This window comes from Neobacillus driksii (genome assembly GCF_013409995.1).
GTDB lineage: Bacteria > Bacillota > Bacilli > Bacillales > Cytobacillaceae > Neobacillus > Neobacillus driksii.
Genome location: NZ_JACCBX010000006.1, coordinates 348,794 through 406,464, shown reverse-complemented (window position 1 = coordinate 406,464; position 57,671 = coordinate 348,794). Strand labels below are relative to the sequence as shown.

General features: G+C 37.8%; 49 protein-coding genes and 1 pseudogene (2 of these 50 running past the window's edge). 9 read left to right on the top strand and 41 right to left on the bottom strand.

Translation table 11 applies throughout. From position 1 onward, the window contains the following. On the bottom strand, positions 1-1,176 hold the 5' end (the start) of the coding sequence (locus F4694_RS16075) for a 2-oxoglutarate dehydrogenase E1 component (RefSeq protein ID WP_179599705.1). Its footprint begins 1,719 nt before the window's first position; 1,176 of the gene's 2,895 nt are visible here — the first part of the coding sequence; the start codon lies at positions 1,174-1,176; the stop codon falls past the left edge of the window. Positions 1,177-1,342: 166 nt separating this feature from the next. Between F4694_RS16075 and F4694_RS16070 the strand changes: the two genes are divergently transcribed. After that, positions 1,343-2,227, top strand: coding sequence for a LysR family transcriptional regulator (locus F4694_RS16070; protein WP_179599703.1), 885 nt, complete (start codon positions 1,343-1,345; stop codon positions 2,225-2,227). Between the two features lie 79 nt (positions 2,228-2,306). On the opposite strand, the gene F4694_RS16065 is transcribed toward F4694_RS16070, so the two are convergent. The 4 genes from F4694_RS16065 to pgmB form a co-directional block, all read right to left on the bottom strand. Further along, complete coding sequence (locus F4694_RS16065; protein WP_179599701.1) at positions 2,307-3,422, bottom strand: alpha/beta hydrolase; 1,116 nt, start codon at positions 3,420-3,422, stop codon at positions 2,307-2,309. Positions 3,423-3,551: 129 nt separating this feature from the next. Continuing rightward, positions 3,552-6,395: an alpha-L-rhamnosidase gene (locus F4694_RS16060; protein WP_179599699.1), complete on the bottom strand. Its 2,844-nt coding sequence runs from the start codon at positions 6,393-6,395 to the stop codon at positions 3,552-3,554. A 158-nt stretch (positions 6,396-6,553) separates the two neighbouring features. Continuing rightward, the gene (locus F4694_RS16055) at positions 6,554-8,284 is read right to left on the bottom strand and encodes a glycoside hydrolase family 3 protein (RefSeq protein ID WP_179599697.1); all 1,731 of its coding nucleotides are present in this window, start codon (positions 8,282-8,284) and stop codon (positions 6,554-6,556) included. Between the two features lie 4 nt (positions 8,285-8,288). After that, positions 8,289-8,945 (bottom strand): beta-phosphoglucomutase, encoded by a 657-nt coding sequence (gene pgmB, locus F4694_RS16050; protein WP_179599695.1) that lies wholly within the window; start codon positions 8,943-8,945, stop codon positions 8,289-8,291. A gap of 288 nt (positions 8,946-9,233) precedes the next feature. On the opposite strand from pgmB, the gene F4694_RS16045 reads away from it, so the two are divergent. Next, the gene (locus tag F4694_RS16045; protein ID WP_179599693.1) at positions 9,234-9,995 is read left to right on the top strand and encodes a VCBS repeat-containing protein; all 762 of its coding nucleotides are present in this window, start codon (positions 9,234-9,236) and stop codon (positions 9,993-9,995) included. Between the two features lie 43 nt (positions 9,996-10,038). Beyond that, positions 10,039-10,542 (top strand): hypothetical protein, encoded by a 504-nt coding sequence (locus tag F4694_RS16040; protein WP_179599691.1) that lies wholly within the window; start codon positions 10,039-10,041, stop codon positions 10,540-10,542. A 131-nt stretch (positions 10,543-10,673) separates the two neighbouring features. Here F4694_RS16040 and F4694_RS16035 read toward each other — a convergent pair whose 3' ends face one another. Both F4694_RS16035 and F4694_RS16030 read right to left on the bottom strand, forming a co-directional pair. Continuing rightward, positions 10,674-12,191 (bottom strand): glycoside hydrolase family 43 protein, encoded by a 1,518-nt coding sequence (locus tag F4694_RS16035; RefSeq protein WP_179599689.1) that lies wholly within the window; start codon positions 12,189-12,191, stop codon positions 10,674-10,676. Then, positions 12,166-13,455, bottom strand: a complete 1,290-nt coding sequence (locus F4694_RS16030) for a glycoside hydrolase family 1 protein (RefSeq protein ID WP_179599687.1) — start codon at positions 13,453-13,455, stop codon at positions 12,166-12,168. Before F4694_RS16030 ends, F4694_RS16035 begins: the two co-directional genes overlap by 26 nt. Before the next feature lie 226 nt (positions 13,456-13,681). On the opposite strand from F4694_RS16030, the gene F4694_RS16025 reads away from it, so the two are divergent. Together F4694_RS16025 and F4694_RS16020 are read left to right on the top strand one after the other, a co-directional pair. Continuing rightward, on the top strand, positions 13,682-14,398 hold the full coding sequence (locus F4694_RS16025; protein WP_179599685.1) for a cupin domain-containing protein: 717 nt from the start codon (positions 13,682-13,684) through the stop codon (positions 14,396-14,398). Positions 14,399-14,416: 18 nt separating this feature from the next. Then, entirely contained in the window at positions 14,417-14,671 is a 255-nt protein-coding gene (locus F4694_RS16020; RefSeq protein WP_179599683.1) for a helix-turn-helix transcriptional regulator, read from the top strand. A gap of 74 nt (positions 14,672-14,745) precedes the next feature. Here the strand turns inward: F4694_RS16020 and F4694_RS16015 are convergent, their stop codons facing one another. From F4694_RS16015 to F4694_RS15995, 5 genes are all read right to left on the bottom strand, one after another. After that, positions 14,746-15,732: a phosphotransferase enzyme family protein gene (locus F4694_RS16015; RefSeq protein WP_179599681.1), complete on the bottom strand. Its 987-nt coding sequence runs from the start codon at positions 15,730-15,732 to the stop codon at positions 14,746-14,748. Positions 15,733-16,066: 334 nt separating this feature from the next. Next, positions 16,067-16,900, bottom strand: a complete 834-nt coding sequence (locus F4694_RS16010) for an SPL family radical SAM protein (protein ID WP_179599679.1) — start codon at positions 16,898-16,900, stop codon at positions 16,067-16,069. A gap of 145 nt (positions 16,901-17,045) precedes the next feature. Further along, complete coding sequence (locus tag F4694_RS16005; RefSeq protein ID WP_179599677.1) at positions 17,046-18,338, bottom strand: MFS transporter; 1,293 nt, start codon at positions 18,336-18,338, stop codon at positions 17,046-17,048. 233 nt (positions 18,339-18,571) lie between these two features. Next, positions 18,572-21,082, bottom strand: coding sequence for a GH39 family glycosyl hydrolase (locus tag F4694_RS16000; RefSeq protein ID WP_179599675.1), 2,511 nt, complete (start codon positions 21,080-21,082; stop codon positions 18,572-18,574). 92 nt (positions 21,083-21,174) lie between these two features. Further along, positions 21,175-21,936: a DeoR/GlpR family DNA-binding transcription regulator gene (locus F4694_RS15995; protein ID WP_179599673.1), complete on the bottom strand. Its 762-nt coding sequence runs from the start codon at positions 21,934-21,936 to the stop codon at positions 21,175-21,177. Between the two features lie 182 nt (positions 21,937-22,118). On the opposite strand from F4694_RS15995, the gene F4694_RS15990 reads away from it, so the two are divergent. Together F4694_RS15990 and F4694_RS15985 are read left to right on the top strand one after the other, a co-directional pair. Then, positions 22,119-22,385: a ferritin-like domain-containing protein gene (locus F4694_RS15990; RefSeq protein ID WP_179599671.1), complete on the top strand. Its 267-nt coding sequence runs from the start codon at positions 22,119-22,121 to the stop codon at positions 22,383-22,385. Positions 22,386-22,411: 26 nt separating this feature from the next. After that, a complete protein-coding gene (locus F4694_RS15985; RefSeq protein WP_179599669.1) occupies positions 22,412-22,756 on the top strand; it encodes a spore coat protein in 345 nt (114 codons plus the stop codon). 265 nt (positions 22,757-23,021) lie between these two features. On the opposite strand, the gene F4694_RS15980 is transcribed toward F4694_RS15985, so the two are convergent. From F4694_RS15980 to F4694_RS15920, 13 genes are all read right to left on the bottom strand, one after another. Continuing rightward, complete coding sequence (locus F4694_RS15980) at positions 23,022-25,937, bottom strand: alpha-L-rhamnosidase (protein ID WP_179599667.1); 2,916 nt, start codon at positions 25,935-25,937, stop codon at positions 23,022-23,024. A 92-nt stretch (positions 25,938-26,029) separates the two neighbouring features. Continuing rightward, a complete protein-coding gene (locus F4694_RS15975) occupies positions 26,030-27,322 on the bottom strand; it encodes an MFS transporter (RefSeq protein ID WP_179599665.1) in 1,293 nt (430 codons plus the stop codon). A gap of 24 nt (positions 27,323-27,346) precedes the next feature. Continuing rightward, positions 27,347-28,615, bottom strand: a complete 1,269-nt coding sequence (locus F4694_RS15970) for a glycoside hydrolase family 1 protein (RefSeq protein ID WP_179599663.1) — start codon at positions 28,613-28,615, stop codon at positions 27,347-27,349. A 168-nt stretch (positions 28,616-28,783) separates the two neighbouring features. After that, positions 28,784-29,815 carry an AraC family transcriptional regulator gene (locus F4694_RS15965; RefSeq protein ID WP_179599661.1) on the bottom strand — a complete coding sequence of 344 codons (1,032 nt, stop codon included), beginning with the start codon at positions 29,813-29,815 and terminating at the stop codon, positions 28,784-28,786. A gap of 112 nt (positions 29,816-29,927) precedes the next feature. Continuing rightward, positions 29,928-31,181, bottom strand: a complete 1,254-nt coding sequence (rhaA, locus tag F4694_RS15960; RefSeq protein ID WP_179599659.1) for an L-rhamnose isomerase — start codon at positions 31,179-31,181, stop codon at positions 29,928-29,930. A 21-nt stretch (positions 31,182-31,202) separates the two neighbouring features. Further along, positions 31,203-32,621: a rhamnulokinase gene (rhaB, locus tag F4694_RS15955; RefSeq protein ID WP_179599657.1), complete on the bottom strand. Its 1,419-nt coding sequence runs from the start codon at positions 32,619-32,621 to the stop codon at positions 31,203-31,205. A 148-nt stretch (positions 32,622-32,769) separates the two neighbouring features. Then, the gene (locus F4694_RS15950; protein WP_179599655.1) at positions 32,770-33,375 is read right to left on the bottom strand and encodes a hypothetical protein; all 606 of its coding nucleotides are present in this window, start codon (positions 33,373-33,375) and stop codon (positions 32,770-32,772) included. A 202-nt stretch (positions 33,376-33,577) separates the two neighbouring features. Next, entirely contained in the window at positions 33,578-34,030 is a 453-nt protein-coding gene (locus F4694_RS15945; protein WP_179599653.1) for a PNPOx family protein, read from the bottom strand. Between the two features lie 17 nt (positions 34,031-34,047). Then, positions 34,048-35,223, bottom strand: a complete 1,176-nt coding sequence (locus F4694_RS15940; RefSeq protein WP_179599651.1) for an acyl-CoA dehydrogenase family protein — start codon at positions 35,221-35,223, stop codon at positions 34,048-34,050. 20 nt (positions 35,224-35,243) lie between these two features. Beyond that, the gene (locus F4694_RS15935; protein ID WP_179599649.1) at positions 35,244-36,197 is read right to left on the bottom strand and encodes a VOC family protein; all 954 of its coding nucleotides are present in this window, start codon (positions 36,195-36,197) and stop codon (positions 35,244-35,246) included. Further along, a complete protein-coding gene (locus tag F4694_RS15930) occupies positions 36,194-37,132 on the bottom strand; it encodes a fumarylacetoacetate hydrolase family protein (protein ID WP_179599647.1) in 939 nt (312 codons plus the stop codon). Before F4694_RS15930 ends, F4694_RS15935 begins: the two co-directional genes overlap by 4 nt. Positions 37,133-37,530: 398 nt before the next feature. Beyond that, complete coding sequence (locus tag F4694_RS15925) at positions 37,531-38,478, bottom strand: alpha/beta hydrolase (protein ID WP_179599645.1); 948 nt, start codon at positions 38,476-38,478, stop codon at positions 37,531-37,533. Further along, a complete protein-coding gene (locus tag F4694_RS15920; RefSeq protein ID WP_179599643.1) occupies positions 38,478-39,530 on the bottom strand; it encodes a quercetin 2,3-dioxygenase in 1,053 nt (350 codons plus the stop codon). The genes F4694_RS15925 and F4694_RS15920 overlap by 1 nt, the downstream gene beginning before the upstream one ends. 208 nt (positions 39,531-39,738) lie before the next feature. Here F4694_RS15920 and F4694_RS15915 point away from each other — a divergent pair, with 208 nt between their 5' ends. Continuing rightward, entirely contained in the window at positions 39,739-40,644 is a 906-nt protein-coding gene (locus F4694_RS15915) for a LysR family transcriptional regulator (RefSeq protein ID WP_179599641.1), read from the top strand. 79 nt (positions 40,645-40,723) lie between these two features. Then, positions 40,724-41,167: a cell wall hydrolase gene (locus F4694_RS15910; protein ID WP_179599639.1), complete on the top strand. Its 444-nt coding sequence runs from the start codon at positions 40,724-40,726 to the stop codon at positions 41,165-41,167. Between the two features lie 88 nt (positions 41,168-41,255). Here F4694_RS15910 and F4694_RS15905 read toward each other — a convergent pair whose 3' ends face one another. The 16 genes and pseudogenes from F4694_RS15905 to F4694_RS15830 form a co-directional block, all read right to left on the bottom strand. Beyond that, positions 41,256-41,519 (bottom strand): hypothetical protein, encoded by a 264-nt coding sequence (locus tag F4694_RS15905; RefSeq protein ID WP_179599637.1) that lies wholly within the window; start codon positions 41,517-41,519, stop codon positions 41,256-41,258. Between the two features lie 88 nt (positions 41,520-41,607). Next, entirely contained in the window at positions 41,608-42,264 is a 657-nt protein-coding gene (locus F4694_RS15900; RefSeq protein WP_308806352.1) for a ThuA domain-containing protein, read from the bottom strand. 15 nt (positions 42,265-42,279) lie between these two features. Next, positions 42,280-42,975, bottom strand: a complete 696-nt coding sequence (locus tag F4694_RS15895; protein ID WP_179599633.1) for an SDR family oxidoreductase — start codon at positions 42,973-42,975, stop codon at positions 42,280-42,282. A 66-nt stretch (positions 42,976-43,041) separates the two neighbouring features. After that, positions 43,042-43,500 (bottom strand): VOC family protein, encoded by a 459-nt coding sequence (locus F4694_RS15890; protein WP_179599631.1) that lies wholly within the window; start codon positions 43,498-43,500, stop codon positions 43,042-43,044. Between the two features lie 97 nt (positions 43,501-43,597). Beyond that, entirely contained in the window at positions 43,598-45,664 is a 2,067-nt protein-coding gene (locus F4694_RS15885; protein WP_179599763.1) for an alpha-glucuronidase family glycosyl hydrolase, read from the bottom strand. A gap of 63 nt (positions 45,665-45,727) precedes the next feature. After that, positions 45,728-46,798, bottom strand: a complete 1,071-nt coding sequence (uxuA, locus tag F4694_RS15880) for a mannonate dehydratase (protein ID WP_179599629.1) — start codon at positions 46,796-46,798, stop codon at positions 45,728-45,730. 40 nt (positions 46,799-46,838) lie between these two features. Continuing rightward, positions 46,839-47,633, bottom strand: a complete 795-nt coding sequence (locus tag F4694_RS15875) for a Nif3-like dinuclear metal center hexameric protein (RefSeq protein ID WP_179599627.1) — start codon at positions 47,631-47,633, stop codon at positions 46,839-46,841. A 90-nt stretch (positions 47,634-47,723) separates the two neighbouring features. Continuing rightward, a pseudogene (locus F4694_RS15870) lies at positions 47,724-47,840 on the bottom strand (Gfo/Idh/MocA family protein); the annotation flags it as partial. 10 nt (positions 47,841-47,850) lie between these two features. Further along, complete coding sequence (locus F4694_RS15865) at positions 47,851-48,696, bottom strand: SDR family oxidoreductase (protein ID WP_179599625.1); 846 nt, start codon at positions 48,694-48,696, stop codon at positions 47,851-47,853. Positions 48,697-48,741: 45 nt separating this feature from the next. Beyond that, a complete protein-coding gene (locus tag F4694_RS15860) occupies positions 48,742-49,731 on the bottom strand; it encodes an endo-1,4-beta-xylanase (RefSeq protein ID WP_179599623.1) in 990 nt (329 codons plus the stop codon). Between the two features lie 69 nt (positions 49,732-49,800). Further along, positions 49,801-50,730 carry a carbohydrate ABC transporter permease gene (locus tag F4694_RS15855; RefSeq protein WP_179599621.1) on the bottom strand — a complete coding sequence of 310 codons (930 nt, stop codon included), beginning with the start codon at positions 50,728-50,730 and terminating at the stop codon, positions 49,801-49,803. Positions 50,731-50,741: 11 nt separating this feature from the next. Continuing rightward, positions 50,742-51,722, bottom strand: a complete 981-nt coding sequence (locus F4694_RS15850) for an ABC transporter permease (protein ID WP_257029257.1) — start codon at positions 51,720-51,722, stop codon at positions 50,742-50,744. Between the two features lie 171 nt (positions 51,723-51,893). Further along, positions 51,894-53,552: an ABC transporter substrate-binding protein gene (locus tag F4694_RS15845; protein WP_179599619.1), complete on the bottom strand. Its 1,659-nt coding sequence runs from the start codon at positions 53,550-53,552 to the stop codon at positions 51,894-51,896. Between the two features lie 81 nt (positions 53,553-53,633). After that, a complete protein-coding gene (locus tag F4694_RS15840) occupies positions 53,634-55,379 on the bottom strand; it encodes a sensor histidine kinase (RefSeq protein WP_257029256.1) in 1,746 nt (581 codons plus the stop codon). 41 nt (positions 55,380-55,420) lie between these two features. Then, positions 55,421-57,022: a response regulator gene (locus tag F4694_RS15835; protein WP_179599615.1), complete on the bottom strand. Its 1,602-nt coding sequence runs from the start codon at positions 57,020-57,022 to the stop codon at positions 55,421-55,423. A 188-nt stretch (positions 57,023-57,210) separates the two neighbouring features. Then, positions 57,211-57,671 carry the 3' portion of a glycosyl hydrolase family 8 gene (locus F4694_RS15830; protein WP_257029255.1) on the bottom strand. Its footprint extends 694 nt past the window's final position, so 461 of the gene's 1,155 nt are visible here — the last part of the coding sequence; its start codon lies beyond the right edge, outside the window — the gene reads right to left on this strand; the stop codon is at positions 57,211-57,213.

The following is a 57,671-nucleotide window of genomic DNA, read 5'->3' as shown; positions in this document are numbered from 1 at the left end:
GATGGTTCCACCAGTTCGGTATCCTTTTAGTCCGCCCAAATTTAATGTTTCGGCAACAATTCCCTGGCCAGGAAATGCAGCATCACCATGAACCAAAATCGCAAATGCTTTTTTAACATCCTGCTCGGGGTATCCAGATTTCTGTCTATCCTCTTGTGCTGCTCTTGCAAACCCTTCGACCACGGGATTTACAAATTCAAGATGACTAGGATTATTGGCTAAGGTAATACGTGTACTAAAGGCATTAGGACCTTCAACAAAGCGATTGCGGCCTAAATGGTATTTCACATCTCCTGTCCATCCTTCACTAATGTCAACTAAATCTTCTGACGGACCTTGTTGTTTTGCGTAAGAGTGCTGAAACTCAGAGAAAATCTTGCTGTATGGTTTGTTTAATACATGCGCAAGAACACTTAAGCGACCGCGATGTGCCATTCCGATCAAGACGTTGCGTACTCCCTCACCGACACCTTCGCGCACCGCTTCATCCAGCATGGGCACAAGCATGTCAACACCTTCAATAGAGAATCTCTTTTGGCCGACAAAGGTTTTATGCAAGAATTGCTCAAATCCTTCAACCTCTGTCAAACTCTTTAATAGCTTCATTTGCTCTTCTTTTGATAAAGATCGCTGCAGTGAACCCGTCTCTACCATTTGAGTTAACCATTTTACTTCTTCGATATCATGAACGTGGTTAAATTCGAAAGCTATTGTAGAGGTATAAATATTCTTTAAATGATTCAAAGCATCCCACGCGTTTTGAATGCCTTCCGGAGCTTCCTCCCAAACCAATCTAGCTGGAATCGCTTTCAAATCATGCTCACTAACTCCATGTTTTTCAGTGTTGAAAAACTCATGTTCGTTTTGATTTTCTTCTAACGGATTTAATTTTGACACTAAATGTCCGTGAGAACGAATGTTTCCGAGCAGTTTTACCACTTTCATTATTTTTTCTATTTTTGTCAGATTATCAGGATAAATCTTTTCATGTTCGGTTCTTTCTTTCATGTAACCTGACTCAAAAGACAATGGTGACCCCCATTCAATAAAAAGCTTTTTTAATTCAGAATCAATAGTGTCTACACCGTTCGCGTACCGTTCATATTGTTCTATTACATAGCCTAGGTTAGGACCATTAAATCTTACCCATGGATTTGGTTGGTTCTCCACTCCCATTACAATACCCCCAAGTTTAAGTTGCTTTTATGTTAAGATTGGATGATTTAATGAAGTATTTATCAATTGCTTCAGTATTAGGATAATGTAATAATTGAAATAAAGAAAATGATAAAAAATTATATTTATTGATAAAAAAATATTATATCAGGCAGATGGGTGAACAATGGATTATCGTGATTGGGAAATTCTGAAGGAACTTTATCATCAAAAAAATCTAACTAAAACAGCTCGACTATTATTTCTGACTCAACCCGCATTAACGAATCGATTAAAGCATATGCAGGAAGAGCTGGGTGTTAAAATCATAACTCGTGAAAGCCGGGGAGTGCACTTCACCCCACAAGGAGAATATCTAGTCCATTGTGCCGAGGAAGCCCTTGCTCATTATCAAAGGGTAAAAGAAACTGTCAAAAATATGAGTAATAACGAAAGCAATGAAGTGGTCGGAACGTTGAAATTGGGGGTATCCAATTTTTTTGCGAATTATGAACTACCTTATATTTTGAAACTATTCAAACAGCAATATCCTCATGTGGAATTTAAGGTGGTAACGGGCTGGAGCAGGGACGTAACTCAATTAATCCATAATAAAGATGTCCATATTAGTTTTGTTCGTGGAGATTATGGTTGGAGAGGTTTATCGAAACATCAAATATTTGAGGAAACCATCTGTATTGCATCAAAAGATAAGATTAATATGACAGACCTTCCTCGTCTTCCTAGAATTGATTATAGAGGGGATTATTTATTAAAATCCGTCATCGATCACTGGTGGGCTGAAAATTACGCTGAAGAGCCTTTTATCAGTATAGAAGTTGACCAAGTTGATACGTGTAAAGAAATGGTCATAAATGGTTTAGGCTATGGCATCCTGTCGAGCAGGGTAGTGACTGGAATTGAAGACTTATACAAAATCAATCTATTAGATCTAGAAGGAACTCCTATTTTGCGAAGAACGTGGATGTATTATCATAAAGAGTCGTTGGAATGGAATGTGGTTAAGGCATTCGTACATTTCATCGGAAATTTTGATTGGAAAGAAAATTGATACGAACCCATATGCAAAGATTCAGACCAAATTGGTCTGAATCTTTTTCATCTTTAAAAGTTGTTCAACTAATCTTCTACTACAATTTCCTTATAGCATTTGCTATTTCAATACATAGGTCTTCTGCCTGAGGAACATGTCCTAACTTGTCAATAAATGCATGTGTCATACCCTTATAACGGATACACGTCGTATCAACCCCGGCCTCTTGTAACTGTTTTGCATAAAATTCTGTATGAATACGCAATCCGTCAAATTCTGCCCCAACTAAAATAGCTTTCGGTAGTTCAGTAAGCGATTTAGCTAGCATCGGACTAACGTAAGGATTATAAATATCTGACTCATTAGTAATATAAGCTCCCAAGAAGAGATTCTCTTCAGCTTTTGATGGTCTTCCAAGTGAAAGTAATCCATTTTTAATAATATCTTTATGCTCTTCAGATACCTCAAAGAATTCTTCGCTCCACTCATACCCCTCAACCTTAGCATCGGCCATTGTTACGGCTGGATAAATCAGTACTTGCATTGCAATCTTTGGTGTTCCTTCATCTTTTGCTTTTAAACTGACTGCTGCAGCATAATTTCCGCCTGCACTATCTCCAGCAACAGAAATTTTCTTAGGGTCAATACCATAGGCTTCTGCATGATCGTATACATGTTTGACTGCATAGTAATTATCATTTAATCCATTTGGAAATGGCTTTTCCGGTGCTAAAGAATAATCCACATTAAATACTACAGCATCAGCTAGCTCAGCAATTAATTTACAGAAGTTTTCTACTGTGTAGACACTTCCTCCAATCCAACCGCCTCCATGAAAAAAGACAAGAGCAGGTCGTTTCGGATTCTTTTCAGATTTCCTTGGATAGTACCTCCACAAACCAACTTTATTTCCACTATCGGTTATTTCTTCATATTTTGTATGTATTTCGACTGTATTTAAATTATAATTAGGAAACCCCATATTTTCCCTCATAATCGGAATTAACACTTCCATCGGCGGCATTTCTGTAGGTTCCTCGCCATTTGATCTTCCCGCCCAATGGTCTCCCATTAGGCTTAATTCCATCGGGTCTAGATATCCTGGTCTTTCTTCACCAGGACTTGGTTTTAGGATGACCGGAATTCCGTTATTTTCAATAATAGAAGTACCTTTTTGAAGCTTTTCAATGTCAATTGCATCATACTTTCGCATTTTCAGTTCTCCTTTGAGAATTTTTGTATGTTTCTTGTATTCTATTTTTCTATAAATACTCCTTCTATTACTTGCTTTGAGATTTCAAAAAGGGGGAAAGAGTTATTCCTCAATCCCCATAAATACCTACTATGAAACGATTACTTTAATTTTCTTTAGCTGATTATCCAACTCGTCTAGGGCTTCATTGGAAATTGGCAGGAACGGCATATGTGACAACTCTCTTAATGATTGATGACCTAATTTAGCAATCATATCCTGCGGTAAAGCTGCAACTTGAGGGACAGTCTCTGTCAAAACACTTTTGACTTCGTCATTGGATAGCAATTCACTAACTGCCAGCCGTGTACTGTAGTACTTTATATACTCTACTTCCGGGGTATACAAAAACTCCCATGTTCCACTGTTTATCTCAACATGTACCTTTTCACCTTGCTGCCCTGCAGTCACTTCTGCAGCTTTTAAAGAACTTCCATTCAATAGAACATTTTCAAGCTTTGCATCCGGCAATTCGACAGTAGCTGTAGCATTAAATGGAATGACAAATTTAAATGACAGTTGACCATCTTCCATCAGTTCCCACTGACTTTCGTATAAGCCTACTGCAGAATCTAACGAAGCCTTAGTATACTTTAATCGATAATCCGGCTGTGGCGCCAATCGAACACTTCTAAATCCTGGCTGGTCTTCAACAGGTTTAATACCTGCTACATTTCTATACATCCATTCGGCAATCGAACCATAAGCATAGTGGTTAAGGGAATTCATGTCTGTTCCACTAATCTTTCCGTCAGGTAATACGGAATTCCAACGTTCCCAAATGGTTGTTGCACCCATCGTTACAGCATACAACCAGCTCGGGTAATCTTTATTTAATAAAAGAGTATAAGCGATATCATTGTTTCCGGTCTCTGACAGTACTCTACACAAATAGGGTGTACCAACAAATCCTGTCTTTAAATGATTCTTATCTTTTTTCAATTTTTCACGTAAATCATTCGCAATTCTGTTTTTATGTTCTTCAGGAACAATATCCATAAATAAGGCAACAACGTATGCTGTCTGTGTGCTCAAAGCAAGACGACCAGTAGAAGTAATATATTCTGCTTGGATTGCAGCTCTAACTTCATTAGATAATTTTTCATATTCCTGCGCGATCTCATCCTTGCCAAGCACCCTGGCTGCCTTTGCAACGAGCATTGAGGAGTAACTGTAATAGGCTGAAGAGATAAATGCAGTTTCTGTACCACCCATAGGTGAACTTGGATCATCCCCGTCTAATGCAAGCCAGTCACCAAAATGGAATCCGGTCGTCCAAAGCCTTTTACCACCTGAAGCTTCATCAGCTCTTTTGATATAATCAACCCAGCCCTTCATACTATCGAATTGCTGTTCTAGAATGGCTTTATCTCCAAAGTGAAGGTAGGCAGTCCATGGTATAACTGTAGCTGCTTCTCCCCAAGCACTAGAACCGCCGCCTTTTACCGTTGTCATAGGGACAACCATGGGTACCATTCCACCTAAAGAGGACTGTTCCTGCGCGAGGTCATACCCGTATTTACTGAAGAAAGCATAGGTATCCATATTGAAAGATGCCGTTCCTGAAAACACCTGAGCATCCCCGGTCCACCCCATCCGTTCATCACGCTGTGGGCAGTCGGTTGGGACATCTAAGAAGTTACCTTTTTGACCCCATAATGCATTTAGGAATAAACGATTCACTAATGGATTACTCGTTTCAATGCTTCCGGTTTGGTCCATATCAGAATATAAGACACATCCTGTAAAATCAGCCTTATTAACATCGCCATTCCAGCCAGAAACTTTTACATATCTGAAGCCGTAATAAGTAAAATGCGGTCTTACGATAGCTTCTTCTCCATTTGATATGTATCTGTGTTCGGCTTTGGCTGTGCGTAGATTGTCTTGATAAAAATTGCCATCCTGCAGAAGTTCCGCATACTGTAAAACAATCTCTGTTCCTTTAGGTGCATCGGTCTTAAATTGAACCCATCCTACCATGTTTTGACCCATATCAAGTACAGTTTCTCCTGCTGGAGTGATGATCACTTCTATTGGCTTTAACTCTTCTTTTACGACTACAGGAAGGCTCAATCTTGCTTTTAATCTGTCATAACCCAAATCGATATCCTTTACATCATAGCAGGTTCCATCATCCAAGTTAGCATCGTATATTTCTCCATCGTATATACCGCTGAAGAGGATATCGCTCTTTCTTGCTTTCCAAGAGTCATCTGAATGAATAATGGTTACTGTCCCATCTGTATGCTTGATGTCGATTTCACACAAAAGGGCAAATTGATCACCGTAAACTTCCGTTTGTCCACCCTCGAAACCAAAACGACCTTTATATAATCCGTTACCAAGAGAAACCTCCAAAGAGTTTGGTCCTGATGTAAGCAGTGCAGTTATATCATAGGTCTGGTATTGAATCCATTTGTCATAGGCATTGAAAAGAGGGGTCAGGTATTCATCTCCAGCCTTTTTACCGTTAATCTCCATTTCATATAAACCTAGACCACAAACGTAGGCACGGGCAGAAGCAATTCCTTTTGTTAGTGTGAAGTCCTTGCTCAGGACCGGATGAACCTCCTTGTCTAAATCCGGGGTAATCCATTTGGCGTCCCAAGGCTCTGATAGCTTTGCGGTTTCAAACCAAGCGGGATCACTCGTCGCAACATCTCCATTATCACCCCAAACGGTGACACGCCAAAAATAACGAGTACATGGTTCTAAATCTATAGGCAACTCAAACGCAAGGCTGTCAATTTTCTCACTTTTGCCGCTATCAAAAACGATGTTCGAAAAATATTCATTAAGTGAAACTTGAATTTGTGCAGCTGTTTGTTTTTTAGCGGTTGTATCATAAGCTACATAAGATAAACGTGGTTTTCCTAAATCAAATCCCAGAGGATTTGTGATACGGTTCGATTTCAAATTTTTAATTTTCATGTTTTTATGATCCTCTCAATTAGTAATAATCATATTTTATTTAATTTTAGCAAACGCTTTTATTTAATTTAATATCGAAATGAAAGATGAACAGTGCTCGAATCAAAGATAATAATAGGAGTAGCACTCCATCCTAAAAATGGAGTGCTTATTCTAATTTACAATCTAGTATCCCATTTCCCACAGAATGGGTCTACAGGACTTTTTCCATTAAATTTAGATTTTCCTAAGATTTTATCAACAACTGCCTCTACTACATATTCATTTGAAGAATAGGCATTGATATAGGTTTTTACCATAGGGACATCCTGCAGGTGATATGGGTTAGCGACTGAAATGAACAGTGTTGGAATATCTTTTACGAACCATGGAGCGTTCGCATTCAATGGCTGCTGCCAATTAATTCTAACAGTTGTTTGGTTACTAGCGGTTTCAAGGTTCGCAACGTATATTACAAGATCATATTTATCTTTGAATTCATTGACACTCATAAACAATTCTTGAAAATTAACCTGCTTGTTATTGTAGAGCTCAACTTGGAATCCAGCTTTTTCAAGAGAGTAAACAAACGGCTGGGTCACCGAACCACTTTCCTTAAGCCCTCCTCCTTGATCACCTAATACGTATAAACGAGCCCTTTTGTATTTTTCTGCACTAATAGGGAGTAATTTTTGTGTATCTTTTACTAAGGTTACGGACTGGTCTGCACATTCTCTTGCCCAAACTTTATGTTCTTCACATTGTAAGACAGATAATTCCTCTTCACCCGGTACTAATGTGCCCTGTTCTTTTTGTAGATGCAGACCTAGAGATGCTTTAAGAGCCAGGACCCTCGTAACGGCTTCGTCCACCCTTTCTAAGGATAAAATTCCCGTTTCTATTCCCTTCATCATAAACTCATAATCTTCCTTAATATTACGATTGAAAAGGAACATATCACAGCCTGAAGCAATCGCCTTTGGAACCGCAAATTCTCTTCTCTCTGATACGGTGAATCCTAGCATAGGAGAGGCATCGGTAACAATCAAACCATTAAAGCCTAGTTTTTCTCTTAGTAAGCCATTGAGTAATTCAGGCGCAAGTGTAGCGGGCATGATTTGTTCATCTTCAATGCCTGGCAATAGGCTTCTCGAATATTCAGGGAGCATAATATGTCCTGCCATAATTGATTTCGCTCCACTATCAATCATTTCCTGGTATACCATACCAAATGACTGGTCCCATTCTTCGGGAGATAGAGTATTCACAGATGGTAAAAGATGCTGATCTCGGTCATCTACCCCATCTCCTGGAAAGTGCTTTATGCTAGCAGCGAGCCCACTTTCATGAATACCTTTCATATACGATTTAGCCATACGTGCTACTAATTTTGGATCAGAACCGAACGTTCTGACATTGGTAATTGGATTTCGATAATTCATGTCAATATCAACAATCGGCGCAAACGCCCAGTTACAACCTGCTGCACGACCTTCACGGCCAGCTACTACACCTAGCTTATAAGCCATTTCTTCATTTTCCGTTGCAGCTACCTGCATTTGTTTTCCGAAATAGGTGCCATCCGTTGCGATACCATTTCCACCTGCTTCCAGGTTAGCGGATATTAATAATGGTACTGGTGAAATCTCCTGTAACAAGCGATGTGTTTCTTGTATTTTTGCACCAGTATTTGGACGGTACATAATGCCGCCAGGATGATATTTCTCAATAAACGTTTCTAAATCTTCCTTCTTATCCGAACTTCCAATGGGACAAAATAATTGCCCTACTTTTTCATGTAAGCTCATAGAGTCAAGGGTTTCTTCTACCCACTGAATATCTTTATCGTTTAGAAGAAATGGAGTGTTTTTTAAGTGTTCTAGCTTGTCATTAACATTTACCTTAATCATGATCTCAACTCCTAATCTCGTTTAATAATTGGTCTATATTTAGATTAGATAGGTCTTTTAACTTCAAATGTGCGTTAACACAAGATGCCGCCGTCCCTACTCCTACTGCCTTCATTCCAGCTGCAATGGCCGCATCAATTCCTGCTTGCGCATCTTCAATTACAGCACATTCCTCTGGTGCAACTCCCAGTTTCCCAGCTGCAAGTAAGAATACCTCAGGGTCAGGTTTACTGTTCATAATACTATTTCCATCAGCGATTGCATCAAAACTAGAAGATAAGCCTATTTGTTCTAAAATAAATGGAGTATTTTTACTGGAAGAACCGATTGCAATCTTTATATCTTTCGCTTTTAAATTCATTAATAGATTGATAACCCCTGGTAAAATATCATTTGGTGACAACTTGTTAAGCAGATCACAATAGACTTCATTTTTTCGCTGAGCAAGAAGCTGCTTATCCTTCTCACTATATTTTTTATCGGAATGACTCAAAATGATTTCAAGACTTTCCATTCTGCTTACTCCTCGAAGACGTTCATTTATTTCTCTATCAAAATAGATTTTTTCCTGATTGCTAATTTGTTTCCATGCTTGATAATGAAATTCATCAGTAGAAACAATTACCCCGTCTAAATCAAATATCACAGCTAAAATTTTCATCATTCCCATCCTTACTAATCAAGTAATCTGTAAGCGTTTCCCATTACAATTATTATGATATAAGAAATTGCCCCTGCCTGCTTTCCCCTTTTTGACTGAAACCATACCGATATTTGTTCTCTTTTGTAAATTTATTTTTGTAACCTATGTCAAAAACGCTAAAAGAGTAATCACAAATCATCATCACATTACTTTACCTAACATTTACTTAACCTTTTGGTGTCAAATAGGCATTGACCTGCATAAGGTACACCAAGTAATTGGCAAATTTTTATAGGGGGGAGTTATTTGTACAGGCAATTTCAAGAACAAGCGTATGGTAACTATAGTAATTCTAGAGTCGTAGCGTTGCTCGACATGAAACAAGGTGACGTTACAGGTGACGGTATAATAGATTTCGTTTATTTATATGGAAGAAAAAACATTGAAACAGAAATCTTCGCAGATCAAATTACACTTGTCATCCAAGATGGGCGTTCTAATCAAATTTCAACCATTAATCTTCAAAATAATGCAGGATACAATGCTAAGCTCTTCCTTGGGGATTTTTCTAAGGATGATAGATTGGATATTCTGGTAAGTATTGAATCAGGAGGAAGCGGGGGATACGGTATTTTCTATATTTACTCCTTCATAAATAATATTCCACGACTATTGTTTGATTTTGAAAAATATAATAATAGCAATACATTTAAAGTCAATTATAAAGATCTTTATAAAGTAAATGTTGAAAGCCCTTCATTAGACCTACTTTTCATCCTTGACATTAGTTATAAAGGATATGATTATTTGTCACAGCTTTACGATGATAATGGAAAATTAAAACAATCAGTTCAAGGCGAAGTTCTTTCGGCTGGTGCTTTATATCCAATTGTTACAAATCAAAAAGGCATGAGTTTTGATTTACTTGTTATCAGACGGATTATTGGCATTTCAAATTCGGATACCTTGGGATATGTGGAAAACCTTTTAACATGGAATGGCACTCAATTTATATCAACAAGATTGGCAACAGCAATTCTTGGAACAAAGTTAAGTAGCCCCTCCTAATGTCGAAAAATAAAACTGGCTTTTTTAAGCAATGGAGGTTTGTATGACAAATTTTTATTCATTTCACGGAACTATCACTATGATTAGTGATTTTTTTACAGGTCAAAATGGTGAAGGAGAAGGCTGTTATAAATTAATATCTGTAGAAAACGGATTGGGAGCACTAGTAAATTTCGTGGTGTCACCTACAACTTACTTTGTAGACCATGTTATGGTTGCAGTAGGAGATCGCGTGACTGGATATTATGATGGGGATGCACCTACTATCCTTATCTACCCCCCACAATATCACGCACTTGTCATGATAAAAGATAGCCCAAATCAAAATGTAAAAGTAGATCATTTTAATAGTCAGCTAGTGAGTAATGATGGACAATTACAATTAAATATATCTCCATATACTCAAATTGTATTAACAAATGGGCAAGCATTTTCAAGAAGCCCTGCGAACCGAGATCTTATTGTTATCTATGGACCTGCCACTCACAGTATCCCCGCCAAAACCACACCATATAGAATAATAGTTTTGTGTAAGGGGTTATTTTAAAAAATTCTCGTTTAGAATATTAATTGATAAAAATGACTATCAAAATAACCTACATTTTGATAGTCATTTCCTTTAGATTATAATATTTGGGTTAAATTAAGGATTTCGTTAACAAGATGGTGCTTTAAGAATTAATTTGTATATTCGAACCAATCAAAATAGGCAGGATTACTCCTATCACTACCATTTCCTGTAGCGTAAAGACCAAAGAATACGCCGGTAAATCCACCCGCCACCTCCGTCGATAAAAGAGAACATTCACCTGAGCCTAAAATAGTAGACTCCCCACATGGCTGCTGATAGGAAAAGGTATAATTTTTGGCATCCGCTTGAATAGATAGAATAATACTTTCTTGTCCATACACATGCTCAGACTCTACCTTCCAAAGTGATCCGATTCTCCGTCTGACAAAAACCTTTTTTACACCATCTCGTATTCTTAAAGCTATTTCATAATGAAATCTCTCATTCATGAAGACTGTTAAACCAGACTCTTCCCCTTCAAAAGTGGGAGAAAATTCTAGAAGTGTGGATACTTTGCAATCAAAATGCTGTTGCCTCCGCCCCACGAATGCTGGGGAATCCGCGTCGTTTAAGCTAATCGAAGATCCATATAACGTAAGATAACCAGGTCGGTCAGATAAGGACCAGCTTCCTTCAGCAGGATTACGCAAAAAATTCCAGGAATAGTCCAAGGTGTTCCTATTAAAGTCGTCTTTACAACACCATTGCCCTCTTTCTTCTAGTTGGAGTGTTCTTCGATCCATAACTAAATCAACTTGAGCACCGATACTCGGCCACCCAGCATTCCAGTCCACTGGTGCCAAGAAGGTTTCGCGTCCGAGATGATGGTGCTTCCCGCTAAACGGAATCGGCGCTGGGCGTATTCCTAAAAATACTGTCCACCAGCTGCCATCGGTATACTGAACTAAATCCGCATGCCCAGTAGCCTGAATTGGGCTTGCACTGCTGCGATGAGTAAGAATTGGGTTATGAGGGTGACTCTCGAAAGGACCAAAAGGCTGTTCACTTCGAGCCATTGTCACCATATGCCCATATTCTGTTCCACCCTCTGCAATCATTAAGTAGTAAAAGTTGTTTATTCTATAAAGATGTGGTCCTTCAGGATGAGCACCACATGTCCCTTGCCATATTAATCGACGCTCAGTGAGAATTTCACCTGTTTCAACATCAATCTCAGCTTGGTAAATTCCCATTGGTTCCGAGCTAAAAATGTTCTGTGTCCCTGTTAAATAAACTTTGCCATCTTCATCAAATAATAGCGAAGGATCAATGCCTGGCCAATCCAGCCAAATGGGATCTGACCAAGATCCTTCGGGTTTTTCCGTCCATACCAAAAAGTTTTTCCCTACTGATAGATTGGTAGTAATCATATAAAATCTGCCATTGTTGTATCTAATGGTAGGAGCAAATATCCCCATAGAACTTTTTGACTGGTGTAACGGCAATTGACTTTCATGCGTTAAGCAATGACCGATTTGCTTCCAATTTACAAGGTCTTTTGAATGAAAAATAGGTACACCCGGAAAATATTCAAAAGAGCTCGTGACTAAGTAAAAATCTTCCCCTACTCTGCAAATACTAGGATCAGGGTGGAATCCGCTAATAACAGGATTTATATAATTCATTGTAGTAAGCCCCTTCTGTATTAACTGCATTGTTCTGTGATATTTCACCTAGAACCCGACCACTCTCTTTTACAACTCTCTCTTGTGTATCACGGTTAGCACCTATAATTCCAAATTTCGGATCATAGCCGAACGTCCATTCATAGTTATCAAAGGTGGACCAGTAGAGGTATCCCAAAACTTGAATTCCATCCTCAATGCAGGAATGCAATCCACGAAGACCCCGCTTAATAAATTCCACCCGACGTCTGTCATCATTTGTGGCAATTCCGTGCTCGGTTACCAATACAGGAATATTTAACTCTTTTGCCACATTCCGAATAGTTCCTGCTAGTGCTTCCGGATAGAACTCATACCCCATTGCAGTCACTTCAGTGCCTTCTGGAAGTGGAACTTGTCCATCAGGCCCGTAAATTTCACGAGTATAGTTCTGAACACCAATAAAATCATCATCTTCTATGACCGATTTGAATTGACCGAAGTAATCATGCCAAACTTTTGCAGATTGCTCTTCCCCGCCTTCAATGCTTTGGATTTCAGGTAATGCCAAGGATAGTCCTACCTTGGTAGCTGGGTTGATTTTCTTTATAACTTCTCGCGCTTTCACAATTTCTAAAGATGCTTCATCTGAAGCCATATGGAAGGTAAAATATTGATCAATGGTTGTTCCGCATTTCTGTGCAGCAGATTCACGCCATCCTGGCGCTGTCCATGACTTGGCATCCACACCTACTGGCGGAATGAAATTCATATTGATAAACAGTTCTTTCAACATAACGGGTAAGTTGACTTCATTCATCGTCAACACATAAGGAATCTCCCTTCCAAGATCCTTGAACACAACCTCACAATAGTTTGCGAAAAGGTCAGCAGTCTTCGGATTTTTCCAGCCGCCAATCTTCATTAACCATTGAGGAGAGGTGAAATGCATCATCGTTACTACAGGGATGATGTTGTTTTCATAGCAAACTTTTATAACATCACGATAATGGTTAATCTCCTCTTCGGAATATACACCCTGCTCCGGCTCAATTCTTGACCACTCTATAGAAAAACGATAGCTTTTCAGACCTAAACTTGCCATAAGTTCAATATCCTGTTTGTAAAGATGATAGTGATCGACAGCATTACCTGAATAATCTTTATATGGTGACCCCTCGGAATACTCTTCTACCCACATATCCGATTTATCATTGTTACCTTCTACTTGGTAAGCAGAAGTGGCCGTACCCCAAAGGAAATTTTCTGGAAAAACATATTTCATTGTAAATCGCCTCCTACTAAGCTTATATTTACTTATGTATAAATAGTAGCAAACGCTTATTCTCTAGATAATATTAAAAAGCAAGGTCTTGATTGCTCGAATCATAGTTTTTACTTTTTGATTCCAGATGATAGCCAACCTTGGCAGTTTACACTTTTATGAACTTAAACTATGATTTGTTATATATATAGATAAAAATCCATTACTCAAATAACAGGGAGCATTTATGCAACGAATAGAACTTGAAAATTATTTGGATTCATTGAAGTTTGGGATTGATGAAGAAAAAATATTGAAGGAGTATAAACCAACGTTTAAGGAGGTAGGTGGTGAACAAGTTTATCTTTTTAATAAAGGATTTGATATCACTGATTTCCCCATTGAAGAGAATGTATCTATTTCACAGCAGCCCCATGATTCAGCTATTCCTCTTCATATGCATGACTATATTGAAATGATGTTTGTTTATAGGGGTACCTGTACAGTGAAAGTAAAGGGAAAAAAGATTGATTTAAAAAAAGGAGAACTCATATTAACTAACAAAGAGACCCCTCATAGTGTTGGTGCAACAACCGAGCAGGATATTGTTATTAATATGATTCTTAAACAGGATTATCTATCACCAAGCTTTTTAAGCCGATTTTCTCAAAAAAGTATTATCTCTCAATTCATGATTGAATCGCTGTTAAGCAATCGGAAGCAAAATCACTTCCTGATTTTCAGACCAGGTGAACACAACAATGCCATAGAAATCATGGAGAATATAATGTGTGAGTTTTTTGACCGGGACTTCTGTTCTGGAGAAATTATTGACTCATATTTAATTGTTTTGTTTTCCACACTGATACGATATAAAAATAATCTGACAAGTCAAGAACCACTTAATCAAAATGACAATTCATCGTTAGTAGATTTTTTGAGATACATTGAAGAGAATTATTAGAACTGCTCTTTGGTTAAAATGGGACAGACCTTTGGATTCAACCCAAATTATTTATCCACTTTACTAAAAAAAGGAACAGGAAAATCCTTCAAAGAACTTCTGCAAATCCAACGTCTAAACCAAGCCGCTTTGTTTCTATCCAATTCCGATTTACCTATCCCTGAAATCGCTGAAGAAGTGGGTTATTCCAGCGTCACATTCTTTTATAAAAAGTTTAGAGAGTTATATCATGATACCCCGTATAGTTATAGGGAGAAAAATTCAATATTATAAAATAACGATCTTTTTAGGCTATAAACAACAAATGGCACCGCATAATGAGGGTGCCATTTGTATTTGTTTCTGCATTAATGAATTTCTGTTCCAAAATCAGCGGATTTATTTTTCATACTTTTGGTTAATCTTTCTCTTAAACTTGATAACCATTGTGGTTCATGATCCCATTTTTCTTTCATTGATGATAATATCCGAACATATCCATATAAATTAGCAAAGCGTCTACAAGCTGGTATTAATGACAACATAGCGTCTGAGACATCATATTCAGATCGATATCCATCCATAAAACATTGTTTTTTTAGGGAGAACGTTTCAGGTGATATAGAATCTTTTAAACTAGCAAGTGCCTGCTCAATATCCATTACATACCAGTGGTACATAGAATCATCAAAATCAATAACGTTACAAGATTGGAGTTCTTCATCATAGAAGACATTATCCAATTCAAAATCATAATGAATCAACCCGAAGTTACTATCGGTAATAGGAATCGAATCAAAATATTTCTTTATTAGTTGAATTTCCTCTAAAGCTGCTTTTTCAAGTGGAAAATCTACTAGAACATTACACATCCAATTTAACACGTCACTATATGACCAACGTTTGAATGTCTTTGGATTATATTCACTGGACAATTGGTGAAGCTTACCTAATGCTTTTCCGTAATGGAATATGATGGTATTGCTTAAATCTGTATCGCCAAGCTGCACACCTGATACCCGTTTAAATACTGAAGCATAGTAATCGCCCCAGGGAGTTTCTTTTTCTACAAGTTCCTCTCCATTCTTAGTTGAGACCGTCTCTAAAACCCCATATTGTTTAGAACGTAAATAAGAAATGAACTCAAGCTCTGCTAAAATATTTTTTTTATGCTTCTCTATTTGTGGTGAAAATCTCAAAAGTTGTGTCCTGCCCAGCGCTCTAAATGGGTAAATAGCGTTTGACGATATTCTGTAATACTTAAACAATTCAAGTGATTCTTTATCAAATTCCCAATTTTTTAATAACATTTCTGCTAAGTCGACGTTATTAAAAAGATATTTTAGTTTCAACATATACCACAACTCCTCGTTATCTTTTGATATTTTAGGTGTTTGACATATTCTGTGACAAGCAAAAAAAAGCCACAGGGATATACAATAACCCTGTGGCTTCACATTCCTTTTTATAAGAAATGCCAATTTTCTTGTTTGCCATCTCTTATTACAGACAAGTTTTAAATTCTACTTTAATCCGTATGAGTGAGAGGCAAGACACTTAAATTTCAAGGTTATTTTGATTAAATTAGGCATAAAGCAATCTCACTCCCTTCGATAATAGTAAGAATATGATAACACTTCCAAATAATGGTGTCAATGTTATTTTTCCCTCTTTAACAAAAGTATCCCTTTATTCTAAAAAGGCTTCTTGTTTAGAAACCCTTATCATTTCACTAGGAAAATATTTAGAAAAATACTTCTCTACCATGACATGAATATCTTTTCGATACCACCTAGATAAATCATGTTCCTTAAATAACGCGGGCATTCCTAAACGCGCGGAACGTTTCCCCTCTGCACCATCCCCGATGGTTAACGTATCAATCCAAATATGATCAACGATACCGTCCAATACCATTGGAAAATCAGGGGTAAATGGTAAAACTGGTGAAATCGAAGCTTGTGTAGTTATTCCAGCATCATGAATTTCTTTCAAAGCCTTTAAACGCAAGTTAATTCCTGGAGCAGAAGGAGCAAAAATTTGCTTTATGTCTTCCCTGTCTGTTTCAACTGTCATAGAAACAAGGACTTTACATTTTTCTCTTAATGTCACTAACAAATCAATATCTTTTGTAATGAGTGGGGATCGTGTTTGAATCCAAAGAAAATCGGGTGGATTATCTATCATTGCTTCTAATATCCCTCGGACAATGTTTGCTTTCCTTTCAATGGGTTGATAAGGATCGGTTGCAGATGACATAAATAAATTTATTGGTTTATTTTTCTTACGAAGCCTTATTATTTCATTTCGGTAATTTTCAGCTGCGTTGGTTTTTATGTCTACCCATTCTCCCCAAGGAATTTCTTTGAATCTCTGAATCGGCATTTCTCTTACATAACAGTACCGGCAAGAAAAAGCACAACCACTATATGGGTTCAATGAATGTGTAAACCCAACATCTAAATACCCTTTTGCTTCGGTTAGGATTTTCTTGGCCAGAATTTCTTTTATTTCAATCCCCATATCTTGTGCTCCTTCCTTGTACGTATACTGCCCATTCTCCTGTTGACATTATATTAAATTATATCAATAAAAATAGACCAACAAAATATTACAATTTGTTGGTCATAACGTCACAATTTTCTATTTAGTTTTCTGAACCCTATGATTAGACAGCTTGTTCACTAATTGGTGCGTTGTTTGCTTTTTTTTCTGATCCCATCTCAGGAATAGGCAGTACAAAAACTGCTGAGAGAACTGAGAATGCTGCTAGTACTAAGAAAAAGAACGTATATCCATCTCCACCAAATAAGCTTACCCCAAGTGCGATTAGAGCTGGTGCTGCGAAGTTTACTAGAGTCGATGCTAGATTTGTTGTTGTATTCATAATCGAGATATCTTTTGCCGCATTTTCTTTTGAAGGGAGAATACGGTTTACAAGGGCATTATCTACTGCATTGTACATACCAAAACCAAAATTGAAAATAAAGTTACCAACGATTACCCACGTTACACTAGGAGCGAAGGCAAATACTATCAAACAGATTCCTGTTAGAAGCGCTGCACCAAAAACAAAAGGCTTTTGTTTCTTAATCTTATCTGATAGGAAGCCGCCAAGGATACCCGCACCAACCATCATCATTATTGTCGGCGCCATTAGCCCCATAATTTTAAAGATTTCTGCTTCACCTAAATGAAATCTTGCGATATAGAAAAGGGTTAACATATTCATCCCTGCATTTGTAAAATAAATAAATAATTTCGTTAATAATGCCCAGGTATAGGATGGATATTTTTTAAAACTAGGATAGAAACCACTAAGTACAAATGACTTTTTCTCACTTTTTGCTGCTACTGTAACATAATTATCTTTTATAAGAAGTGCTGCTAACGCTCCACCAATCAATTGGACAATAATCATCGTAATCATTTTCTCATGAAGAGTAGAATCAGCAAAGACTCCCATAATCATTTGACCGGTCATAACGAATGCAGGTCCTGCTGCACCTAGTAAACCCGAAACTCGACCAAACTTTTCCTGTTCTATTTGTTCAGGGACAATCGCATAGCATGAAAGTGAAACCATTCCATAAAAGAAATTTACTAGACATAAGCTAATGATAAACATCGGGATTGATGAAGCGTTGGAAAGGGCAAACATCGATAAAGCTCCTCCGATACTGCCTGCAATAATCCAGAACCGCCTTCTCCCCATCTTAATACGGGTTTTATCTGCAATCACACCACTAAACAAACCAAAAACTACAATCATAATACCGGTAACTCCAGAGGCTGTAGCAAATGCCGTGGTTGCCTTTTCTGTTCCAACAATGTTGATAACAATAAATGTAGACAGCCCAAAACTTAGTAAAACTAACGGCGCAATCGAGGTTCCCACCCCAAGCATAGCTGCGATTAATAATCTTAAAAACGGTGTTTTCCTCATTACAGTGTTCTCCATTTTTTTACCTCCCTTTAATTAAAACGCCTTTTCACCTCTAGCAAGGATCTTCGGATTATTCATTTTTCATTCTCATACTGGAAACGCTTCCTTATGTACTTCATTATAGAGAGATGAAAACCTTTTCACTATCCGATATTTGTTCAAAGCGGGTCGGTAAATTGTCATTTCCATTTTAAGTGGTTCTTTTTTCCTAACTGATTGCAACAAAATAAGGCAGGTTTTATACCTGCCTAAAGTATCCTTTGTGGAAGGATTTCATATAACTGGACCTCATGTGGCTGAAGAATCGTATTTAATATAAAATCATTCTCAATTCTTACTTCACTAATGTGCTTTTTGGGAACACTTGAGTATTTTAAATAGTTTATGTCTTCTGGACTAAGTGAACCTGGAGCACCCATTTCCACCCATTTATCAAATGCACTTCCGTTTTCACGGTTTAATACATGCTGGTTAATTTTATAAGTACCTTGCTCCAGCCCGCTCAGAATCAGTTTCAACTGGATATCATCCCGATCTAGGAAAACATTATATCGGTTCTTGCTATCAATATTCACATGCTGATTCATACAATAAAGCATGTCATAATGACAATAATGATAGAGGATTATTTGATATCCCTTGGGACTTTTCGTCACGAAATAGCCTTCACCTGCTACAATCATCTCATCTCCTAATTTACCTAGAAAATCATAGGCATAATAGGCTGGTTTAGGAATACTTTTATTTGTTATTAAACCAAGTCCACCATGAAAAGTAGGAATGGCAGCCCTTTGTTCTTCAATTAAATCTGATGCAGTCCAATATCCAAAACTTCCAATAGTGTCTATGTTTTCGAGCAGGTTTTTAACTACAAACGCCGCTTTAAAACTAGTATCATTCGTTAAATCACGGTGGAAGGCTGTAGAATTCCATTCTGTTAAATGAAGCTCAACATGATCCATTTTCTTCTCTGCAAGGATTTGTTTAATTCTTATAATTTTGTTCTTCAAAAAGTCTTCGTCTCTGGAGATATAACCAAATTCAAATGAACCTTCATCTAATAACTTCTTTTTTTTATTGATATCAAGTTCATCATGCATATAACAATGGAACGTAATAAAATCTGGTACACAGTTTTCATTCAAACAAAAATCAAGAAATTGCTGCAGCCAGTCACTATTGTTGATTGATACAATACTCGGGCCTCCTACCTTATAAGCAGGATTAAGATTTTTTATCGTTTGATAGGTAGTTTTATATAGCAGGCAATATTCCTCAAATGTCCCTCTCCAGAACACATAGAAATCAGGTTCGTTCCAAAACTCAAAATACCATTGCTGAACTGCGTCTATCCCATATCTATTCTCATAATGAATAATAAAGTTTTTTACTAGCAGATTCCATTTCTCAATATCCTTCGGTTTACTGATTATGCTTTTTTTATAAAAAACAGTTTCATCCTGATTTTCTGCTAATTCTCCCGGCATAAAGCCGAGCTCCACAAACGGCTTAACATCAATACTTTGTAAAAAGTCGAACAATTTGTCTGTATATAGGAAATTAAACACTGGCTCACCTAGCTCATTTTCTCCATAGATCATCATTTCATCGTCAAATAAACCATGAAAGCGAAGATATTGAAAGTGTGTAGCCTTTTTCACTAACTTCAGCTGCTCTTGTACCTCGGTATAAAGACATTCTTTCGCTTTTCCAATCGTCATTAGTGTTTTCCAAGAATGCTGAAGTTTCATTGTGTTGTTGTTACTCACATTAATGGAGTATTGTTTTTTGGTGACTGATTTACTTTCTATTTCTATTGTTTTATCCCCCGAAGGTAAATAGGAAAATAGTTTTGAGAATGCCTGACTTTTGTCTATCTCAACATAGTTTGCAAGCGTTACTTTATTACTATCATTTTTCCTTGGCTCCATTTCAACTGCGCGTCTATATTCACTTGGAGTCTGATGGTAGAATTCTTTAAATGCACGGTTAAAAGCTTTTACACTCGCAAATCCATTATCAAGAGCGATTTGGGTCAGTGGTATATCGGTAAATACAATATCTTTTACCGCGTGATCCAGCCGAATGCTGTCAACATATTTAGAAAAAGGGATGCCTAAATGCTTTTGGATAAACTTCGATAAATAATGAACGGATAGGAACTCATTTTGTGATAATTCATTTAAGGTAATGGGCTGCCTAAAATTTTCTTTCACGTAAGATGTAATTCTCAATAGACGTTCAATATGTTTTTGGCTAGAGATTTTATTTTCCCTTTCTTGCTCATCTTTAAGGTTCTTGATTAACAAATAGATTAATTGAAAATAAAGGGATTTGATTTGAAGTTCGTACCCCTCGGTCGCTTTATTTACTACCCACATCATTTGTGCCAGGAGCGCACGTAGTTCGTTGAACTCCTCCTGGTGGGTATCATCATATAAAAACGATTTACAAGAAAATGTATAGGAATCCACATTCTTACTATTTTGCTTCAATTCAGGAATTGGCACCTGAATCGCAAGTAATAAATTTTCCTCCTGATGCTGAATTGAATGGATATCATTAGCATTGATAAGAAAGAGATCTTTTTCGGTCAATTCAAAACGCTTATCATTAACCGAAACATTTACTTTTCCTTTTAAAACAAAAATAATTTCAATACTGTCATGCCAATGGTTGGTTACATAATCGACACTATGCAAAAAAATGTGTATAGGAAGTTCTTTATTCATTTCAATAATTTCATATGTAAAATTCATCTTATCACCTAAATTCAGCTTTATAACAGTATACATTATAACGTGAAAGTGTAAACACAAGAAAAAAAGACCAAAATTTGGTCTAAAACATTTTAATTTGCTATGGATACTTTTATATTTTTTTCTTCCAATTGTTTTCTACAATCTTCTTCTATATTTGAATCAGTAATAATGGAGTCAATCTTTGCAATAGGAGCAATTTGCGAAAACGCTCTTGTCCCAAATTTACTTGAATCTACCATTAAGATTGTTTCATCAGCGATGTCCATCATTTGCTTTTTCACCAAAGCTTGTAACTCGTTAAAGTCACTTAGTCCTTTATCAAGGTGTACGCCTTTACATGAAATAAATGCTTTGTTGACGTGGTACATTCCGAGAGACCGTTCGGCAAGTGGACCGACAAATGATAGAGATTGTGTCAATAACGTTCCACCTGTGGAAATCACTTTGATTTGTTCTTTTTTGCTCAGTTCAATCGCTACTTTAATCGAGTTCGTTAGTACAGTTAGCGGCATGTCCTCTAATTCCTTTGCTACATACCATGCCGTTGTACTTGCGTCCAACACAATTTGATCCCCCGGTTCAATAAAACGTACTGCCTCTACTGCAATTGCTTTCTTCTCAGCTGCATTAGTAACTTCCCTTTCTATATATGAGGTTTCACCTTGGTCTTTTTCAATACTAACTGCACCGCCATGACTTCTCATTAATAGATTCTCTTTTTCCAGCTTTTCAAGATCCCTGCGAATCGTTTCTTCCGTAACAGAGAAAATTTTACTTAGTTCCGTAACCCTTACACTTAAACGTTCATTCACTAAATCAACAATTTTTCTTTGCCTTTCTGCAACTAGCATGTCCTGCACCCTTCCGCGCTATTTTTATTTATATTGTTTTACCCTTTATTTGTGTTTGTTTTCAATTATTACTATAACATAATGTTTGAAAAACAAAAATAAGGAATAAAAATAAAAAGCATAAAATGGATACACTTCGCAAATTATAAAATTGTTGGAAGTTAACTGAAAGGAGTTTATCTATGCCAAATAATCAACCACCGATTCCAAACCCACCGAGGGCTATTACGACAAAAGATATACTTTACATTAAGGATGCCTTATCTTGGGAGCTATTAACATTTAAGAAATTTCATTTTTTGGCTAATCAGATTCAGAATCCTCAATTCAAGGAAGCGCTAAATAAGGCAGGCCAAATGCACCAAAATCATTATCAACGCTTACTTACTCACCTTCAGGTGGATAACAATACTGCATTAGCGAATCTACCTAATACACAGCAGCAGTAACATTATTTTTGAACGGAGGAAGAGTAATGCCAAATCAGCAAAGTCAAAACAGCAACCAAATTGCGAATCCTCAGACAGGAGAATTGCCAAAAGTAAAGACTCCCGACATGAATGATCGTGATTTTCTTAATGACGCACTTAGTACATGTAAATATTTAACCGACAGCCTCAATATTGCAGTAAGGGAAGCGAGCCACGAACAGCTTTTTACGGATGTCTTGCAAATTCTGACTGAAACCCATCAGAGCTGCAGGGAGCTTTATAACCTTATGTTCCAGCATGGATGGTATAAACTAGAGGCTGAGGAACAGCAAAAATTAGATCAGGCGTTTAAACAATTTAATAACTATTCATCGCAATTTCCATATTAATGTTAACCTTTGGGGGTGATGCGATTTTGAAAAAGGACGAGAGAGTTAAAGTTACCAGGCTCATGAAATCTAATAAAACAAATAAGTCTGCAGAAAGTCTAAATAGAACTAAAAATGACAATATAAAAGACTATGATAGAGCATGGGAAGATGACCGCCTCTAAAAAATAAAAACAGATCCAATTTGAACTACCCCCTTTTGTTTGTATGCATTCTTTCCATTAGGGTTATAGTTCAATAAGGTCTGTTTTTTTACATGATTAACTTATTGCTTAATTAGGAATTGTTTTTCATTAAGCATGGTTAACTCTTCCATAATCGCTTTCACTTTATCACTTGAAAGGTTGGTTTCCTGCAATTCCACCAATTCTTTTAAACTTCTTGCTTTTGTTGAAAAAATGCGCGGTGGTTTAGTTATTCCTGGGGAAACCCTTTCTACTATTGCCACTGCCTCTGGATAGTCTAGGAAATCAATAAGTTTCGTTTCCTCCGTAAACACTGGTCCTAAACCACGTGCGTTACGATATTTAAAGTGGTAGGATCCAGAACCCACTGTGAGCCGGACACCCTCTTCTGTAAACAAGTAAGAATGAATGTCACTAGAACCCAATCTTATTCCACCTTCAGTAACATCCAAAAGTTGTGCATTTGGTAAAAGGATTTCTGCAGTGGTATTGGCAGGAATCTCCACTTCAATTTCAACTTCTTCTTGTGTTAGACGCCATGAAGAGCGAATTTTTCCATACATTGAATCGTAGTCAGCTCTTGCATTCGTCAATTGAATACCAGCAAATTTTGGTTCAATACGGATCTTTTTATACGCTGGACTACCAGGATCCATATCCAGTCCTGCTATCGTTTTATACAACCAATTTCCGATCGAACCATATGCATAGTGATTAAAGGAGTTCATCTGATCGCTCCAGAACGAACCGTCTGGCTTAATGCTATCCCAATGCTCCCAAATGGTTGTGGCACCTTTTTTAATTTGGTACAGCCATGATGGGTAATCTTCCTTCATTAATAATTTAACGGCTGTTTCATGATATCCGCCTTTTGATAGAGCGAAACAAATATATGGTGTACCAACAAACCCTGTATTCAAATGATAATCGTTTTGAATAATCAACTCATTTAACTCATGAGCTGTCCGTTCTTTCGCCTTTCCTTCGACCATATCAAACATTAAAGTAATGACATGGGCGGTTTGGGTTGGGGACACTAATCTGCCTGATGGCGAAACAAATTCATGGTTAAACTGTTCAATAATATTATTCAAAAGATTACTATATTCTTGAACCTCATTAGATTTCCCGAGGACCTCAGCAGCATCCCTAAGGATTCTTGTTGAATAGGCATAAAAGACAGTAGCGATAAAGTCTTTAGGTGTAGCGCCAACAAAACTATTTTCTTTTGCGTCAAGTGCCAGCCAATCGCCAAAGTGAAAGCCTGTGTTCCAAAGATTTTCATTTTTCCCCTGGCGTCGAATATATTCTACCCATGCTTTCATGCTGTCATATTGCTCTGCGAGTAATCGCTCATCACCGTATGTCTGATAAAGTGTCCAGGGAATAATCGTTGAGGCATCGCCCCATGCAGCAGAGCCGACTCCCCCTTCAACATTTGGAATAACAAATGGAACATTTCCATCTGGAAGTTGATCAGCCTTTAAGTCCCGGAGCCATTTTGTAAAAAATGATCCTCCTTGATAATTGAATAGTGCTGTTTGAATAAAGACCTGTGCATCAGCAGTCCACCCCAGCCTCTCACTTCGCTGCGGGCAATCTGTCGGCACATCAAGGAAGTTCCCTCGTTGTCCCCATACAATATTCTGCTGAAGTCGGTTGATTAATGGATTAGAACATTCAAATTCACCTGAAGGCTCCATATCAGAATGGATCACTTCACCAACAAAGTTTTCAAGTGGTAAACCATTTTCTTGTCCAGGGTATCCTTCAATCTTCACATAACGAAATCCCTGGAATGTAAAATGCGGAGCAAAGGTTTCTGTCCCCTCACCTTTTGTAATATATTCTACTTTCTGCTTTGCGAATTTCAGATTACCAAAGTAAATATTTCCATCCTTATCTAACACTTCGGCATGTTTTAGGACAATTCTCGTGCCCGCAGGAGCGTTAACCTTAAAGCGAATTCTCCCGACCATATTTTGCCCCATATCAATAACAGTATCACCAGATGGGGTTACAAAAGAATCTATTGGTTTTAGTACTTCTGTAACACGGGTTGGAACATTTTCCTGTGCGACTAATCGAGTAATGGGCATTTCTAGAATAATTGTATCTGCCCAATCCACATCATTAAAATCGGATTGGCTCCATCCTTCCTGTTCAACCCTTGCATCGTATGTTTCACCATGATAAATTTCCGAAAATAAAATCGGTCCTGTTGAAGCTTTCCAAGTAGTATCTGTTCCAATGATGTCTTCAGTACCATCGTTATAAGTAACATGGATTTGAAAGAAAGCCGCCCGTCTGTCTCCATAGATATTTCGATTATTTTCCCTGACAAGGTTTCCCTTATACCAGCCATCCGCCAACATAATGCCTATTGCATTGGGACCATCACGTAGCTGTTCAGTTAAATCATACGTCTGATACTGGAGCCGTTGATGATAGCTGGTCCACCCTGGCGCAAGTAGTTCATCGCTTACCCGTTCTCCATTTAAAAATAATTCATACAAACCAACACCTGTACCATAAATCCGTGCAGAAGAAATTCCAGTTTTTACTGTAAATTCCTTCCTTAATAGAAAGATAGATTCAGTAAGTGGATCAATTTCTTTAGGTTCTGGAGTGATCCATTCTACTTGCCATTCTAAAGGATCTAGCAAGCCTGTTTCCCACCAAGCTGTTTCACTCCAATTGGATTCTCGGTCGAAGTTATCCCAAACCTTTACACGATAAAAATACCTGGTTCGAGAGTTTAATTCAGGACCACTATACTCTATGTGAATTGATTCATCTGATTGAACAACACCAGTATCCCATAAGGTTTCAGTGAAATTCTCCCGATTTGGACTCACTTGAATCTGATATGCCGTTTGCATTGTACACCGTCGGTCAGACTGAATTTTCCAACTAACTCGTGGTCTTTTTATATTAATTCCAAGCGGGTTTGTTCGATACTCGCAAGTTAATGCTTCTACTTTTATATCAATCATTTAAAACTTTCCTTCCTACAAAAAGGTTGGGGCACTCTATAATGATGAATAGAGTGCCTCTCATTTTAATTAAACATTTTCCATTGATTATTTTAAGCAATTATCTCTTTAGCATTATCATTATTGACATTAACTTTTGGATCCATTTCAGGAATTGGAATGACAACAACAGCTGAAAGAATGGAGAAGACAGCTAATACTAAGAAAAATAACGTATATCCATCTCCACCAAACAAGCTTACCCCTAAAGCAATGATACTGGGTGCTGCGAAATTTACTAATGTAGAAGAAAGACTTGTTGTAGTATTCATTATTGAGATATCTTTTGCTGCATTCTCTTTTGAAGGGAGAATACGGTTTACAAGAGCATTATCTACTGCATTATACATACCAAAACCAAAGTTGAAAATAAAGTTTCCAACGACGATCCATGTTATGTTAGATGAGAAAGCGAAAGCAATTAAACATAGTCCTGTAATAAGTGCTGCACCTATAACAAATGGTTTTTGCTTCTTAAGCTTATCTGATAGAAATCCTCCTAGGATACCAGCTCCAACCATTAACATGATTGCTGGAGCGGTAAGTCCCATTATCTTGAATATATCCGCTTCACCTAAGTGAAATCTTGTAATATAGAAAAGAGTTAGCATCCCCATCCCTGCATTAGAGAAGTTAATAAACAATTTTGTTAATAACGCCCATGTATAAGAAGGATGCTGTTTAAAACTTGGATAGAAACCACGAGTACCCACTGATTTCTTCTCATTCGTTGTAATAATAGCAAAAGAATTATCTTTAATTAGAAGTGCAGCTAAGAATCCGCCAATCAGTTGGACAATTATGATGGTAATCATTTTCTGTTCAAGGGTAGAATCCGCAAAAGCTCCCATAATCATCTGACCGCTCATAACGAATGCAGGTGCAGCTGCACCAATTAAACCCGCTACCCGACCATATTTTTCCGGTTCTACTTGTTCAGGGACGATCGCATAGCATGAAAGTGAAACCATACCATAAAAGAAATTGACTAAACACATGGTAATGATAAACATTGGGATTGATGAAGCGAATGTAAGGGCAAGCATGGATAAAGCTCCGCCAATACTGCCTGCAATCATCCAAAACCGCCTTCTGCCCATCTTTAATCTCGTTTTATCAGCAATTATCCCACTAAAAAGTCCAAAAATGACGACAGCAATACCAGAAATTCCAGTAGCCGTAGCAAATGCAGCTGTTGCATGTTCTTGTCCAACAATTCTAATTACAATAAATGTAGAGAGTCCAAATGATAGTAGAACTAGAGGTGCAATGGATGTTCCAACACCGAGCATCGCTGCCACTATTAATCTTATAAAAGGTGTATTGTTCGTTACCGTATTGTTCATTTCTTAACCCCCATTATTTATCTCTTATTTGGTTAATAATGTGTTCACTTTTGCTATACTTCCAAGAAAATTAGCGCTTCCTTTTACTTTTCTTTCCTGCGTGGAGCGATCCACTTCAATCAAACCAAATTTCATTGCATAACCAGATTGCCATTCGAAATTATCAAAAGTAGTCCAGTGGAGATAGCCTCGTACGTCTACTCCTTCATCCACACAAGCTTGTACACCCTCTAAAGCTTTACGAATAAATTCTACCCGTCGCTCGTCGTTTTCGGTCGCTATGCCATGCTCAGTAATCATAATAGGAATCGATAGATCCTTAGATACCTTACGAATCACATTTCCAAGCGCTTCAGGATAGAATTCATAACCCATTAGCGTAAGTTCTGCTCCCTCCTCTGGCTTCACTTGTCCTTCTGGTCCGTAAACCTCTCTTGTGTAGTTTTGGAGTCCGAGGAAGTCATCTTCTTCTACCATATCTAAATATTGTCGGAAATAACTGTGCCATTTCTTTTCTGCAATTTCCTCCCCACCTGGGATGGACTGAATATCAGAAAGAGCCATTGATAAGCCGACTTTCGTATTTGGCTGAATCTGCTTAATCGCCTTGCGTGCCTTTCGATGAGTTTCTTTTAAGATATTGATGGAAGCCTCGTCAGAAATCATATGGAACGTAAAGTAATTTTCAATCGTAGTTCCGCACAACTTAGCCGCCGACCCCCGCCATTTAGGTGCCTCCCAAGCATCCCTTGCGATGCCTACCGGAGCGATAAACCCAATCTTTGAAAAAATTTCACGTAACATGACAGGGAGGTTAATTTCATTCATTGTGAGTACGTACGGAATTAAATCACCAATTTCTTTAAACACAACCTCACAATATTTCGCAAACCGCTCGGGAACCTCAGGACTCGCCCAACCTCCAAATCTCATTAGCCACTTAGGTGAAGAAAAATGGTGCATTGCTACAACCGGTGTTAATCCATATTGGTAACAAGTTTCAAGTACATCGCGATAATGCGCGATGGCAGAACGTGAATAATAGCCTGGTTCTGGTTCGATTCTGGACCATTCGATAGAAAATCGATAGGTATTTAATCCTAGTCTGGCCATTAGAGCAATATCTTCCTTATAAAGCCGATAATGATCAATGGTATCCCCTGATTTATCTTTATAAGGTGACCCCTCTGCGTGCTCCTCTGCCCAGAAATCGCTGTTAATATTATTTCCTTCCACTTGATATGCTGCTGTTGTTGAACCCCAAAGGAATTCTGGTGGAAAATTAAATCCCATTTAAAACACTCCTCATATTTTGCTACTTACTTACTACTCTTACATTGTAGCAAGCGTTTTCATTTGTTTTAATGGTAAAAACAAATGAGATTATTGCTCGAATCAAAGATTTATTTATCTAAGACTATCCGTCTTTTTTACCCTAATAAAAAACCGCCAAGCGGCGGTTTAAAGCTGAACATTTTCTCTAATGGCCATAGAGTGCATTGACTGATTTTCCCTAAATTCTTTGGGTGTTTGGTGAAAGAAATCATTGAATTTTTTATAAAAGAAAGAAACACTTGTGTATCCAACTTCTTCCGCAATATCAGGTATTGGCAGGTCGGAGTTTAAAAGATAGAGAGCTGCTTTATTTATCCTCTGTATTTGGAGAAGATCCTTGAAGGACTTACCGGTTGCTTTTTTGAGAACAGCGGAAATATAGTTTGGGTGATATTTATAGTGGTCCGCCATTTCCGTTAAACTGCATTCTTTAAAATGATCGTCTATATACTTCAGAAAATCTAAAACAATAACATCCTTCTGCTTTATATTGTCTATCTGTGTACTTGTTGAGCTGTTACTTTGGCGTATTAATTCCGTAAACAATATAAAAAGATAACCATTAATCATATCACTCGAAAAAAAGTCTCTATCAAAATATTCGCACATAATTTGCTCCATGATCCCAGGTATTTTTGAACGTTCGGCAAAAGGAAAATAGAGATAATTATTTGCTCGTCGACTATCAATAAGAGAGTCTATTAAAAATTGTGAGATGATACTTTTATTGGTAAATTGACTAAGGATTCCGGATGACAAATAATCATGCTTTAGTTTCATATCTATAATAATATCAAAATTTGTAATCCCTTTGACCGTATGCGGTGTATGCTTATCAAGCATAATCATTCCACCCTCTGAAAGGTTCATTTCACCTTCCTGCAAGACGACTGTACATTGTCCTTGGTAGACGTAAATCACTTCGATATATTGATGAATATGCATAGGGACATAAGCAGAGGGTAACTGCTGGCAGACAAATACGTTTTCTTCGATTGGATTAAATGATAAATCAAAAATTTTATCGAATAAATAAACGGGCTGTCCATTTACTATCTCTATTGGTTTGGCATCATGAGCTTCCTTTATTTCATTCCAGTCAGGTGCTTCCATTGTGTTATTATTCAGCAGTAAGGACCGCAGCTCATCACTATTCATGTGAAAATCACCTACTCTTATGTCATTTGTTAGTTTAACTCTAAAATAATACAAACAAAAAAGATAGTAAGAAAATATTTCCTACTATCTTTTTCTATTGATATTTCTTTTATTATCGTTTTAATAGAACCTCTTGCTCATATGCTTTTACTTCTTCTAACCAAGATTCTCTTACTGGAACACCCATTTTTTCACAGTAGTAATCCCAAATTGCACCGAATGGATACGTTTTGAATTCTTCCATTAATGCTAGTCTTTCTGTGAAGTTGCCTTCTTCTTGTAACTGCTTTAAATACTCATTTGGAACTAACATCGCATAAAGCAACGCTTTGATCATGTTGCGTGTACCAATAGTCCAAGCGGCAACACGGTTAATACTTGCATCAAAGAAATCTAGTCCGATGATTACACGGTCTAAGGCATCGTTACGTACAATTTCTAACGCGATTTCTTTTAATTCATCATCAAGAATAACAACATGGTCACTGTCCCAGCGAACTGGTCTTGAAACGTGCAACGCAAGTTTTTCGCTAAATAATAGCATAGAAGAAATTTTGTTTGATACTGTTTCTGTTGGATGGTAATGACCAGTGTCTAGCAAGCACAGTTTATCGTTTTTCATTGCATAGTTCAGATAAAATTCGTGCGAACCAACAACATAAGATTCAGAACCAATACCAAATACTTTACTTTCGACAGCATCTAAGTTGTACTTTTTATCTGTTTCGACTGCAAAGATTTTATCCAATGATTCTTTTAATCTCTTTCTTGGAGTAAGACGGTCACTTGGGATATCTTTGTAGCCATCTGGAATCCAAATGTTTGTTAACGCTGGAGTACCAAGCTCTCTTCCGAAATATTCACCAATTTTACGGCTGCCAATACAGTGATTAATCCAGAATTCACGGATTTCTTCGTTTGGATGGGAAAGGGTTAAACCATCATCCGCTTTTGGATGGGAGAATAAAGTTGGGTTATAATCCAAGCCAAGTCCATTTTCCATTGCCCACTTTACCCAGTTTTCAAAATGCTTTGGTTCAAGTTGATCACGTTCAACTACTTCACCATTTGTTTCAGCATAAATAGCATGTAGATTCACGCGGTGCTTACCAGGGATTAATGATAATGCCTTCTCTAAATCACTTCTTAATTCTTCAGCATTTGTCGCTTTACCAGGATAATTCCCTGTAACATCAATACCACCTGATAATTCGTTTTGGTTTACTTCAAATCCAGCAACATCATCGCCCTGCCAGCAATGAATGGAAATCGGTACACTTTTTAGCTTTTCTACTACTTCTTCGACATCTACTCCCCATTTAGCATATGCTTGTTTAGCAAGTTCAAAATTCTCTTTAATAGTCATGTTTATTCTTCCTTCCTTTAATTAACTGATTACAGGCTGAGTTGGCAGATATTTTTTCACTTCAAATGAATCTTTAATAATCGAACGTGCTTCTTTAATATCACGGATTTCTCCAAGAGCCATTAATTGGGCTGCTATGTTACCAATCGCAGTCGCTTCAACAGGTCCAGCAAATACTTCTTTCATTGTTACATCGGCAATTAGCTGATTAAGCATTTCATTTTGACAGCCGCCGCCGATAACATTTATTTTTGTAAACTTCTTTTCGAAAATCTCTTCAATTTCAGAAACCGCTTCTTGGTAGCTTACTGCCAAACTATCAAACACACATTTCGCCATTTCACCAGGAGTATTTGGTACCTGCTGCTGTGTTTCAATACAATAGTTCATGATTGCATCAATCATATTTTCAGGTTTTAGGAACCGGTCATCGTTTACACTAACGATTGCCTTATAATCCCTTGCTTCTCTCGCTAAATCCACAAGCTGCGCAAAGGAATATTCATCATTGTAATTACGCTTCACTTCTTGGATCATCCAAAGACCCATGATATTTTTCAAGAATCGGTATTGGTAATCGATTCCGCCTTCATTGGTGAAATTATAGTCCAATGCCTTTGTTACACAGATTGGAAAATAGTTTTCCACACCAATTAGTGACCATGTACCAGAACTGATATAAATCGATTCGTCTTCTTCTGGTACCGCAATAACCGCTGAGCCTGTATCATGTGTCGCTGGAAGAATAACTTGAAGGTCAAAACCAAGCTCTGAAACTAGTTCCTGTGAAAGTGTCCCAAGGATCGTTTTTGGAGTTTTAATTTCTTGAAACATTTCTTTATTAATCCCAAGAACATCTAATATCTGCCCATCCCAGTGTTTGGTAAAGGCATTTACCAGCTGTGTAGAGGTGGCATTTGTATATTCATTTGCTTTTTTACCAGTCAGTAAATAATTGAAATAATCAGGAATCATTAAAAATGATTTTGCTTTTTCTAGGATTTCAGGATTATTTTTTTTGATAGAAAATAATTGATAAATTGTATTAAACTTTTGGAACTGAATGCCTGTTTCAAGGTAAAGTCTTTCCTTTGAAAAAAGCTCAAATACCTCTTCCATCATCCCATCTGTACGCGGGTCACGATAAGAAACCGCTTCCGTTAATGGCTGATTATTTTCATCCAATAACAAAAAGTCGACAGCCCATGTATCTATTCCAATACTATCTGGCTGAATGCCTAATTCCACGCATTTTTTTAGTCCATTTTTGATTTCTTGAAAAAGTTTATCGGCTTCCCAGCAGAAGGAATCCCCTTTTTTCACGATTTTGTTTTCAAAGCGATGAATTTCTTCTAGTTTTAACAGACCATCTTCAAGATAGCCCAATATAAGTCTTCCACTTGATGCACCGATGTCGACGGCTATACTGTATCTTGGCATTAACATCACCTTTCTGTTGGGAACGCTTACTTATATCTCTATATTACTAGAAAAATATGATATTCCTATATCGTGATTCGACTAATTTATTGTCCTTATTTGCAAATAAACAGGAGATCCTTCAGGTTGAAAGGATCTCATTCTCTGTTTACTTAGAAATGAATGTAAAAAATTCATTGATTTTCTTCAAATTTTTCGTAGTACTTGGTACACATAACATCTCGTTTTCATCCAATGCCAATGGTGCCAAAAGTTGAATATCAGAGGTGCTAATCCCATAAACTTTTTCATCAGATGGTAACAATTTATTGGCTCCCTTGAATTCATTCAATGCTAGCAACGCATTCTGCGATGAAATTTCCTCAAATAGTTCTTTTTCGACAATCATTACATCAATTGCTCCAAGCGAAATCTCTGCTGACATTTTTTGTATTCCGGCTCGTGAAGCCTCGTCCATACTAGTCTTATTATAAGTTAAATGTTGAACAGAAACTTCTTCATCACCTTTGTCTTGCACAAGCTTGTTGGTTAATTGTTCTTGTAATTGAACCACACCTTCTGGATTTACACCTTGTCCAATAATCGTCATATTTAGGACAACCTCTTTTTTCTCACCGATACTGCTGATCAATGAGAGTAATAGAATGATTGCAACAATTGTCCCAATGATATGAAACTTATAATAGTCCCAGATATAAGCTATTCTTTCTTTTGGACTCATGGGTGCAAGGATTGCTTTGATGTTTTGCTTCAACAGTTGTAACTCCCTTCCATGACTTTATTAAATCCTATCTATTTATGGTTAATTTGATTTTAGTATAAAAAAATTTATATTACTACTAACAATAAAGTGAATGGTCAATTTTTTCAGAAATTGCGTCACTTCCTTTACAAATCCTAGTCTTCTTAAACGTAAAAAAACGCCTGAATGCAGTTCAGGCGCATAATTAACTTCGTTAATCGTTCTGTCTAAAAAGCTCGTAAACTTCTGTATCAAGTTTTTTAGCTAGTTCTGCATTATAGGTTTTTTCATATGCCGGTTCTACGGTAACTTTCCCTCCATAAAAAATCACATTCTCTACAGCTTCAACCTCAATGGTTACTACACAAAGTTTCATTGTCCGTTCAAATATCTGTGAGACAGTAGCAGTACCACGTACTTCATAGCAGCTACCCGCGCCAATCATTCCTAAGAGAACATTTGGATTGCTGCGAATGTTCTCGATGCTAGAGGCTTTATGGCCCAAGGCTATTTTTATCTTTGTACCGTTGGGTTCTGCATACACCCACGATACCACACTTAATTGAGGTAACTTAGTTTCAGCGTCTAAAGTAACCAATGAAACCATTTTTTCTCCTTGCAAAGAAGCAACGAGTTCTGTGGTCAAAGAATCTAAAGCTTTAGTCATTGTTGTTTCTCCCTCTCTTAATAAACGACTTTTACTGGAATACCAAGCTCCAGCTTGCCGAAGATCTCACCTACCCAATCAAAATTAAAGGCTGTATGCTGTGCCCCAGCATGGATATCGCGCCAAAACTGTTGAAGAGGATGGCTCTCAGCGGAGGCTGCCGCGCCGCTCGAAGTGTAGATGGTTTCCATTATATTAGCACACATTTCGGCACAATAGGCATAATTACAACGGAGGCGTACCCGTTCCGTATAATCTAGCACGGTGCCAGATTCCACAAGTTCTAAAGATTTATGAAGAAGAGCATCTACAGCTTCAATTTTTGCCGCCACCTTCGCGAGCCGGATTTGTTGATGAGTTAAATTGGCTACCTGCTCTCCACCTCTTGTTTTATTTTTACCAATCACACTATCACGCCAGATCGTATAGGCACCTTTTGTCGCTCCTAAAATAACGGACAATAAAGTAACAGGCATCACTGCAGATATTTGGATACGATAAAGCGGTGCTGTATTGAGGTCCATCCCTGGAGATTGACCGGTAAGATTCCATGGTTCTAACTCCATAATTCTGTATTCTGGTACAAATACGTCCGTTAACTCTAATAGATTACTGCCTGTCCCTTTCATCCCAATCACACGCCAGATATCGATCACATTTAAATCGCTTTTGGGAACCAGAAAATATAATGCCTTTTTTCCATCTTCTGTCTGCGCTTCTGCACTAATCATTACCCAGTCACAGTGGTTGATACCGGAGGAAAAACCCCATTTACCTGTTAAACGATACCCTCCATCCACACGTTTAATTTGTGAATCAGGACTTGGATTGATTGATGTGGCGAGACATGCATCCGGATTTTCTTTCCATACATCTTCCTGTGCCTTATTTGGGAAGAATGCCAGCATCCAACTGTGCAACAATAACAGTGAATAGCACCAGCCTGCAGAGGCATCACCCTTCGCAACTTCAATGGCTGTATCCGCTAAAGTTTTCCAATTGAGTTCATGGCCGCCCCACCGGTTCGGTACCATGGTACGTACTAAGCCTGATTCAATGAATTCTTGTATGTTCTCTAGCGGTTGATGGCGAAGTAATTCACCCTCTCGTGACCGCGAACGTATTGAAGGAACCAATTTTTTTGCACGTTCCAATGCTTCTTCATAGGATAACCTGTTTAACGTTTGATTCATGTTCCCATCCCCCTGTTTATCTATTTGCGAATATCGGGTGTTCCATAAGTATGAAATGTTGATGGCAGCGGAGTTCCCCATGCTAACCCTTTTTTACGTTCTTCAGGCGTCCAAGTTACGGTTTCCCAATCTGGCGAGAAGATGAGAAAACCGCCCGCGCATACCTCAATTCGATTGCCTCCTGGCTCATATACATAGACAAACATCGTTTGACCGGCAACATGTTTATTCGGTGGAGCTTCAATGAATATTCCGTTATCTAAAAACACGTCTGCTGCTCGAAGAACCATTTCAGGATTTTCTACTTTGAATGCCGCATGGTGAAAACGTCCTTTATTGCCAGATTTATCATGTGAGATGGCGAGGTCATAAGATTTATTCGTAACATGAAGCCAAGCTGTTGTTTGTTTCCCATCATCTGTTATCGCCTGTTCACTCAGTTTGAAACCTAGTTGATTGCGGAAGAATAGGCTATCAGCGTCTACATCAGAGCTAAACAAATTGATATGATCCAGCTGTGTAACCGATGCACCTTTAGCCGCGTATTTCGCAGGCATATTTTTCAATCCAGGCTTTAAGTGATCCGGTGTAATATATTTTTCTGCTTCATAATAGATTTCTAGATTATGTCCATCTGCATCTGTGAATTGATAGGAGCGACCGTGCCCGTAATCCCCATCTCTCCATCCCAATCCGAATCCATTTTTTTCAATATCTAGAGCACGTTGTTCGAGTGCAAAAGGAGAAAAGGTTCTCATCGCTACATGTCCTAAACCAGCTTGCTTCGCTTCCGTTAGCTTCAAGCTATATAACGGTTGGTCCCCCCAGCCTCGGAGGAAAACAGATTGTCCCTCACTATGAACTACTTCCATCCCTAATAATTCTTTGAAAAAGGTTAGACTTTCGTTTGGCTTTGGTGTAAGCAATTCGATATGAGCCAAGTGGGCAATATCCCTTATTGGTTCGTGATTCATGATTGGCTCACCTCTTTAATGACCGTTTCAATGGCTCCAATTCCAGAGATTTCAACTTTAACGACATCCCCATCTCGAAGAAATTTATTCTGAGCTTCTCCTACCCCGCCTGGTGTACCCGTACAAATAACATCACCTGGCTCAAGCGTAAAGATCCCGGATAAGAATTTAATTAGGTGATTGACATTGAACAACAACTGTTCAGTATTTGAGTTCTGTCTCACTTCACCATTAACGGTTAAAGAAATATCAAGGGAGTGTGGATTAGGGATTTCATCCTTTGTTACTAACACTGGGCCTAAAGGAAGACTCTTATCCAATGTCTTACCTTGCAGCCATTGAATGGTTCTTTTTTGCATATCGCGTGCTGTTATATCATTGGCAACCGTGTACCCATAGACATAGTCCAGTGCTTCATCATAGGCAATGTCCTTTCCGGTTTTTCCAATGACAAACGCCAACTCAGCCTCGTAATCTAGCTTTTTAGTTAAATTTGAATTGAGTGGAAAGACATCATTTGGCCCTGCAATCGCTGTTGCAAATTTGGCAAAAACAACCGGATGTTCTGGGAATTCACGATTCATTTCAATAATATGATTCTTGTAATTTAAACCAACGCAAATGATCTTGTTCGGTTTTAATACAGGCGCTCCAATTTGTACATTGTCATACTGATAAACAGCTGAAGACTCTTGTTTATTTTCTAAGGCAAAAGAGATTGCTTGCTTAGCTGTTTGAAGTGCCAGGTCACCATTAGCAATAAATTCTGTTGGATTATGCGGCAATAAAGCGTTTGCAATCTCTTCCGCTCTCTCCTGCCCTTGCTCCTTTAAAAGTTCAATATAGGCTTGCTGTGGATCAACAATCGTATTTTCATCTACTAAGACTCCTAGACGTAAAGGCTGATCATTGGTTAAATATGTTAGTAATTTCATGTGAATTCCTCCTAGCGTTTTGCTATCTATAAATTCATGATAAAGGACGGAGAAACTTTTTTGAAATACACAGATTGTATTTGACAAATCGGAATTTCAGATAATTGAAGTTTTTTTACAAAAAAATAACCCCGCTTTAGTTGCGGAGTTTTGGTTCTTTATCAGATCGAAGGTCTTTGGTTACCATTAAGCCTGTATTTTCGTTTTAGCGGGAACTAAAACGACTCTTTGGTTACCTCAAAGCCAGCTTCTTCGTTTTTGAGGTAACCAAAACGGTACTTTGGTTACCACACAGTCATTATTTTCCCATTAGAGGTAACCAAAACAACTCTTGGGTTACCACTCAGCTAACAATTCCCTTTACCGTACCGAATTAAGTCCGCGTGGGAATAAATTAGTCAGCTTCCCAAAAGATGTTTTTGAAAAAATTCTTCTACCATCTCAAATATTTTAATTTCACGATTGCGGATATACTCGGTTTCTCCATCTCCCGCCCTGCGAATGGAGGCAGAATACGGTCCGTTATCATCCAATTCATTTTTATTAAAAAATGCGTGTCCTAAACCTTCAATAAGACAGAGGGCCGCTTCATTTCCTTTAGCAATAAGAGCTTGATAAATCAGTTCACTTTGGTGAGGAGCCACTGCTGTATCACTTAACCCATGCATAATTAGAAATGCCGGCAAACCGTTTTTAATATAAGTAATAGGATTCGCTTTCTTGACCAGATACGGAACAGATAGGATTGGTGCTCCAAGTAATTGTGACTCAGGAGAATTCTTGTCTTCATGTTGTAGAGTCGGTTGCAGTAAATCTGACTCAGGATCACTAGATAAAGCGATCTCCTTATGGCTATATGCATCCATTTGCAAAAAGTCAGTAGGTCCATATCCATCTACAACAGCTTGTACGTCACTGCTAAAATCCGCACATCCTAATCCTAAATCCTCGAGAATCCCTTCACCTGTTGTACCGGCCAGTGCAGCTAAATGACCTCCAGCGGACGAGCCCCATAGCCCTATCCTGCCACTATCTAGACCAAATTCAACTGCCGAAGAGCGCAGCCAGCGAATAGCAGCCTTCACATCATGAATTTGTGCTGGAAAAAGAGCCTCTCCGCTTAAACGATACTCGATACTTGCCATTGCATATCCACGTTCAGCAAACCGTACCCGAAAATCAGGACCTAGTTTTCGATCGCCAATTCTCCAGCCGCCCCCATGCAGCCAAACAATTACCGGTAAGGGTTTATCTGCCCCAATTGGTAAATAAAGATCTAATAATAATGGTTTTCCATCAGGTGCGGCAAACTCGAGGTCACAAACAACCTTTACGTCATACACCATTAATGATTAACCTCTTCTACTGCAGCAGGAGGGGCTGGAGGTTTCCCAAGTAAAATCAAATCCAGCTCTTCAATTCGCTGAATAACCCGATTAAATCGATAGGCCGCCGGCTCACTTGGAAAAATCGGATATTCGTATGGGTCGCCAAGAATTCGGAAGAAATCTTCAAATTGCCCAGGAGTTAACACACCTAAAAACTTCGTATAATGGGCATCACAACGGAAGCGATGCGGTGTTTTCGCTGGTACATAAGCAAAATCCCCCGGGAGCAAGTGTAACTCTTCCCCATCCACCCAAAGTGTCATTTGTCCTTGTAAACACATAAATGTTTCGTTTGTATACTCATGCGCGTGCTCACCGATTGGCAGTCCCTTTGGTCCTTCCGATACAAGCGCAAGAAATTGACCATCTGCAGCCTCTTTCGTGGTTAGTAGAGAATGAACTGTATCCCCGCTAAGAAGATGGATTCCTTCCCCTGCCTCTAGCACATATGGTTGAACCAAGTCAGGTATTGTACCGCCTTTAACCAACTGAGGTAACCCGTTTGTTTGTTGTCTAGGAGCAAATTTAATATCAATATCATCAGGAAGATCGGAAAAACTTTCCGCAACTAAGGGATTCTGCGAAACAGGCGGACGTTCAAATCTATCAAATGGCACTCCGATGAGAGAGTATAATTTTGCTAGATTACCGTTCATCGTGAACGACCAAAAGCGTGTTCGATGACTCTGCAGCCAATAAGCATGAACCGTACCTGCCGGGATGTGTACATAGTCGCCTGCTGTCAACAAATGAACTTGTCCATTTAGCTCTACTTCTAGTCTGCCGTCAAGTACAACGATACCTTCATGAGCTTTTTCATGAACATGTGCCGGAAAATAATCTCCTTTACCACCTGATATCTGTACAATTTCCATCTTGTCACCGGTACTTGCAGTTGTCGCAACAATGGACGCAACTTGAGTACCAAAGAGATAACGTTCGCCCTCTCCATTTCTAATAAAATACGGTTTTTTTTCATTTGGCAGTTTGCCAACAATTTGCAGGCTCATCTAACCACACTCCTATCCCAACGACTAGTTTTAAGCGCTTTCACATTAACCATAATACGGTTCAAACATAAATGGAAATATAGGATTTCGATTTCTGTAATCCGAATTTGATATTATTAGGATTATTTTAAGAAAACTTTAAGTATTTCGTCTTTTATGTTAATCATATGTTAAAATAATTAAAAATATATGGCAAGTGAGGGACCATATGGATATTCGACAATTACGTTATTTTATTACAGTAGCGGAGTATTTAAACTTTACCAAGGCAGCTAATCAGCTTTACGTTGCTCAATCAGCTATCAGCCATCAAATTGCTGATTTGGAACAGCAATTAGGCTTAAAACTTTTTATTAGAAACAAAAGATCGGTTCAGTTAACTCCCGCAGGGTCCGTCTTTTTAAAAGAAGCAATTGAAATCGTTGAAAAAACTTCTGGGGCAATTGAAAAAGCAAAACAAACAGATGCTGGTGTCATTGGCAGCCTTTCCATTGGTTTTCTAAGTGTTCATGTCCGAAGTTTTTTACCAAACGTTATCAAGCAATTCCGTGAGATTCATCCAAAAGTGGAACTTTACCTGAACCACTTTCCTAGTAAAATGCTAAAAGAATCATTAGAAGAAGGTGAGATTGATATAGCTTTAACATTGCCAGCTGGATTAGATAGAATTGAAGAAATCGAGATCCAGTCTGTGGCTAGAGAGCCGTATTGTATCGTCATGCACAAAAATCATCCCCTTTCTGGTCATAAGAAGATTAAACTCTCAGAACTGGCAAATGAGCCCTTTATTATACATAACCGCCATGCTTCTCCCGTAGGTTCTTATGACTTTATTGTACATCTGTGTGAACAAAGCGGCTTCACACCCAGAATTGTAAGTCAACCAAGATTTGTGGATACTGTTCCAGTCCTGGTTGAATCCGAAATCGGAATCTCCATACTGCCAAAAAGTTTCGAAGGTGTATCAAGTTCTTCACTACGTTTTGTAGAAATCGATGGTGCTTTGGATAGCGATTGTGAACTCGTGATTGCTTGGAAGAAAAACAATTTGAATCCATCGATTCAGCTATTTCTAGATATTCTTGAGAAAGAGATACTGACACCAATAGGATGATGGTGCATTAAAATTCTTTGATTATAAACAATGTCATCAATACAGGCTCTTTTCCATACTATATTTTTGGGGTGAGAAAATGCCAAGAATTAATTACAGAAGTTCAGACGTAGACTTAATGGCAAGGATGATGAGGGCAGAAGCTGAGGGTGAAGGAAAACAGGGAATGTTAATGGTTGGAAATGTCATTGTTAATCGTGTTAAAGCAGAATGTTTAGACTTTAAAGATCTAAGAAACGTTAACGATGTCATTTTTCATGTCCAAGGAGGAAATTTTTCTTTTGAAGCTGTTCAAAAAGGGAATGTGTTTTATCAAAGAGCAAGATCAGCTGAAAAAAGATTAGCAAAACAGAATTTGGATTATTGGAGAGAACACCCATCAAAATTTGCCCTTTGGTATTTTAATCCATATGCTCCATGCCCGCCAACATGGTACGGTCAGCCTCATTCGGGTCAGTTTAAACAGCATTGTTATTATGAACCAAAAGCCGGAACATGTGATAGTGTTTATAAGGGAGCTTAAGCTTACTCATTTGAGTAAGCTTTTTACATCTTCCAATATACATACAAAAACGTCAACACAATGGAATTATAAAGAAGTCATTAGTCAGTTATTGATACATCAACTTAACTTTTTCTAAATCATCAATAAATTGGTTAATTTCTTCTTGAGATAATCTAATCGGCATTTGATCGTATAGCGTAATGATTTGTCCATCCTCTTGGTGTTGGTTTCTTTTAAGGTAATGGTAGATTTGGTTCAATTGGTTTTCATTAAGAATCGATACTGTTTCAAAATGTTTCACTTGTTGTATAGCAAATTCATTTAAAGAAGAATCAAATTCTCCTGCTATGATTGATCCTTGGATGAACATTCCGTTTCACTCCTTACTGTTTTATATGTTAGTTTCCCCATAATCTGGAACTAATACAGTATATAAGAGTATTAGCAGATCACTATTTTTATTTTAAAATTAGCCAGTTTAAACAGTTTCTCAAGACAATCAAAAAATTCTCGTTCAATAATCCGTCTTTATTATGAGCAGGTGTTAAACAACATACTTTTCCCTCTCCATAACAATGGAACCACCCTGCCTCAGATTGACCATCAATGGACTCAGAGACAAGCAATACATTTGTATTTTCCTTATCACAATCAACAAAATAATGTTCATCAACAATTTCAAATGAAGTGGAACTTGGAACGACAGCATTCCCTTCTGAAGCTTTGTAATGGACTATCTGTTGCTTTTCAGGGTGATACAAAAAAGACCCTTTTAACATTTTTACATAAGATCCTGCAACAGGATATGACGCTAAGCCAGAATGCCATGCAGGCCAGCTCCCGCCATTCTCAACATAATTTGTAATGAGTAATGAGAGTTCTTCTGTCATCCATGTCTCTGGGTTTTTGTCCTTAGGATTGTATCTATTTTCTTTAAAAAGAATCACCGCTTCTGGCTTAGTCCCAAGTACTTCAGGTAATTGTTCAGGATGGCAATAGTCAATTTGCACGTCTTGCTTACCAAAGTTAAAAGCAGTTTCAAGTGTTTGTTTCGCCCATTCATGCGAATGATAATAATCGCCAAGCACTGCTACTAATCTAATCAACTCATTCACCACTCTTTATCTTTGTTATAATGGCATTGGCTGCCCTTCATAGGTGATAAAAACATTTTGATTGTCAATCTCTCGTTTTCCTTCAATAATGTCAAATATTCCTTTGGCTGTATCCATTGGGTCCCCTGGTGCACGGTCGCCGCCCATATCTGTCTTTATCCATCCAGGATGTATAGAGTAAACGTTTATGTTTTTACTTCTTACATACTGATTTAATTGCTGTGTGAACATGTTCAATGCTGTTTTAGAAGAAGCATATGCATAGTCACCTCCATAAGCATTGGACATGCTTCCGGCTTCCGAAGAAATGTTGATGATCGATGAACGATCACCCATCATTAAAAGAGGAAGGAAATGTTTTACCACTCTTATAGGACCAAAGAAATTGACATCGAACGTTACTTTCACTTGGTCAAGATCCAATTCCTCGAGCTGTTTATCACGTTCTAGCAAAATCCCTGCATTATTAATGATTGCATCAATGAATCCAAAGTTTTCTTTCACGGTATTAGCAGCTGAAGTAACAGATTCTTCATCTGTTACATCTAAAGGCAGCAGTGAAATTGATTTATAAATTTCAGATTGTGTTAGACTTTCTTCGCTTTTTTGGAGATCTCTGACTCCAGCAAGAATTTGATGACCTCTTTCTGCTCCAACCTGTGATAAAGCCAATCCTAGACCTCTATTTGCACCAGTTATCAAAATCCTCATCTTTTATCCCACCTTTATTAATTAATAAGGAGAGGGGTACCTTTCTAGTACCTCCTCCAAGCCTACTTATTTATCGTTTTCCAACAATTCCATGATAATTTTTAGGTCTTTGAATGTGTCCATGTACGCGTATCTTCCACCGGTGTATTCACCTTTTTGCAATAAGGGCATTTGTTTGCTTTCCATAATGGCAATTTTTTCTTTCATTCCTTCTATGAAAAAAGCAATATGGTGAGGGCCTTCGCCGTGTTCATCCAAATGCTTCCGCCAAGTACTTGGATTTTGGTCCGGTTCGATTAATTCTAATTGAAGAGAGCCCATATCAAAGAATGCTAGTTTTGCACGAGCCTCAGTCGGATTCCCCTCAAACTCTGTTTTTGCACGTTCCAATGTATCGGTTAAACTCCATTCGGGTTTTTCGATTCCAAAGAAATCAGCATAGTTCTGGCTTGTTTTTTCAATATCATGAACAAGAATACCAATTTGCGCAATCACGTTGGTTCCTAGAGCATTATTTTTCGTCATTTGAATGAACCCTCCAATTATTTACGTTCAAGATAGGTAAAGGATGAACGATTAGTGACAAAACAACTGCTCCTCCTTATTCTATCAAACAGATTTACTAATAAATTTTTCTATTTAACTCATCCTTGATTCCTGATTTCCTATAAAAATAAGTGTTTATAATATCCCGCCATTCCTTCGAATGATTTGCTTGTTCTTGTAATTTGTTCAAGATATCATCAAATCGCTCTTGATCAATCCTATCCTTAAGCTGTAACCAAGTTTCAACTAATTCCTCAGCCTCTTCTACTCCCTCAAAGTGAGTATTATAGATATGTTGAATCACCGTTACACCAGATTTCAGCTTATGTGTGTAAGGGACATGATGGAAAAATAACAGCAATTCATCCGGGCAGGTTTCAAGGCTTTCATACATATCAGCATTTTCTTTAAAATATTGAGAGGTGTATCCAGTTCCTATTTTTACAGTCCTGTCCACTCCAATTCCTTCCCAATCCGCAAAATGGTACGTTCCCCAAACGTCATATTCATACCCATCAACATTTGGACCATAATGATGATGTGGGTTTACCATCCAGCCAACACCTAGTGGTGACGTATATTTTTCATAGATACTCCATGATTTTAATAGCATTTTGCTTACCAGCTTTTTAACCAATTGATCATCACCAAAGGTTTGACCAATCCATTCATCCGTGATTTTTTCAGCTGAAAGATCTGGATTCCATGTCAAGCGTCCAAAGCCGTACAGATTAGCTTGGGCCAGGGTATGCCCGGTCCAATTATAATCACCTCCAATATTAGAAACAGCAGTAATTCCGCTGTATCTGTTTTGAAACAGGGAGCCATCCACGACCTTTTTGACCTCTGAGCCCTTACCTTTTGCATACGTGTCGAAATCAAGGATTTCCTTCCATTGCGGAACGAGATAACAAAGATGTCTTTGTTGTCCTGTATATTCTTGAGTCACTTGGAATTCCAACATTTGATTCGTTTTTTCCATGGCACCAAATAATGGAGAGACACCTTCACGAACTTGGAAATCCATTGGACCATTCTTAATCTGTAAAATAACATTGGAATGGAACTGGCCGTCTAACGGTTTGAAATGGTCGTATGCTGCTCTTGCCCGATCTGTGGAACGGTCACGCCAATCTTGAAGGCAGTTGTAAACGAAACATCTCCAAAGCACGATTCCATTAAAAGGCTGAAGTGCTTCAGCAAGCATGTTGGCTCCATCTGCATGATTTCGGCCATATGTAAATGGTCCAGGGCGGTGTTCTGAATCAGCTTTTACTAAGAACCCACCGAAGTCTGGAATATAGCTGTAAATCTCTTCTGTCTTCTCTTTCCACCATTGTCGAACCTCAGGGTCCAGTGGATCAGCTGTAGATAAATTTCCAATTGGGATCGTACTAGCATAGTTAACACTTAAGAATGTGGTGATTCCATAAGCTCTAAAAATGCCAGCAACTTCTAATACTTTAGGCAGCATGGTGGCCGTGATTAAATTCGTCTCAACCTGGTGAACATTTACGTTATTAATAGCAATTCCATTAATTCCAACTGAAGCAAGAAGTCTTGCATAATCTTCGATTCTATTAAGATCTTGAGTAAATTGGTTATCCTTATAGAAAATTGAGTTTCCTGCATAACCTCGTTCAATACTGCCATCCATATTATCCCACTGGTTAAGCATACGTAATTGATTTTTAGGATTTTCAATGATATCTAGCTGTTGAAAATCCCCCCTATTTTGCATGTGGCGTAAAAAGTGAAAGGTACCATATAAGACACCTTTATCCTTTTTTCCTACTATAAAAATAGTTTTTCTTTGACCAGATGTAACCGTCTTAATAACATAGCCATCATCATTTAGTTGATTAAAATCCACATCTATTAAATCACCAATAGGATCCTTAACAGCTAACACCAGACCAGATTGCTGTGGTTCCGAGCAAGAATCTGGCAAAATCCCTAGCATAGAGGAAATTCCCTGGATGAGTTCCTTCTTAGCGGATTCCATGACGACAGAATCTCCTAAAACAGTAAGGCAGCGGCACCATTGAGCATATTTATCTGCTATTGCTTGGTCATCAATCTTTGTATACTGTAGCCAAGCGGCATAACTTTCTTTATGTTTTTCCTTGTATAAATCCGTAATATATCTTGAGATATTTTCAAATGCGCTTTTCAATATTCGTCCTCCTCAATGGATGATTGACTCCTAAGTTAAAGGCAACTGCCTACCTAATGAATCCCAAATACCCAAAAGATACATAATCCCAAGGGCCCTGTCATATAAGCCGTATCCCGGCCGGCATTTTTCGTCCCAAATATGTCTTCCGTGATCCGGTCTTATATAGCCATTAAATCCATTTTCATGATAAGCTTTCATAATCCCGACAATATCAACGGTCCCATCCTGCCCCCGATGAGAAGTCTCAATAAAATCACCATATTCATAGACTTTTATATTTCGAACATGGGCAAATGGAATGCGACCGGCAAATTCTTTGACCATGTTAACTAGATTGTTACTTGGATTTGAACCTAATGAACCACTGCAAAGCGTTACTCCATGATAAGGACTATCAACAAGCTTTAACACTCGTTTAATATTCGCTTGATTGGTAATAATACGAGGTAATCCAAAAATAGGCCACGGCGGATCATCAGGATGAATGGCCATTTTAATGTCATTCTCTTTACATACTGGAATTATCGCCTCCAGGAAATAGCGCAAATGTTGAAATAAATCTTCTTCTGTTACACCCTTATAAGCGTCAAACAGTTTAGTAAGATTTTCTAACCGCTCAGGTTCCCAGCCAGGCATGGTATAGTCGGGATTATTCGCAATCTTATTAACTAACTCTATTGGATCAATACTATCGACCTTAGATTTTTCATAAAACAAAGCAGTGGAACCATCTTCAAGCTCTTTATATAAATCAGTCCGGATCCAGTCAAATACAGGCATAAAGTTATAACAGATTACCTTTACACCTGCTTTAGACAGTTTTTCAATGGTTCTTTTATAGTTTTCTATATATCGATCTCGTGAGGGAAGACCCAGTTTAATGTCTTCATGCACATTTACACTTTCAACCACATCAATAGTAAAACCATATTGTTCAGCTTGCTGCTTTACTTCAAGGATTTTCTCCATCGGCCATTCTTCTCCAGCCTGCATATCGTGAAGGGCCCAAACAATCGTTTCCACACCGGGAATTTGTTTAATTTGTTTTAAACTTACTGAATCATTTCCTTCCCCATACCATCGAAATCCCATTTTCAACCTTTATCACCGCCTATCAATTTGATTAAAGTACTACCATTTATATAACTTGTAAGACTTGCTCGACCGGAATAAAATAAGTTGGAATACTTGGAAACATGGTTTGCAGACATTGTGCTAAATAATTCAATCCAGGTTGTTCACTTTCCGCATGCCCAAGAACAATCAGGTTTCTTTTCTTTCCTTGATCATTGGCATCTCTCACATATTCCGGAGTTTCCCATTCTGGACCTTCTCCATATATAATCAGATCCAAACTTTCCTGTTCAAAAAGAGGGATGCATAAACTTCCTCCGCCTCTATAACCAGCTAAGAGCCCGATGTGCTTACATTTCATCGCCAAATCTCCTGTGAATCGTAAAGACGGGATTCCTAATCTTCGTTTTATGTGCTCTGATATCTCTGCTAATGTCATGGGAGGAATACTTACAATGGATGCAGCCGGATGATTTTCTACAATATGAGATTGCCAGCCTAATGCCTCAATTAATCCAGTCATTATCCCATCCGGCTTATAGCGGTGCCAATAATCATGGAAACGATAGATTGCAAGACCTGACTCCGTAATTAACCTGCGTTTTTCATTATATACAGGGTCCTTTTCCAAGTCTTCGGTGTGGTCATGATGGCTGAAGTATATACCTTCATGAGTAATCAACAAGTTTGCACCCAAGGCGATAGTTTGTTCAATTACCTTGTGTGTAGCCATAAAGGCTGTGGCAATCCCTATTACTTCAGCTGCCGGGTCACCTGCCTTAAGGGTATCCACAGTATTTTGAATGTGCTCTACCGGTTCCGTTAATTTATCAATTACATCTTGCACAGTAATTGGCATTGTTCACACCCTTTCACGGGATAGGCGTAACTAATACGCCTATTATTTAGCAGATACTACTGGCTGATCTGCTGTTTCTATCCATATCGCCTTTTCATCCTTTTCCTGGAAGCCATTCGGCTTAGATTTGGAAGCGGTAACCTTCCATGGAACTGAACCACGGGCTTTCTTCCCTTGGAAAATCAATTGCTGTTCTTCCCCGTGATTTTTTATGTTCTTATACTCCCGAGTAAGCCATGAATCCGCCATCCACAGGGGCACTGATACCGGTGACAAACCCACTGGCTTCCTTATCTGCAAGCCATAATAAGGTACCAAGTAAATCCTCTGGCTTTCCTAACCGTCTCATTGGCGTTCCTGCAAGAATTTTGTTGGTTCTATCTGTATTGGATCCATCTGGATTTGTTAAAAGAGCACGGTTTTGTTCAGTCAAGAAAAAGCCTGGTGCAATGGCATTAACCCGAAGTCCAGCTTCAGCAAAATGAACAGAAAGCCATTTCGTAAAGTTCTCAATTGCTGATTTCGCTGCACTATATGCAGGTACTTTCGTCATCGGGCTCGGAGCACTCATCGAAGAAATATTAATAATGGTCCCTTGGTTTTCAATCAGTTTTTTTGCAAAAATTTGGGTAGGAATCAGGGTACCAATGAAATTTAAATTGAAGACGTATCCAAAACCTTCGGGCGTCATATCGAAAAAAGTTGTTATATCATCCCGATACAAATCATTTTTTTCAAAGATTTCTTTTGTAGTAATTCCTTTAGGATGATTGCCGCCCGCACCATTGATAAGGACATCACAAACACCAAATTCGGCAGTAACAATTTCCTCTGCTCGTTTCACACTTTCAACACTTAGCACATCACATTCAATGGCGATTGCCTCACCACCGGCACCCTTGATGTCCTCAACAACCTTTACTGCCTTCTCATAGGTGCGATTTAAAATAGCTACTTTCATTCCCTGTCTTGCCAATTCTCTAGCCATACAGCCGCATAGAACTCCGCCGCCGCCTGTTACGACGGCAATTTTCCCCTGAAGATTTGGGTTCAAAGGTAACATTTGGTTATTCTCCCTTTCCTGCCTTACTTCCCTACTAATCTATGTCTAATAGTGAGCAACCTTCCAAAAAGATTCTTTCGGCTGGTGATTTTCGTCAAAAAGAAACGGCCAATTTTTTCTGCCTCTAACAGGAAAATCACTTAACCATGTATAATCATCGGCTGCGCCCCAAAAGGTTACAGAAGTAATATGATTTTGATATTGTCGAAGCAATTGAAATACTTGGTGGTATCTTTCAGCCTGCAGCTCTAACATTTCATGAGTTGGTTCCGTAAGGTCAGTCCGCTTATCTTCAAAGTTGAAGACAGAGACATCCAATTCTGTCAGGTGCAGCTTCAAACCAAGAGATACGTATCGTTCAATTGCAGTACGAATATCTTCGAGACCTGGATTGACCAGATTCCAATGTGCTTGGAGACCAACACCATGAATCGGAACACCCTTATCAACCAATGATTTCACAAGTTTAAAGATTTTTTCGCGTTTTTCCGGATTGGATTCATTATAGTCATTGTAAAAAAGCAAGGCGTCTGGGTCTGCCTCATGAGCGAATTCAAATGCCTTTTCGATATAATCCTCTCCGATTATTTCTAACCATTTTGTAGAACGAAGTAATTCTGGACCCTCATCGGTTACCGCTTCGTTTACAACATCCCAACAGAAAATCGTTCCTTTGTATCTCTGCATGACCGTTGTAATATGGTCCTTCATTCGTTGCAAAAGTGTTTCTCTATCGGCATTTTGAAATACCCATTCAGGCGTCTGATTATGCCAGACTAATGTATGTCCGCGCATCTTCATTCCATGTTCCTTAGCAAAAGCTGCCAATTGATCCGCTTTTTCAAATGTGAACTTTCCCTCAGCAGGCTGAATTTCGATAAACTTCATATCATTTTCGGCTGTAATACTATTAAAATGTTTTCTCAATAAATCCTTTTGTGACTTAATTGTAGTTAAATTAACCGCCGCACCAATATTAAAATATTCTTCATACACTCTTGATAAAGAAGGAACTTCTACTGTCGTTTCCACCATTTTTTATCTCTCCTTAAACCTATTATTTTATTAAAAAAATCAGATGAGAGAGCTCATCTGATTCTTTTTTCAACCTTTTACTCCGCCTAAAGTTAACCCTTTAACAAAATATTTTTGCAAGAATGGGTAAACCATGATGATTGGCAGACTTGCTACGATGGTCATCGTAGCCCTGATAGATGTTGGTGAAACCATGTTGGCACTTGCATTGGCATTGGAAAACGCGTCTGCAGCGGTTTTACCCGACATCGATGCGTTTGAATTCTGCAGAATCTTCATTAATTCATATTGAAGGGTAGATAAGTTCGCGCTTGATGAATTGTATAAGAAAACATCAAACCAAGAATTCCATTGGTAAACCGCGACAAACAATGATACAGTCGCTAATACCGGCAGTGACAATGGCAGGACAATCTTGATGAAAATCGTAAAATCCCCTGCACCATCAATTTTTGCAGATTCAAATAAACTTTCTGGGATTCCTTCAATAAAAGAACGAATGACGATTAAATTAAATACTCCAATGATTCCTGGAACAATATAAACCCAAAAACTATCTAGTAAATTTAATTCCTTCACTAGTAGATAGTTCGGAATCAATCCACCGTTAAAATACATCGTTAATACAAATGCAATCGTCACAAATTTCTTTAGAACGAAATCCTTACGGCTGATGGTATAAGCCACCATTGCCGTACCTAGTACAGATGTTAGTGTACCGATTATGGTTCTTAAAACTGAAATAAAGAACGAATTTACGATACTCGCTTCACCAAAAACGTGTTTATAATTTGCCCAAGTAAATTCTCGCGGCCATAGGTAAATTCCCCCTCGTAACGAATCACTAGCTTCATTAAAAGAAACAGCCAGCTGGTTAAGAAATGGATATAACATGACAACGCAAAGCAAAACTAAAAAAGTATAATTGAAAATATCAAATAGATAATCGCCTACACCGGAGTGATGTCGAGTAGCTTTGAAAAATCGTCTCTGTGCCATATAGTTCCCCCCTAGAAAAGCCTTGGCTGACCAAATCGTTTGGCAATATGGTTTGCGGTAAATAAGAAGATGAAACTCACTACGGTTTTAAAGATCCCGGCAGCCGTTGCCAGTGAGAAGTTCCCCATTGACATACCGTATTTTAGTACATAAATATCAAGGTTTTCTGAGTAAGCTAGGTTCATAGGATTTCCTAATAAATACTGTGCCTCAAAGCCTGATTCTAAAATATAACCTAAGTTCATGATGAGCAAAATGATAATCGTTGGCTGTAAAGATGGGAGTGTAATATGTTTAATCCGTTGGAATCTAGATGCTCCATCAATATCAGCAGCCTCATATTGTTCTGGATCAATCATGGTAATTGCTGCTAAGTAAATGATCGTATTCCAGCCCACATTCTTCCATACCTCTGTTAAACCGTTGATAACCCAGAACCATTTTTCCTTACCAAGCCATAGAATGGGTTCATCAATAATCCCCAAGTTTACCAATACGATATTAACGATTCCGTTTTCGAGCGAAAGGCTGTAAGAGACAATACTAGCGGCAACTACCCATGAGATAAAGTGCGGCAGATAGCTGATGGTTTGAACTGACTTCTTGAATCTTATATGCCTAATTTCATTTATAAGAAGAGCAAGACCAATAGCTGTAACGAACCCTAATACTAGGTTAATCGTGCTCATGCCGATTGTGTTCCGAAGCACGCGCCAAAAATTATCGTCGGTGAATAAAAACTTAAAATGTTCTAACCCTATCCATTCCTGGTCCAATAAGCTTCTCGCTGGTTTAAAGTCCTGAAAGGCAATCGACCAACCCCACAATGGAATATACTTAAAAATAACTAACCAAACCAAGAATGGCAGACTCATGGCCAATAATGCTTTTTGTGACATCATCCTCTGAAAGAAGGATTTTTTAGTTTTTGTAGAGATGGAAACTGAAGGATTTATTACCTCTTTTACTGCTGCTTTGGAACCAATCTGCATTCTTACCCCTCCTCCTTCTGAAAAATCTATATCCTAAAATCATAAGCTGCCCCCTTATTTACTCCCGAAAGAAGGGAGCGGCTTATGATTTTAAGATAGTTAAGCTTTAAAGCAAGAGGCCGATATAGCCAATGGGGCGATATCGGCCTGCTTTTTCAAGATTCTACTAAACTATTTCTTTGGAGCTGCTTTAATTCGATCTTCTACTACCTTATCCATTAAGTCTTCTAAAGCTTTTACGTCTAAAGTATTAAATTCTTTAATATATTCATCCCAAACTTTATCAAAGTCGCCCGGCTTAGCTAGTACTAATTTAGGGAAGTAAACTTTCGTTAAGTCAGTTTTTCTTTGACCAAAGATTTGAGCATCAGAGCCTTGTTCAATAACAGCACTCCATGTTGGATACCAAGGACGATCGTCTGGATCGGCAAATAAATCAGAGAATACCTTCGCGCCATATGCTTCTAGAATCGCCTTATCACCATCAGTGTAAGCTACTTGAGCAACTTCAGGCTGTTTTCCAGGAACCCATGCGTTTCCGTCACTATAAAGCATGTCGCCCATTGGCCAGTAATATTCGAAAGTATTTAAACCAGACTTATCACGATAATCTTCATCACTTGTTTTTGCATACTGTTCTTGTGTTTGGAAGAATTTCCCTTTATCATCTACACTATAAGTCTCATCTTTAATACCCCAGAACATTAACTTTTGGTTTTCTTCTTTAGCCATGTTATCGAAGTACTTAATAATGCGTACTGGATCTTTAGCACTTACAGTAATACCAACACCACGGTTATTAATGAATGCCGGTGGATCGATATATTGGTCCTTTTGTCCATCAAATGTAATTGGAAGCGGCATATAACGTAAATCGTCATTTCCAGCTGCTTTTAGGTTATCTAAAGATTGTTGAACCTGCCAGCCGTAATCAAAGAATCCTAATACTCGGCCAGATGCTAGTTTTGCAAGATATTCATCGTAGTTAGCAACGAATGATTCTTTATCAAATAAGCCTTTGTTGTTTAGTTCATTTAGTTTTTTCATATAACGTTTCGTAATATCGTTATCAGCGTATACATCCGTTTTATGTGTCTTCATATCTACAATTACTTCACCATCATTTGGGTATCCTGCTAGATGGTTAGGAACGTTAGATAGAGCGAAGAAGCGCCAGTCATAAGTTAAAGCAGTAAAACCAATGGTTGAAGCTCCATTCACTTCTGGATGTTTCTTTTGATAATCTTCAATTAATGCAAAATATTCATCTAATGTTTTGATTTTTGGATAACCAGCTTCTTTTAAAATGCCACGTTGAATCCAAAATGCACCTTGAGTGATATTCGGGTCTTTAATATAGCCATGCTTAGCTGCGAATGGTAGGAAGTTAATCTTTCCATCCTTATCTTTCATTTGATCCCAATGCGGTCCGTATAATTTTTTAAGATTAGGGCCATGCTCTTCAATCAATTCTGTAAGGTCAATAAATGCACCTGCGTCTAGTACCTTATCAATTGCGATATCTGGAACAAGCACATCTGGATACTTTCCACTTGCAATCATTGTTCCAATTTTAGTGTTAATGTCACCAACTAGGTACTCTGTCTTGAAGTTAACACCTGTTTGATCTTCAAAAATTTTCCCGATAGTCGTTTCATTCGTGTTTCCGTCTTTCCCTGGGGAAGCTGCATTAAAATAAGTAAATGTTACTTTTTCTTTCGAATCACCAGATCCGCCTGCATTACCGCTAGTTTTCTTATCCTTTTCACAGCCCGCAACTGCGATTAACAGGATAAGCATTAAGAGTACAGAGAGAAACTTTTTTGCCATTTTTGAACCCCCTTTTTATTTGTGAAAGCACTTTCATTGTATAATCTAAAGGACTCCAGCACCATTTAAAAAGTATAGGTGTTACTTAATAAAGTAAAGATTTTTATCCGAATTACTAGAGATTGTGCTGTCTATTTGGGATGGCAATTGTATCGTAATCGTTGTACCATAATCTAGATGACTATCAATATTAAAATAAAATTGATCAGGATAGTATAATTTCAATCGATAATACACATTTTTAATGCCCACATTCTCTCTTATATCTTCCTCATTTTCTAATGATGCTAATAATTGCTTTCTCTTTTCTTCTGTAATTCCGGCCCCATTATCCTTAATCACACAGGTTACTGTATCAGCATATAACGAGATGGATACGGAGATTTCTCCATTTTCCTTTAATGGCTCAATACCATGAATGCTGGCGTTTTCTATAAAAGGCAAAATTGACATATTCGGAATCTTACAATCTTCTGCAGTTTCATCAATATAAATCTGATAATTTAATTTATCTCCGAATCTATATTTTTGAATTTCCAAAAAACTAGTAATTAAATTAACTTCATCCCTAACGGATACAAAGTCCTTGCCCCACGTAAGAGAATTACGAAATATTTTTGCCATGTTATGGATAATTTTCGCGGTTTCTCTTTCATCCTTCATCAAACTTCTCATACGGATCGTTTCTAAAGCATTAAACAAAAAATGTGGATTGATCTGGCTTTGCAGGGCACTTAACTGCGCACGGTTTCTTTTTATTTCCAAATCCTTATTTTGAATATTGACTAATAAAACGTCATTAATTAAATCATTGATTTTTTTGGTCATTCGATTGAATTCACTTGTTAATTGTCCAATTTCATCTTGATATTCCTGATCATGGATTAACTCAAAGTCCTGGTTCTTCATCCTCTTTACATGGCGAATAATCCTTTGTAATCGGGTCAAAAACGAACTAGAGATAATGACAATAATAATGGTTGGAGCTAAAAAGTTGATCATAGCCAGTAACACGATAAAGAGTTTAGATTTATTAACCGTATTAAGCATCGTTTCTTCCGATATGGTTCCAACCACTGACCAGTCATTTAAGTAAGATCCATTATTCAGATTTGCACGAATCGTAACGAGACTATGTTCTTTTTCTACTTGATTGAAATTGATTGGCTTATCGAGCTGTTGTTTTAGAGATTGATTATTTGTGTATTCAATCTCTCCTTTTTCATTAAGTAAGTATACATCCCCTTTAAACGTTACATTGTTGAAGATATCTCTGATCGTCTCAGGATTAATTTCAACCTTTACGAACTTTTGTTTATCATTATAAAAATAATCCAAATTACGGATGATACTAAAGGTTTCAAAATTCTCATCAGATGGTGTATCAATGAGAATTTGCGAGCCGTTACTATTGGTTAAGGCATCCTTAAAGTTTGTTAATTCTTGTTGAAGGCTGTCAATGGAATAAACCCCGCCTGAATAGATGACAGACGGGTTATCCGTATAAAAGCGAATAGAGTTAATAGATGGGTTTATAGGACTAGACTGATTATAGTTCCTTAAAAAGCTATTATGTCTTTCGATATAGTCTATAGATGAGACATAGTCCTTTTCCAAAAATAGATTTAAATTTAAGTTCGTATATAAAGAGGAGGAAATTCCTACTGCTTGGTCGATAATGGTACTAAAATCTCTATTAATCTGTTGCAATGCCAATGTGGAATCTTGCATTTGCTGTTTTTTAACATTTTCAATGGTAACGATATAAAAGATTACATTTGTAAGTACAATGGGAATAAATACAGCAAAAAAGTACATAATTAACATTTTGTTCTTTAATAGAATATTGTGAAAACTTCTGCTTTTCCTCATTTTCCTATCACTTTTCTTTCGTTGATTAATTTATTCCGATACTCAGAAGGCGTGATATTTTCTAACTTGCCAAAGATAGTGACAAAATAATCTGTATTATTAAACCCCACACTTTCAGCAATTTCATATATTCTTTTTTCCGATTGACGCAGCATTTTTTTCGCTTCATTAATTCTTACTTGCAGTAAATAATCCTTGAAGTAGATTCCATAGGTTTTCTTAAACAATTGTCCTAAATATACTGGATTCATAAAAAACTTGCTGGCTATGGTTTTTAAGCTAATGTTTTCATGATAATGAAGGTCAATGTATTGTTTTATTTTGTGCGCTTCTCCATTAGCAGACTGTTTCCGTAATTTAGCTATTTCCTCTTTGCACTCGATAATAAAATGAATGATTAATTCCTTTAGCTGAGGTAAAGTCAAGTTGTAATTATGTAAGATATAAATCATTCGATAGGATTGTAAACTTGAAGGTTCTCCTCCCATTTTCCTTATAATTTTTAAAACAGAATGTACAAAACTATTAAGAACAGCTAGAAAAGCCGTGTGAGATAGCTTCATTGATACTAGAGTTTGAAACAAGGTCTCTAGTGAATGAATGACTTGAGGTGTTGTTTCTTCTTCAATATGTTCAATTAAGGATTGATAAATGGTCTCGTCAGGTTCAGCAAAAGAGATCGGTTTATCGACAATGTCTTCAAAGATAATGATTCCTTTTTCATTGTTTGCATATTTATGCTGTTTTGCCCTTTCAACACCATCAGCTGATTGTTTCAAAAACGTAAGACTAGGAACAGCTTCACCAACATAAAAGGTAAAATCCTCAGATATTCTATTCGTAAGTTCCTTCTTTACCCACGTCATAAATTTTTTTATGCTCATTTGAAACCTTGCTAAGTGATTAGAGGTAATGAGGACACCTACAGCGCCTTGTGCTGCTTTCTGGATCCATATTCTTTCATGGGTGCTGCATACATCCCGAATCACAGCTCTTAATGTCCTTTTAATCTGTTGTACTCTTTCCTCATTGTTTAAAGCAGATTCCCCAAGTAATCCATTAACTTCAATTAATAGGTAAAAGAACTCGTTAGGGTTCCCTACCGAAAGGAGATTTAAAAGGCCTGCTGAATGTTCATTGTCCGCAGCATTCCCTAAAAGCAGATGGTTAAAAAGAATATTTGCTTGTTCTTCGAGCCTTTGTTCATCACGCTTTTTTTGTTCGTTAATGGTTTTGGAAAGTGATCTTAGTGTTTGTTCAATTTCATCCTGATCAATAGGTTTTAGAACAAAATCATGGACACCGTATCTTAATGCTTGTTGTGCATATTTAAAATCACTATGTCCGCTGATGATAATAAATTTTGTTTGAACTCTTTCTATTTCGATTGCTTGTTTAATAAGTCCAATTCCATCTAGTACAGGCATACGGATATCAGTAATGATAAGATCTGGGTTTACTTCATGCATCATCTTTAAGGCGTCTTCGCCGTTTGCGGCCTCGCCTGCTACTTGAAATCCGCAGTCTTCCCAATTGATTAGATTTCTTAATCCTTTGCGGAAATACATTTCATCATCTACTAATACTACTTTGTTCATTTCCGTCCCACTCCTGTTCCCAATGGTTAGTAATGATTAATAAAACGTTTTCAAATACAGCTGTGTTGTTAATCTCCGTTCCAGGAATTTCTTTCTACTCTAATCAACAACGTACATAGATAATAAATGCTTTGATTTAAATATAAGGCCCACAAATCATAACCTTGCGGGCCTTATATTTATTAAACTTAATTATTCGGCATCCAGATTTTGTAGTTGCCGCTTAGGGCTAGAATACTGAAGAAGTATAGGCAATTGTCGTAGTATCTTCTGACTCCTGTTCTTACTGGGGTATTCCAGAGTAGTTCCACCCACTTTTTTCCTTCTACATCATCTGCCGCCAATGAAGCCATGGCGTTGGTTGCAAGCAAACCAACGGGATGAAGTGATTTCTCTTCAAATGGTTCACCTGCAATTGTATATCTGCGATAGTCAGCAGGGTCTTTGTCGGCAAAGAAGGCTTGGATCTTGTTGGCTTCTTCCCGCTCCCATTCATCTCCTTTAAACCATTCATAATCAAGACCAATGTTTGCCGCAACCCGATATGAGTCGCTAAAGAAATGACCATAGCCATTTTCATTGTTTGGCGTTCCATCATAATATGCATATTCAGGTGCCAAACCTGTGTCTGGATGACAAGTAATTTTTA

What these genes read in the sequence shown, in the direction of transcription:
- F4694_RS16070 (WP_179599703.1), top strand. Translation starts at nt 1,343, where the DNA reads ATGGATTATCGTGATTGGGAAATTCTGAAGGAACTTTATCATCAAAAA.
- F4694_RS16065 (WP_179599701.1), bottom strand. Translation starts at nt 3,422, where the DNA reads ATGCGAAAGTATGATGCAATTGACATTGAAAAGCTTCAAAAAGGTACT.
- F4694_RS16060 (WP_179599699.1), bottom strand. Translation starts at nt 6,395, where the DNA reads ATGAAAATTAAAAATTTGAAATCGAACCGTATCACAAATCCTCTGGGA.
- F4694_RS16055 (WP_179599697.1), bottom strand. Translation starts at nt 8,284, where the DNA reads ATGATTAAGGTAAATGTTAATGACAAGCTAGAACACTTAAAAAACACT.
- pgmB (WP_179599695.1), bottom strand. Translation starts at nt 8,945, where the DNA reads ATGAAAATTTTAGCTGTGATATTTGATTTAGACGGGGTAATTGTTTCT.
- F4694_RS16040 (WP_179599691.1), top strand. Translation starts at nt 10,039, where the DNA reads ATGACAAATTTTTATTCATTTCACGGAACTATCACTATGATTAGTGAT.
- F4694_RS16035 (WP_179599689.1), bottom strand. Translation starts at nt 12,191, where the DNA reads ATGAATTATATAAATCCTGTTATTAGCGGATTCCACCCTGATCCTAGT.
- F4694_RS16030 (WP_179599687.1), bottom strand. Translation starts at nt 13,455, where the DNA reads ATGAAATATGTTTTTCCAGAAAATTTCCTTTGGGGTACGGCCACTTCT.
- F4694_RS16025 (WP_179599685.1), top strand. Translation starts at nt 13,682, where the DNA reads ATGCAACGAATAGAACTTGAAAATTATTTGGATTCATTGAAGTTTGGG.
- F4694_RS16020 (WP_179599683.1), top strand. Translation starts at nt 14,417, where the DNA reads ATGGGACAGACCTTTGGATTCAACCCAAATTATTTATCCACTTTACTA.
- F4694_RS16015 (WP_179599681.1), bottom strand. Translation starts at nt 15,732, where the DNA reads ATGTTGAAACTAAAATATCTTTTTAATAACGTCGACTTAGCAGAAATG.
- F4694_RS16010 (WP_179599679.1), bottom strand. Translation starts at nt 16,900, where the DNA reads ATGGGGATTGAAATAAAAGAAATTCTGGCCAAGAAAATCCTAACCGAA.
- F4694_RS16005 (WP_179599677.1), bottom strand. Translation starts at nt 18,338, where the DNA reads ATGGAGAACACTGTAATGAGGAAAACACCGTTTTTAAGATTATTAATC.
- F4694_RS16000 (WP_179599675.1), bottom strand. Translation starts at nt 21,082, where the DNA reads ATGAATTTTACATATGAAATTATTGAAATGAATAAAGAACTTCCTATA.
- F4694_RS15995 (WP_179599673.1), bottom strand. Translation starts at nt 21,936, where the DNA reads ATGCTAGTTGCAGAAAGGCAAAGAAAAATTGTTGATTTAGTGAATGAA.
- F4694_RS15990 (WP_179599671.1), top strand. Translation starts at nt 22,119, where the DNA reads ATGCCAAATAATCAACCACCGATTCCAAACCCACCGAGGGCTATTACG.
- F4694_RS15985 (WP_179599669.1), top strand. Translation starts at nt 22,412, where the DNA reads ATGCCAAATCAGCAAAGTCAAAACAGCAACCAAATTGCGAATCCTCAG.
- F4694_RS15980 (WP_179599667.1), bottom strand. Translation starts at nt 25,937, where the DNA reads ATGATTGATATAAAAGTAGAAGCATTAACTTGCGAGTATCGAACAAAC.
- F4694_RS15975 (WP_179599665.1), bottom strand. Translation starts at nt 27,322, where the DNA reads ATGAACAATACGGTAACGAACAATACACCTTTTATAAGATTAATAGTG.
- F4694_RS15970 (WP_179599663.1), bottom strand. Translation starts at nt 28,615, where the DNA reads ATGGGATTTAATTTTCCACCAGAATTCCTTTGGGGTTCAACAACAGCA.
- F4694_RS15965 (WP_179599661.1), bottom strand. Translation starts at nt 29,815, where the DNA reads ATGAATAGTGATGAGCTGCGGTCCTTACTGCTGAATAATAACACAATG.
- rhaA (WP_179599659.1), bottom strand. Translation starts at nt 31,181, where the DNA reads ATGACTATTAAAGAGAATTTTGAACTTGCTAAACAAGCATATGCTAAA.
- rhaB (WP_179599657.1), bottom strand. Translation starts at nt 32,621, where the DNA reads ATGCCAAGATACAGTATAGCCGTCGACATCGGTGCATCAAGTGGAAGA.
- F4694_RS15945 (WP_179599653.1), bottom strand. Translation starts at nt 34,030, where the DNA reads ATGACTAAAGCTTTAGATTCTTTGACCACAGAACTCGTTGCTTCTTTG.
- F4694_RS15940 (WP_179599651.1), bottom strand. Translation starts at nt 35,223, where the DNA reads ATGAATCAAACGTTAAACAGGTTATCCTATGAAGAAGCATTGGAACGT.
- F4694_RS15935 (WP_179599649.1), bottom strand. Translation starts at nt 36,197, where the DNA reads ATGAATCACGAACCAATAAGGGATATTGCCCACTTGGCTCATATCGAA.
- F4694_RS15930 (WP_179599647.1), bottom strand. Translation starts at nt 37,132, where the DNA reads ATGAAATTACTAACATATTTAACCAATGATCAGCCTTTACGTCTAGGA.
- F4694_RS15925 (WP_179599645.1), bottom strand. Translation starts at nt 38,478, where the DNA reads ATGGTGTATGACGTAAAGGTTGTTTGTGACCTCGAGTTTGCCGCACCT.
- F4694_RS15920 (WP_179599643.1), bottom strand. Translation starts at nt 39,530, where the DNA reads ATGAGCCTGCAAATTGTTGGCAAACTGCCAAATGAAAAAAAACCGTAT.
- F4694_RS15915 (WP_179599641.1), top strand. Translation starts at nt 39,739, where the DNA reads ATGGATATTCGACAATTACGTTATTTTATTACAGTAGCGGAGTATTTA.
- F4694_RS15910 (WP_179599639.1), top strand. Translation starts at nt 40,724, where the DNA reads ATGCCAAGAATTAATTACAGAAGTTCAGACGTAGACTTAATGGCAAGG.
- F4694_RS15905 (WP_179599637.1), bottom strand. Translation starts at nt 41,519, where the DNA reads ATGTTCATCCAAGGATCAATCATAGCAGGAGAATTTGATTCTTCTTTA.
- F4694_RS15895 (WP_179599633.1), bottom strand. Translation starts at nt 42,975, where the DNA reads ATGAGGATTTTGATAACTGGTGCAAATAGAGGTCTAGGATTGGCTTTA.
- F4694_RS15890 (WP_179599631.1), bottom strand. Translation starts at nt 43,500, where the DNA reads ATGACGAAAAATAATGCTCTAGGAACCAACGTGATTGCGCAAATTGGT.
- F4694_RS15875 (WP_179599627.1), bottom strand. Translation starts at nt 47,633, where the DNA reads ATGCCAATTACTGTGCAAGATGTAATTGATAAATTAACGGAACCGGTA.
- F4694_RS15865 (WP_179599625.1), bottom strand. Translation starts at nt 48,696, where the DNA reads ATGTTACCTTTGAACCCAAATCTTCAGGGGAAAATTGCCGTCGTAACA.
- F4694_RS15860 (WP_179599623.1), bottom strand. Translation starts at nt 49,731, where the DNA reads ATGGTGGAAACGACAGTAGAAGTTCCTTCTTTATCAAGAGTGTATGAA.
- F4694_RS15855 (WP_179599621.1), bottom strand. Translation starts at nt 50,730, where the DNA reads ATGGCACAGAGACGATTTTTCAAAGCTACTCGACATCACTCCGGTGTA.
- F4694_RS15850 (WP_257029257.1), bottom strand. Translation starts at nt 51,722, where the DNA reads ATGCAGATTGGTTCCAAAGCAGCAGTAAAAGAGGTAATAAATCCTTCA.
- F4694_RS15845 (WP_179599619.1), bottom strand. Translation starts at nt 53,552, where the DNA reads ATGGCAAAAAAGTTTCTCTCTGTACTCTTAATGCTTATCCTGTTAATC.
- F4694_RS15840 (WP_257029256.1), bottom strand. Translation starts at nt 55,379, where the DNA reads ATGTTAATTATGTACTTTTTTGCTGTATTTATTCCCATTGTACTTACA.
- F4694_RS15835 (WP_179599615.1), bottom strand. Translation starts at nt 57,022, where the DNA reads ATGAACAAAGTAGTATTAGTAGATGATGAAATGTATTTCCGCAAAGGA.